This is a genomic window from Achromobacter sp. ACM03, from assembly GCF_014851665.1.
Taxonomy (GTDB): Bacteria; Pseudomonadota; Gammaproteobacteria; order Burkholderiales; family Burkholderiaceae_B; genus Achromobacter; species Achromobacter aegrifaciens.
Map to the genome: position 1 here is coordinate 737518 of NZ_JACVAD010000001.1, position 56646 is coordinate 794163.

At 67.6% G+C, this 56646-nt stretch carries 53 protein-coding genes (2 of these 53 cut by a window edge); 27 read left to right on the plus strand and 26 right to left on the minus strand.

Annotation, left to right across the window (positions count from 1 at the left end; all coding sequences use genetic code 11):
- The 4 genes from IB257_RS03340 to arsH form a co-directional block, all read left to right on the plus strand.
- Positions 1-652, plus strand: the 3' portion of a protein-coding gene (locus IB257_RS03340) for an imm11 family protein (protein ID WP_192491863.1). The gene continues 17 nt to the left of window position 1, outside the view; the window shows 652 of its 669 coding nt (coding positions 18-669); its start codon lies off the left edge, out of view; it ends in the stop codon at positions 650-652.
- Positions 653-723: 71 nt separating this feature from the next.
- Positions 724-1080 carry a helix-turn-helix transcriptional regulator gene (locus IB257_RS03345; RefSeq protein WP_054454415.1) on the plus strand — a complete coding sequence of 119 codons (357 nt, stop codon included), beginning with the start codon at positions 724-726 and terminating at the stop codon, positions 1078-1080.
- A gap of 3 nt (positions 1081-1083) precedes the next feature.
- Positions 1084-2265 carry an MFS transporter gene (locus tag IB257_RS03350; protein WP_192491864.1) on the plus strand — a complete coding sequence of 394 codons (1182 nt, stop codon included), beginning with the start codon at positions 1084-1086 and terminating at the stop codon, positions 2263-2265.
- A gap of 83 nt (positions 2266-2348) precedes the next feature.
- The gene (gene arsH, locus IB257_RS03355) at positions 2349-3071 is read left to right on the plus strand and encodes an arsenical resistance protein ArsH (RefSeq protein ID WP_192491865.1); all 723 of its coding nucleotides are present in this window, start codon (positions 2349-2351) and stop codon (positions 3069-3071) included.
- A 6-nt stretch (positions 3072-3077) separates the two neighbouring features.
- Here the strand turns inward: arsH and IB257_RS03360 are convergent, their stop codons facing one another.
- The 9 genes from IB257_RS03360 to IB257_RS03400 all read right to left on the minus strand — a co-directional run bounded on the left by IB257_RS03360 (position 3078) and on the right by IB257_RS03400 (position 19048).
- Positions 3078-4196, minus strand: coding sequence for a PepSY domain-containing protein (locus IB257_RS03360; protein WP_192491866.1), 1119 nt, complete (start codon positions 4194-4196; stop codon positions 3078-3080).
- A complete protein-coding gene (locus tag IB257_RS03365; protein WP_225588730.1) occupies positions 4196-6526 on the minus strand; it encodes a TonB-dependent receptor in 2331 nt (776 codons plus the stop codon). Before IB257_RS03365 ends, IB257_RS03360 begins: the two co-directional genes overlap by 1 nt.
- Before the next feature lie 146 nt (positions 6527-6672).
- Positions 6673-7638 carry a FecR domain-containing protein gene (locus IB257_RS03370; protein WP_192491867.1) on the minus strand — a complete coding sequence of 322 codons (966 nt, stop codon included), beginning with the start codon at positions 7636-7638 and terminating at the stop codon, positions 6673-6675.
- Between the two features lie 3 nt (positions 7639-7641).
- Positions 7642-8142, minus strand: coding sequence for a sigma-70 family RNA polymerase sigma factor (locus IB257_RS03375; protein WP_054454404.1), 501 nt, complete (start codon positions 8140-8142; stop codon positions 7642-7644).
- A 133-nt stretch (positions 8143-8275) separates the two neighbouring features.
- Positions 8276-15004, minus strand: a complete 6729-nt coding sequence (locus tag IB257_RS03380) for an autotransporter outer membrane beta-barrel domain-containing protein (protein ID WP_192491868.1) — start codon at positions 15002-15004, stop codon at positions 8276-8278.
- 239 nt (positions 15005-15243) lie between these two features.
- Positions 15244-15531: a hypothetical protein gene (locus IB257_RS03385; protein ID WP_225588731.1), complete on the minus strand. Its 288-nt coding sequence runs from the start codon at positions 15529-15531 to the stop codon at positions 15244-15246.
- Positions 15528-16604, minus strand: coding sequence for a BamA/TamA family outer membrane protein (locus IB257_RS03390; RefSeq protein ID WP_119452040.1), 1077 nt, complete (start codon positions 16602-16604; stop codon positions 15528-15530). The genes IB257_RS03385 and IB257_RS03390 overlap by 4 nt, the downstream gene beginning before the upstream one ends.
- Positions 16605-16890: 286 nt before the next feature.
- A complete protein-coding gene (locus IB257_RS03395; protein ID WP_054454400.1) occupies positions 16891-18213 on the minus strand; it encodes an MFS transporter in 1323 nt (440 codons plus the stop codon).
- A 175-nt stretch (positions 18214-18388) separates the two neighbouring features.
- Complete coding sequence (locus IB257_RS03400; protein WP_054454398.1) at positions 18389-19048, minus strand: GntR family transcriptional regulator; 660 nt, start codon at positions 19046-19048, stop codon at positions 18389-18391.
- 119 nt (positions 19049-19167) lie between these two features.
- On the opposite strand from IB257_RS03400, the gene IB257_RS03405 reads away from it, so the two are divergent.
- Genes IB257_RS03405 through IB257_RS03430 form a run of 6 tightly spaced genes read left to right on the plus strand, consistent with a single transcriptional unit; the run spans position 19168 to position 24981 of the window.
- Positions 19168-19338, plus strand: a complete 171-nt coding sequence (locus IB257_RS03405) for a hypothetical protein (protein ID WP_156337376.1) — start codon at positions 19168-19170, stop codon at positions 19336-19338.
- Positions 19331-20686: an amidase gene (locus IB257_RS03410; RefSeq protein WP_192491869.1), complete on the plus strand. Its 1356-nt coding sequence runs from the start codon at positions 19331-19333 to the stop codon at positions 20684-20686. Before IB257_RS03405 ends, IB257_RS03410 begins: the two co-directional genes overlap by 8 nt.
- Positions 20687-20701: 15 nt before the next feature.
- On the plus strand, positions 20702-21898 hold the full coding sequence (locus IB257_RS03415; protein ID WP_192491870.1) for a CaiB/BaiF CoA-transferase family protein: 1197 nt from the start codon (positions 20702-20704) through the stop codon (positions 21896-21898).
- Positions 21895-22680, plus strand: coding sequence for an enoyl-CoA hydratase (locus IB257_RS03420; RefSeq protein ID WP_192491871.1), 786 nt, complete (start codon positions 21895-21897; stop codon positions 22678-22680). Before IB257_RS03415 ends, IB257_RS03420 begins: the two co-directional genes overlap by 4 nt.
- 28 nt (positions 22681-22708) lie before the next feature.
- On the plus strand, positions 22709-23611 hold the full coding sequence (locus IB257_RS03425; protein WP_054454388.1) for a polysaccharide deacetylase family protein: 903 nt from the start codon (positions 22709-22711) through the stop codon (positions 23609-23611).
- Positions 23608-24981 (plus strand): MmgE/PrpD family protein, encoded by a 1374-nt coding sequence (locus tag IB257_RS03430; RefSeq protein ID WP_192491872.1) that lies wholly within the window; start codon positions 23608-23610, stop codon positions 24979-24981. Before IB257_RS03425 ends, IB257_RS03430 begins: the two co-directional genes overlap by 4 nt.
- Positions 24982-25004: 23 nt before the next feature.
- Here the strand turns inward: IB257_RS03430 and IB257_RS03435 are convergent, their stop codons facing one another.
- Together IB257_RS03435 and IB257_RS03440 are read right to left on the minus strand one after the other, a co-directional pair.
- Complete coding sequence (locus IB257_RS03435; protein ID WP_192491873.1) at positions 25005-27068, minus strand: TonB-dependent copper receptor; 2064 nt, start codon at positions 27066-27068, stop codon at positions 25005-25007.
- 243 nt (positions 27069-27311) lie between these two features.
- Positions 27312-27716: a DUF2946 family protein gene (locus IB257_RS03440; protein WP_054454382.1), complete on the minus strand. Its 405-nt coding sequence runs from the start codon at positions 27714-27716 to the stop codon at positions 27312-27314.
- Positions 27717-27944: 228 nt separating this feature from the next.
- On the opposite strand from IB257_RS03440, the gene IB257_RS03445 reads away from it, so the two are divergent.
- Positions 27945-28571 carry a glutathione S-transferase family protein gene (locus IB257_RS03445; RefSeq protein ID WP_054454865.1) on the plus strand — a complete coding sequence of 209 codons (627 nt, stop codon included), beginning with the start codon at positions 27945-27947 and terminating at the stop codon, positions 28569-28571.
- A 226-nt stretch (positions 28572-28797) separates the two neighbouring features.
- Positions 28798-29388 (plus strand): YceI family protein, encoded by a 591-nt coding sequence (locus IB257_RS03450; RefSeq protein ID WP_175213395.1) that lies wholly within the window; start codon positions 28798-28800, stop codon positions 29386-29388.
- 43 nt (positions 29389-29431) lie between these two features.
- Here the strand turns inward: IB257_RS03450 and IB257_RS03455 are convergent, their stop codons facing one another.
- Both IB257_RS03455 and IB257_RS03460 read right to left on the minus strand, forming a co-directional pair.
- Positions 29432-29920 (minus strand): DUF6644 family protein, encoded by a 489-nt coding sequence (locus IB257_RS03455; RefSeq protein ID WP_054454377.1) that lies wholly within the window; start codon positions 29918-29920, stop codon positions 29432-29434.
- An 11-nt stretch (positions 29921-29931) separates the two neighbouring features.
- Entirely contained in the window at positions 29932-30318 is a 387-nt protein-coding gene (locus IB257_RS03460; protein WP_054454374.1) for a DUF6152 family protein, read from the minus strand.
- Between the two features lie 450 nt (positions 30319-30768).
- Here IB257_RS03460 and IB257_RS03465 point away from each other — a divergent pair, with 450 nt between their 5' ends.
- Both IB257_RS03465 and IB257_RS03470 read left to right on the plus strand, forming a co-directional pair.
- A complete protein-coding gene (locus tag IB257_RS03465) occupies positions 30769-32067 on the plus strand; it encodes an APC family permease (protein WP_054454863.1) in 1299 nt (432 codons plus the stop codon).
- A gap of 60 nt (positions 32068-32127) precedes the next feature.
- Positions 32128-32991 carry a cyclopropane-fatty-acyl-phospholipid synthase family protein gene (locus IB257_RS03470; RefSeq protein ID WP_225588732.1) on the plus strand — a complete coding sequence of 288 codons (864 nt, stop codon included), beginning with the start codon at positions 32128-32130 and terminating at the stop codon, positions 32989-32991.
- A gap of 18 nt (positions 32992-33009) precedes the next feature.
- Here IB257_RS03470 and IB257_RS03475 read toward each other — a convergent pair whose 3' ends face one another.
- From IB257_RS03475 to IB257_RS03510, 8 genes are all read right to left on the minus strand, one after another.
- Positions 33010-34314, minus strand: coding sequence for a type II toxin-antitoxin system HipA family toxin (locus IB257_RS03475; RefSeq protein ID WP_244958647.1), 1305 nt, complete (start codon positions 34312-34314; stop codon positions 33010-33012).
- 13 nt (positions 34315-34327) lie between these two features.
- Positions 34328-34672: a helix-turn-helix transcriptional regulator gene (locus tag IB257_RS03480; RefSeq protein ID WP_175180953.1), complete on the minus strand. Its 345-nt coding sequence runs from the start codon at positions 34670-34672 to the stop codon at positions 34328-34330.
- 120 nt (positions 34673-34792) lie between these two features.
- The gene (locus IB257_RS03485) at positions 34793-35734 is read right to left on the minus strand and encodes an LD-carboxypeptidase (protein ID WP_192492144.1); all 942 of its coding nucleotides are present in this window, start codon (positions 35732-35734) and stop codon (positions 34793-34795) included.
- Between the two features lie 212 nt (positions 35735-35946).
- A complete protein-coding gene (locus IB257_RS03490; protein ID WP_192491874.1) occupies positions 35947-36672 on the minus strand; it encodes an RNA pseudouridine synthase in 726 nt (241 codons plus the stop codon).
- Positions 36669-36818 carry a hypothetical protein gene (locus tag IB257_RS03495; protein WP_192491875.1) on the minus strand — a complete coding sequence of 50 codons (150 nt, stop codon included), beginning with the start codon at positions 36816-36818 and terminating at the stop codon, positions 36669-36671. Before IB257_RS03495 ends, IB257_RS03490 begins: the two co-directional genes overlap by 4 nt.
- Positions 36819-36939: 121 nt before the next feature.
- Positions 36940-38070, minus strand: a complete 1131-nt coding sequence (ydiK, locus tag IB257_RS03500; protein WP_054454367.1) for an AI-2E family transporter YdiK — start codon at positions 38068-38070, stop codon at positions 36940-36942.
- Positions 38071-38226: 156 nt separating this feature from the next.
- Complete coding sequence (locus tag IB257_RS03505) at positions 38227-39675, minus strand: transporter substrate-binding domain-containing protein (protein WP_119452036.1); 1449 nt, start codon at positions 39673-39675, stop codon at positions 38227-38229.
- Between the two features lie 160 nt (positions 39676-39835).
- On the minus strand, positions 39836-40870 hold the full coding sequence (locus IB257_RS03510; RefSeq protein WP_175213397.1) for a DNA-binding protein: 1035 nt from the start codon (positions 40868-40870) through the stop codon (positions 39836-39838).
- 147 nt (positions 40871-41017) lie between these two features.
- Here IB257_RS03510 and IB257_RS03515 point away from each other — a divergent pair, with 147 nt between their 5' ends.
- Together IB257_RS03515 and IB257_RS03520 are read left to right on the plus strand one after the other, a co-directional pair.
- Positions 41018-42100 carry a site-specific integrase gene (locus tag IB257_RS03515; protein WP_054454358.1) on the plus strand — a complete coding sequence of 361 codons (1083 nt, stop codon included), beginning with the start codon at positions 41018-41020 and terminating at the stop codon, positions 42098-42100.
- A gap of 47 nt (positions 42101-42147) precedes the next feature.
- Positions 42148-43698: a sensor domain-containing diguanylate cyclase gene (locus tag IB257_RS03520; RefSeq protein ID WP_054454355.1), complete on the plus strand. Its 1551-nt coding sequence runs from the start codon at positions 42148-42150 to the stop codon at positions 43696-43698.
- 47 nt (positions 43699-43745) lie between these two features.
- On the opposite strand, the gene IB257_RS03525 is transcribed toward IB257_RS03520, so the two are convergent.
- Positions 43746-43883, minus strand: coding sequence for a hypothetical protein (locus IB257_RS03525; protein WP_166738303.1), 138 nt, complete (start codon positions 43881-43883; stop codon positions 43746-43748).
- Between IB257_RS03525 and IB257_RS03530 the strand changes: the two genes are divergently transcribed.
- The 4 genes from IB257_RS03530 (at position 43882) to IB257_RS03545 (ending at position 47051) form a co-directional block, all read left to right on the plus strand.
- Positions 43882-44103, plus strand: coding sequence for a hypothetical protein (locus IB257_RS03530; protein WP_192491876.1), 222 nt, complete (start codon positions 43882-43884; stop codon positions 44101-44103). The genes IB257_RS03525 and IB257_RS03530 overlap by 2 nt on opposite strands.
- 184 nt (positions 44104-44287) lie before the next feature.
- Positions 44288-44800: a GFA family protein gene (locus IB257_RS03535; protein ID WP_054454352.1), complete on the plus strand. Its 513-nt coding sequence runs from the start codon at positions 44288-44290 to the stop codon at positions 44798-44800.
- A gap of 250 nt (positions 44801-45050) precedes the next feature.
- Positions 45051-45521, plus strand: coding sequence for a tripartite tricarboxylate transporter TctB family protein (locus tag IB257_RS03540; protein WP_054454349.1), 471 nt, complete (start codon positions 45051-45053; stop codon positions 45519-45521).
- Between the two features lie 3 nt (positions 45522-45524).
- Entirely contained in the window at positions 45525-47051 is a 1527-nt protein-coding gene (locus IB257_RS03545; RefSeq protein WP_054454346.1) for a tripartite tricarboxylate transporter permease, read from the plus strand.
- 55 nt (positions 47052-47106) lie between these two features.
- Here IB257_RS03545 and IB257_RS03550 read toward each other — a convergent pair whose 3' ends face one another.
- Positions 47107-47427: a SelT/SelW/SelH family protein gene (locus IB257_RS03550; protein WP_054454343.1), complete on the minus strand. Its 321-nt coding sequence runs from the start codon at positions 47425-47427 to the stop codon at positions 47107-47109.
- A 73-nt stretch (positions 47428-47500) separates the two neighbouring features.
- Between IB257_RS03550 and IB257_RS03555 the strand changes: the two genes are divergently transcribed.
- Positions 47501-48700, plus strand: coding sequence for a multidrug effflux MFS transporter (locus tag IB257_RS03555; RefSeq protein ID WP_054454857.1), 1200 nt, complete (start codon positions 47501-47503; stop codon positions 48698-48700).
- Between the two features lie 53 nt (positions 48701-48753).
- A complete protein-coding gene (locus IB257_RS03560) occupies positions 48754-49548 on the plus strand; it encodes an enoyl-CoA hydratase (RefSeq protein ID WP_192491877.1) in 795 nt (264 codons plus the stop codon).
- Positions 49549-49583: 35 nt separating this feature from the next.
- Here IB257_RS03560 and chrA read toward each other — a convergent pair whose 3' ends face one another.
- Positions 49584-50834 carry a chromate efflux transporter gene (chrA, locus tag IB257_RS03565; protein WP_192492145.1) on the minus strand — a complete coding sequence of 417 codons (1251 nt, stop codon included), beginning with the start codon at positions 50832-50834 and terminating at the stop codon, positions 49584-49586.
- A 226-nt stretch (positions 50835-51060) separates the two neighbouring features.
- Here chrA and IB257_RS03570 point away from each other — a divergent pair, with 226 nt between their 5' ends.
- A complete protein-coding gene (locus IB257_RS03570) occupies positions 51061-52356 on the plus strand; it encodes an ATP-binding protein (protein ID WP_119449221.1) in 1296 nt (431 codons plus the stop codon).
- 109 nt (positions 52357-52465) lie between these two features.
- A complete protein-coding gene (locus tag IB257_RS03575; RefSeq protein ID WP_054454335.1) occupies positions 52466-52945 on the plus strand; it encodes a carboxymuconolactone decarboxylase family protein in 480 nt (159 codons plus the stop codon).
- Here IB257_RS03575 and IB257_RS03580 read toward each other — a convergent pair.
- The gene (locus IB257_RS03580) at positions 52942-54372 is read right to left on the minus strand and encodes a PLP-dependent aminotransferase family protein (protein WP_192491878.1); all 1431 of its coding nucleotides are present in this window, start codon (positions 54370-54372) and stop codon (positions 52942-52944) included. The genes IB257_RS03575 and IB257_RS03580 overlap by 4 nt on opposite strands.
- A gap of 93 nt (positions 54373-54465) precedes the next feature.
- Between IB257_RS03580 and IB257_RS03585 the strand changes: the two genes are divergently transcribed.
- The 3 genes from IB257_RS03585 to IB257_RS03595 all read left to right on the plus strand — a co-directional run bounded on the left by IB257_RS03585 (position 54466) and on the right by IB257_RS03595 (position 56201).
- Entirely contained in the window at positions 54466-54912 is a 447-nt protein-coding gene (locus tag IB257_RS03585; protein ID WP_054454331.1) for a GNAT family N-acetyltransferase, read from the plus strand.
- Positions 54909-55547, plus strand: a complete 639-nt coding sequence (locus tag IB257_RS03590; RefSeq protein WP_054454329.1) for an FMN-dependent NADH-azoreductase — start codon at positions 54909-54911, stop codon at positions 55545-55547. The genes IB257_RS03585 and IB257_RS03590 overlap by 4 nt, the downstream gene beginning before the upstream one ends.
- Before the next feature lie 219 nt (positions 55548-55766).
- Complete coding sequence (locus IB257_RS03595) at positions 55767-56201, plus strand: hypothetical protein (RefSeq protein WP_119449217.1); 435 nt, start codon at positions 55767-55769, stop codon at positions 56199-56201.
- A gap of 2 nt (positions 56202-56203) precedes the next feature.
- Here the strand turns inward: IB257_RS03595 and IB257_RS03600 are convergent, their stop codons facing one another.
- Positions 56204-56646, minus strand: partial view of a fused MFS/spermidine synthase gene (locus tag IB257_RS03600; RefSeq protein ID WP_192492146.1) — the 3' portion only. It continues 2113 nt past the right edge of the window; 443 of the gene's 2556 nt are visible here — the last part of the coding sequence; the start codon falls outside the window, past its right edge — the gene reads right to left on this strand; it ends in the stop codon at positions 56204-56206.

Consider the following 56646-nt stretch of genomic DNA (forward strand, 5'->3'; position numbering starts at 1 on the left):
CGTGACCGAACCGACCGCCATTGAAGTTTCAGCCGAAGCCGCATCTCATAAGGGCGAATTTTTCCTGATCGACGCCAGCTTCTTGGGAAACGGCAGGATTTCCGGCATCGAAATCGCCAACGAAGAGAAGCTGATCGATCCGGGGATGAATGTCGTCTCGCGTCCTAATGGAATGCCAGATCAGTATCCGGAGCGTCCCCGCCTGGTTCATGTACCGGAGAAAGGCGGAATGCCACGCGATCTGGAGGTGCTTGCTGGCATATGGATTGTGTCGGAGCCATTGAAGCAACTGTTTGAGCAGTTGGACGCCGAGGCGTTTGCATTTGTGGCGTGCGACTTCAGCCTGGCTGACGGCAGCCCCGCCCCTCAGTACTACCTAGGCAATGTGCTGCGCAGACTCGACGCCCTGGATGAAGCCTCTTCCCGCGTGAGGATCAAGTTCGAGCATAACTATCAGACCGGCGAGGACGAGAAACTTTACAGCCTCGTCGGCGGAGCCAGCCTGGTGTTCAAACAGGATGTGGTGGGAGATGCCCATATCTTCCGCCAGGATCGCATGGGAGCGCCTCCCATCTGCGACCGCGCGATGTTTGATGCATTGAGTGCGGCCAACTTCTCCGGCGTACGGCTGCGCGATGTAGCCGATATCTAGAGGCACGTTTACTTAGGCCCGCGGCGGGCCTGCATGCATAAATAGTTCAATAATTGTTGTATCATTGATCAATGAATGAAGATCAAGCCGTTACTGCCCTGAATGCCCTGGCCCATGCCCAACGCCTGCGCGTTTTTCGTGCGCTTGTCGTCGCGGGGCCCGACGGCCTTACACCCAGTGTCATGGCCGAAGGGCTTGGCGTTGCCCGCAACGCGTTGTCTTTCCACTTGAAGGAGCTTGCGCACGCAGCCCTGGTCAGCGTCGAGCAGCAAGGCCGGAATCTGATCTACCGCGCGGATTTCTCCCAGATGAATGGCTTGCTCGGATACCTTACCGAGCATTGCTGCGCGGGCGCGGCTGGTGAGGGAGCCGAGACCGGCGCCAGCGCGGCATGCAGCCCGCCATCCCGCCTCCTCCAGCGGCATTGATACATGCTCGACGCTCCCGTACGCGTCGTTGGCTCCCTGGGCACGGCTCAGACGCTCGCCTGGGCGTCTTCCTATTACCTGCCGGCGATGCTGGCGGATCCGATGGCCCGCGACCTGGGGGTGTCGGCGCCGGCGGTGTATGCGGCGTTTTCCGCTGCGATGGTGGCTTCGGCCGTGGTCGGTCCCTGGGCGGGACTAGCGATCGACCGCCATGGCGGGCGCGTCGTATTGGCCGGCACGAGCCTGCTGTTTGCGCTGGGGCTGGGCTTGCTGGGCGCCGCCCAGGGCCTCTGGACGATGGTCGCCGCCTGGCTGGTTATCGGCGTGGCGATGGGGGCCGGACTCTACGAAGCAGCCTTCTCCAGCCTGGTGCGGCTGTATGGCCATCACGCCCGCGGCGCCATCACGGGGATCACGCTGATTGCCGGTTTTGCGAGCACGGTGGGATGGCCGCTTTCGGCCTGGATGGAAACCCAATTCGGTTGGCGCGGCGCGTGCCTGGGCTGGGCAGGATTGCACCTGCTGGTCGGCCTGCCGTTGAACGCATGGTTTCCGAAAGCGCCGGGCGCGGGACGAACGCAAGAGCCTGCGGACAATGTGCAGGATGTCCCCTCCTCTGCCCCCCAGCCGCGGCAGCAGAGGTATGCCACCGCCCTCCTCGCCTTCGTGTTTGCGGCGACCTGGTTCATCAGCACCGCGATGGCCACGCATTTGCCGCGCATGCTGGAAGCCACGGGCGCCACGCTCGCAGCCGCCGTGGCCGTGGGTGCGCTCATCGGTCCGGCGCAGGTTGCGGGCCGCCTGCTGGAATTCGGTTTCTTGCGGCGGGTTCATCCCTTGTTGTCCGCGCGCCTGGCTGCGCTGGCGCATCCGGCCGGGGTTGCCCTGCTGCTGGGAGGCGGTCCGGTAATGGCGCCGGTGTTCGCCGTCCTGCATGGGGCGGGCAACGGCATCCTGACCATTGCCAAGGGGACCTTGCCGCTGGTGCTGTTCGGCCCCCAGGGCTATGGCGCGCGCCAGGGCTGGCTGATGATGCCGGCGCGGGTGGCGCAGGCGCTAGCGCCATTTCTTTTCGGGGTGGCGCTGGACCGCTGGGGGGGCAACGCGCTGTGGCTGTCCGGGGGCATAGGGCTTGGCGCCTTTGCCGCGCTATTGCTGCTGCGTGCGCGGGCGTCGGCCGATTGAAATCTGAGTGTCGTATGTATAGAGGTGTTGCATGAAGTTGATCCAGAAAACCATTGAGACCCGCATCGGCGCGGAGGTGGTCCGTGTCTGAAACCCTGGCCGATTTGCCCAACATTGATTCGTCGTTGTTCCATCGCCCCGGCGAGGCCGGGCTGTTTCCTGCCGTGCGGGCCGCGCACGCGCCGCGGTTCCTGCTGCTGTACGGTTCGTTGCGCGAACGCTCCTATAGCCGCCTGGTGGCCGAGGAAGCCGCGCGCCTGTTGCGGGCGCTGGGGGGCGAGACCCGGCTGTTCAATCCTTCGGGACTGCCGCTGGTCGATGACGCCAGCGATGACCATCCCAAGGTGCGCGAGCTGCATGAGCTGGTCCAATGGGCCGAAGGCATGGTCTGGAGTTCGCCCGAGCGTCACGGCGCAATGACGGGATTGATGAAGACGCAGATCGACTGGATTCCGCTGTCGGTGGGCGCGGTGCGCCCGACCCAGGGCAAGACGCTGGCGGTGATGCAGGTGTCGGGCGGATCGCAGTCCTTCAACGCCGTGAACCAGATGCGGGTGCTGGGGCGCTGGATGCGCATGTTGACCATTCCCAATCAATCGTCGGTGGCCAAGGCCTACCAGGAATTCGACGAGGCGGGACGCATGAAGCCATCGCCCTACTACGATCGCGTGGTCGACGTCGTCGAGGAACTGATGAAGTTCACCCTGCTTACGCGGGATGCCTCGCCCTATTTGGTGGACCGCTATAGCGAGCGCAAGGAGGCGGCCGCCGATCTGTCGCGCCGGATGAAGCAGGCGTCCATCTAGATGGACTCATCGCGGCGCGCGGGCCTGGATTTTCAACTGGGCTTTCCATGCGCGCCTGCGCCACCACAGCCAGATGCCGCTGATGCCCAGCACGCCCAGGCCCAGGCCGAGCAAGGCCACGATGGCTTCGCCGGCCACCCCGCCCAACTCTCCCGTGTGCAGCGGATAAAGCACCGAGTTGATCCGGGCGCCCGGATCCAGCTGATTCCAGCGCTGCGCCGCCAGCACTGTGCCGTCGCGCGGGTCGAGCCAGACGGTGGATCTGCCGTTTGGATGCGGATCGTCGGGCACGCGCATGCGTATGGCCAAGGGGCGGTCGATGCGCGGCGTGTACAGCAGGTAGCCAATCGCGCCGTCCGGAAATGCCGCTTGTGCGGTTGCGGCCAATTCGTCCAGGGAGCGCGGCGGGATGGCGCCCGCTGGCCGCGCCGGCAGCTTGGGCGCCACGACCGGGGGCTGGCCGCTGGCCAGCGTGATCCAGCCGCCTATCGGACGCCATGCCAGATAGGCGCCGCTGGCCATGCACACCGCCAGCAGCAGCGCGAGGATGGCACCGCCGTTGCGGTGCACGTCGAACAAGGCGCGCAGCGCGCCCTTGTTGAACACCATGCGCAAGGACGGCGGCCATTTGCGCGGCCACCATACGATCAGGCCCGACACCGCCAGGACCAGATAGGCCAGCGCGGCCCAGGCCAGTACGGCTTTGCCGGTCCGGTCCAGCATCAAGGCGCTGTGCAGCTTGTAGGCCAGGGCTACGATGCCTTCGTCCTCTCCCCTTCTGCCCTGCTCCCGGCCGCTGCCCGGATCGAGATAGACCGTGCCGTCCCAGGCGCTCGGCGCCCTCACCCTGACCTGCATGGTTTCGGCGGGCTCGCGCGGCGGGCGGAAGGTGAAGGAGGCCTGCGGGCCGAACTCCGCGGCCAGATTGCGGCGTATGGACTCGAACGAGGCCAGCTGGCCGACGCCGACACCGTCGTTGCCGGCGACGAAAAGTGTCGGATGCAGCAGCTTGTCCAGCGGCCGCGCGGCCACGAGGAAGGCGCCGGTCAGGCCGGACAGGATCAGGATCCCGCCCAGGCCCAGCGCCACCCAGCGGTGGCAGAGCAGCCAGATACGCCGGGGCATCAGTAGGCCAGGCGCGCCTGCAGGTAGACCATGCGCGGCGCGCCCACCATGCGGCCGCCGTTGGTGTCGACGTTGCGGGTGTAGTAGCGCCGGTCAAACAGGTTGTTCACGCCCACCGCCAGCTCGCTGCCCTTCCATTGGGGCAATTTGTAGCTGAGCTGCGTGTTCCAGACGCTGAAACCCGGCACGCGGCCGTTGGTCGCGGCGGCGTTCTCCTCTTCGGTGTTGGCGGTGTCCGAGTACTGGCCGCTCTGTGCCGTCGTGTAGAGGTTGAAAGTCCAGTTGTTGCGCATGTAGCGTCCGCCCAGCGTGCCGGTCTGGCGCGAATAGAACGGCACGTCCCGGCCTTCGAATTCGCCGGATTTCTGGATGGCGCGCACGTAGGTGTAGTTGGCGTAGAGATTCAGGCCGGCGAGCGGGCCGGACTTGTCGAAGTCGTAGTCGATGGCGAATTCGACGCCGTTGTGGGTGGTGGCGCCCAGGTTGCGGAACACGGCCGGATTGGTGCCGGGTATCGACAGGATCTGGTTGTCGAACTTCAGGTTGAAGACCGTGAACTCGGTGTGGGTCTGTTCGCCCGAGTAGCGCAGGCCGGCTTCCAGGGTCTTGGCGACTTCCGGGCTGAGCGGATTGGAGGCCGACATCGAGTTCAGCTGCGTGTACTGCACCGCGCCGAACGAGGTGTTGTAGTTGGTATAGAGCGTCAACGCATCGTCGACCAGATAGGCGATGTTCAGCGAAGGCAGGCCGCGGCTGTTGCGCAGGTCGAACGGCGTGTCGTTGGCGGTGCCGCTGGGCTGGCGGTTGGTGCGGATGTGTTCATAGCGCACGCCGGGCGTGACGCGCCATTTGCCGTAGGCGATGCGGTCGTCCAGATAGATGGAGTGCGCTTCGGTCTTGTTGTCGAAGACCTGTGCCGCGCCGATGCGTTGGCCCGTGGCCAGGGATTCCGAATAGCGCCGGTCCTGGCCGGTTTCGTGGATGTAGCGGTAGCCGATGGTCACGTCGTGCGTGGTCGGCCCCCATTCCAGGCGCTGCGTGTAACGCGGCTCTATGCCCAGTACCTGGTTGTTGCGCGGCTGATAATCGTTGCGGCCCGTCGCGGTATTGATGAGCGAACTCTGGCGCGAGCTGTCGTAGTGATAGACCCGGGCCTCGAATTCCTGGGTGTCCGAGATCGAATTGAGGTATCCGATGTCGACCTGATCGCGCTGCCCTTTCCAGTAATCGGTGGGATGGGTGTTCTGGAATGGATCGTCGCGGTACTGCGCCACCGTCAGGCCGCCCGGCGTCATCGATTTGACGTCGTAATGGGCGAACTTGCCGTAGATTTCCGACGTCGGGGTCAGCTCGAAGCGCCATTTCAGCGCCACGTCGTTGTAGCGGTCATGGCTGGCATCGCGCCATTGTTCGCCGTCCATGCCGGAGTACATCAGCGCCACGCCCAGCCCGTTTTCGAACTGCGTGCCCAGGAAGCCGGTGTATTGGGTATTGGTGCCGCCCTGGCTGAAGATGTTGTAGCGGGCGGAGGCCTCGGCGGTGAGTCCGCTGCCAGTCGGAATCGAGCGGGTCTTGAAGTTGATTACGCCGCCCACGTTCTGCGGGCCATAGCGCACCGCCCCGCCGCCCCGCACCACGTCGATGGCTTCGATGTTGCCCAGGCTGGTCGGCGACATCACCAGGTTCGGCTGGCCATAAGGGGCCATGGCCATGGGGATGCCGTCCAGCAGCATGGTGGTGCGAAATGAATTGCGCGGGTTCAGGCCGCGGATGCCGACGTGCAGGCCGACCGAGCTGCCGCTGGCGCTGGTGCTGCCGCTGATCTGCACACCGGGCACGCGCCGCAGCACGTCGGCCACGCTGGTGGCGCCGCTGTTCTGGATCTCGTCGCGCTTGACCAGCGTGCGGGCTCCGCCAAAGGTCTGCACGCTGTTTTCCAGGCCGGTGCCCAGCCAGTCGCCGCTGACCTGGATCGATTCCAGCGTGTTGGCGTTGCCGGCAGGCACGGCCTTGGCCGCAGGGGCTGGCGCGCGCACCACGTATCCCTGGCCGCCCTGCTCCTCCGCGGCGAGGCCGGTGCCGGCCAGCAGCCTGGCCAGCCCCGATTCCACGCCATAGCTGCCGTCCAGGCCCTGCGTCCTCAGTCCGCGCGTGTCCTCGGGCCGGAAGGAAACGGTGATGCCGCCCGCCTTGGCGAAGGCGGAAAGCGCCTGGTCCAGGGGACCTGCCGGGATGCGGTAGTCGTGCGTCGCGGCCGGGGCCGAGCTTTGGGCCGCGGCGGGCGGCGCGGCGGCGAAGGCGGCGGCCAGGCTCAGTGTCAATCCGGCCAAGCGCAGGACGCGGGGTTGGGTTTTGTCTACGACTGCCACTTGGTCACATCCCTACAGGTCATCAATGCGCGGTATGCCGGATGAGCGCGGGGAAAAGGGACAAGGGCGTAGCGGCAAAGTTGTAAGCGAGTGAAACCAGGCGGCTTTCAGCGCCTCAGGGTGACCCAGTAGGCGGTACGCGTGACGACGCGCAGATCCAGGGTCTTGGCCACGACGGCAAGCAGCGCGTCGGTGTCTTGTAGGCGGAATACGCCAGATACCCGCAGGCCGCCCACCGCCGGGTCGCAGCGCAATACGCCGCGCCGGTAGCGCGAGACCTCGGCCAGCAAGGCGTCCAGGCGCATGTTGTCGGCTTCGAGGACGCCGCGCGTCCATCCGGGCGCGTCTGACCTGGCCTGTGCGTTCGGCAGAAAGGCATTGGCGGTGAAGCGCACCGACTCGCCGGCATTGAAGATCCGCTCCGGACTGCCATTCCCGAGGGTGACGGCGACGCGATGTTCCAGCACGGTCAGCTCGGTCTGGACGTCGCCATCGTCCAGTTGCCGGACGACAAACCGGGTGCCCAAGGCGCGCAAGCGGCCCTGGGGAGTCTCCACGATGAAGGGCCGCGCCCTGCCCGCCGGGTCGGCGGCCGTGCGCACATAGATTTCGCCGCCGCGCAGGTGCAGCAGGCGCATTTCGTCGGAGTAGCCCACCTCCATGGCCGTATCGGTATTCAGATGGACCTGGCTGCCGTCGGCCAGCCGCAGGTCCTGGTTTTCGCCCACCGCCGTGCGATAGGCGCCTGCCGGCTCCGCATACAGGCGGTAGGTCAGCAAGGCGGCGGGCGCGGCAACCCCCAGGACCGCCAGCGTACGCAGCACGGCGCGCCGGCTGACTTGCGACGGGCGCGTCAAGAGCGGCACGCCAACCGAGGCCGGCACCGTGTCGAACTGCTGCATCAGGCGCTGGGCGCGTTGCCAGGCAAGCTCGCGTTCGGGATGACCGTGACGCCAGCGTTCGAAGGCGGCGTGATCCGCCGGTCCGGCCTCGCCGGAATGCAGGCGCACGAGCCAGCGGGCGGCTTCCCGTATGACGGAGGCGTCTAGCGGTTTGGATTCGGCGGCGGCCATGGGTCAGGAATCCAGCATGGTCAGGCAGATTTCGAAGCCCTGGGCCATGTAGCGCTTCACCGTGCGGTCGCTCAAGCCGGTGCGGGCGGCGATTTCGACGTAGGTGAGCCCTTCCAGTTGCGACAGGACGAACACCTCGCGCGCCTGGGGCGCCAGATTGCCGAGCATGCGGTCCAACTGTTGCAGCGCTTGCTGCACGCCCAGCAGCATCTCGGGCGAGGCTTCCAATTCGGGCGGCAGCGCGGCCAAGGCCTCGAGCCAGGCGCGTTCCAGCGAGCGGCGGCGCCAGTGATCGTTGAGCAGCCCCCGCGCGATGGTGGTCAGATAGGCCCTGGGCTGGCGCAGCGTGCGGACTTCCTCGGGATGGCGCAGCACGCGCAGAAAGGTGTCGTGCGCGAAGTCCGCGGCCTCATCGCCATGGCCGAGGCGATGCCGCCACCATTGGCAGAGCCAGTCGTAGTGGTTTTCGCAGAGTAGCTGGAGCGGCTGTAGGGGCTTGGACATGCTCGAACGCCCCCGATAGGCAGCGCGATGACACGGAATGGCGGCCTGGCCGGATTCAGCCCGGCGGCCAGCGGGGCTAAATGATACCAAGAACCGTTCGCAGTATCGAATCGCGCGGAGCCCTGCGGGGCGTTCAGAACGGCACCATCACCTTCAACGTGCCGCGATGGCTTTGTATGTGGGACGAAAAATCCCCGTCGTACTGCAACCGGAAGTCCAGGCCGCCCGCGTTGGATACCTGCAGGCCCGCGCCGATGCGGCCGATGACGTCGTCCATGGGCACCGAGGTCTCGAAGGCGCCCGAGCCTGCCGGCGCGCCCTGCAAGCGCGACTTGACCGTGTACTCGTCCTTGGACAGGAACGACACGCCGCCATACATGTAGGGGCGCATGGTTGCGCCGCTCTTCAGCGCCACCTTGCCGCCCAGTTCCAGCGTCGGCGACAGGGCCATGACGAATTCGTTGCTGCTTTCCACGTCCAGATGCAGGGCGTCGCGGGATTCGCTGTAGCCGGGCATGTGGGTGTAGGACGCGTCCACGTCCACATAGGGTTTCAGGTAAACGTGTTCCCCGGCGTAGGTGCGCGCGATGCGCAGGCGCAAGGCCGCGCCGTAGACGTCCAGATCCGAGTCGGCCGTGCTTTGCATGCCGGGGATGCGGATGCTGCGGTTGATGTCGTACTGGCCGTAGCCGCCGCCCAGGGCCGCGGACAGGGTCCAGGGTCCGGTTTCGCGCTTGACCACCACGCCGGCATAACCGCTGTCGCCCTTGCCGCTGACCCGTCCGTCGTCGCCGCTCAGATGGCTGTTTTGGTAGGCAACGGACCCGCCCAGGAACCAGCCCGGACTGACCTGGCGCTGGCCGCCGAACTGGTAGGTGACGCCATCGAACGAAAATCCGGAGACCCCGCCGTCGCCGTCCTGGTTGGTATTGATGCCGGACACCTGGCCCCACAGGCAATCCTGCTCGCCGGTCAGCGCGTCGCCGCCCTGGAATGCCGGGCACGACATCATGGCGCCGGTAAAGCGCGCCATGCTGGCCTGCATCTGCGCGGCAGGCGCCACGGTGACGCCGGCCGACAGGTCGGACAGCCGGTTCGAATAGGTGTCGGCGCTTTCGCGGGAGGCCATGTCCAGCGCCGCGAACAAGGACGCCATGGCGGCGTTGCCACCCAGGTTCCAGGCGCCCTGCAGATGATTCGCAACCGAGCGCTGATTGGCGGCCAATTGCATGGACGGCGCGGCGAAGTCGGCCTGCGTTGCGCGCACGCGCACGTTCTTGCCGTCCAGCCTGGCGTCGTAGTCGATCACCGGGCTGTCCTTGGCAACGGGGCTGCCTTGCACATCGCCTTGCAGCGTCGCCACGGTGACTTCGTGATCGGGCAGCAAGGTGATGGGCTGGACATTGGCCTGGCCGTTCAGGCGGGTATCGCCCTGCACCACCATGCTCGGCGATTTGAGGTTGGCGAAGTCCACGTCCGCCTGCAGCAGGCCGCCGGCCTGCAGGTTGAAATTCCCCGTAACCATGAGCGTGTCGAAGGCGCCGGACCTGCCTATGGCGACCAGCCCCGCGTTGTCGATGTTGGCCTGATAAAGCGTGGCGTCGCTCAGGGTGCCGCTGGCGGCGTTCCAGACGTTGCAGGCGATGCCGCCCGCGCCGCCGCCGCATTCGATGTTGCCCAGCACGGTCCCCGCATTGTTGACGGACAGGCTGGCGCCGGGGGCGCTGGCCAGGAAGCTCACGGTCTTGGCCTGCTGCAGGGCGGCGCCGTCGTAGCGTACGGCGCTGCCGCCTGCGCCGGCGATGATCATGCCCGCCGAGCCCACGGTCAGCGTGTTCTGCTTGTCGCCGACGATCCAGACGCCATATGCGCCCGCGCCGGTGCCGCCGCTGACCGAACCGTCGACGGTGACCGCGACCTGGCCCGAACCTTGCGGACCGGCGCTTTGCGCAAAGATGCCGGTGGCGCCGGCGCCGGTGGCGGCGATGCTGCCGCTCTGCGTCAGCGTGACGTTCCCGCCGGATCCCGTGCTGCCGGCGCCTGCCGTGCTGCCGGCGAAGCCGCCGGCGGCATTGCCGCCCAGCCCGCCCCCGCCGCCGATGGATTGGGCGATCACGCCGAAGGCGTAGGCGCCCTGGGTCGTGATGTTGCTGGCGACATTGAGGTTAAGCGCGCCGCCGTTACCGTTGCCACCCGTCTGGCCGCTGCCTGGGGTCCAGCCGCCCGAGTCCAGCTGCAAGCCCTTGCTGGTGTCGCCCGCGATGCCTCCGCCGCCGCCGATGGACTGGGCGATCAGGCCATGGGAGCCCGCGCCGCTGGTGCTGATGTGGCTGCCGGCATTCAAGGTCAGGGTCACGGCGCCGCCGTCGCCGGCCGCGCCGCCGCGCCCGCCCAGCGACACGCCAGACAGGTTGCTGGCGTCGCCCGCGCCGCCCAGCCCGCCGCCGCCGCCGATCGATTGGGCCAGCACGCCATAGGCGCGCGCGCCTTGCGTGGTGGCGGCGATGCCGGTGGCGACGTCGATGGCGCCGCCCGAGCCGGACAAGCCGCCGTTGCCGCCCACTGCGACGCTCATGGAATGGCTGTCCTGCTGCAGCTTGGAGCTGCTGTTGCCCGCGCCGGCCGTGCCGCCGCCTCCGCCGATAGATTGCATCGCCAGCGCCGGGGAGTCGTCGCCCGCGGTCTGGACATTCAGCCAGCTTCCGCCGCCGGAGGTCAGGATGTTGCCGCCGTTGCCGGCCACGCCGCCTGTGCCGCCAAACGAGGCGCCGACGGTGATGGTGCCTTGGGCCTGGTCCGAGCCATCGCCGCCCTGCCCGCCGCCCCCGCCGATCGATTGCAGCAGCACGCCGTAGGCGTTGTAGCCGGTGGTGGCGATGCTGTTGCCATGGTCGTCGTCGAAGAGGAAGCTCAGGACACCGCCATTGCCGCCGGCGCCGCCGCTGCCGCCCACGCCGATGATCGCGTTGGCCTTGATCTTGCTGCCCGAGGCGCTGGACGATCCGCCCACGCCGCCGCCCCCGCCTATGGATTGGGCCACCAGGCCGTCGGCCCAGTCGCCGGCGGTGGCGATCTTGCCCGCGTAGTTCACGGTGACGTTGCCGCCATGGCCGCCCGTGCCGCCGGTGCCGCCCACGTCCACGCCGAATTGATACGTGCTGTTTTCGTCGTCGAGCCGTTCCTTGTTGTCGCTGTGATTGCCGATGCGGTCCAGGATGGGATAGGACGAGGCGTCGGCGCCCAGCGATCCGCCCAGCCCGCCGCCGCCGCCGATCGATTGCAGCAGCACGCCATCGGCGTCGCCGCCTTCGGTGCGGATGGCGCCTTGCAATGTCGCATTGATGCTGCCGCCAGTGGCGCCGGAACCGCCGGTCGCGCCCAGGCCCACCTGCAGACGGGCTGACGGACGCTCTTCGGCGCTGCCAGCCACATTCAGCGTGCCGCCCTGCGAGGCCCCGCCGCCGCCGCCGATGGACTGCGCCACGATGCCGCGCGAACCCGAGCCCAGCGTGCGGATGGCGAAGTTGGGATTCAGCGTCACGTCCACATTGCCGCCGGTGCCGCCCGAGCCGCCGGTACCGCCCAGGGCCAGGGTCAGCTTGACGTTAGTGGGCCCGCCGTGGGTGTAGGCGTTGCTGCTGCCGACCCCGCCGTTGCCGCCGCCTCCGCCTATGGATTGCGCCAGCACGCCATTGGCGTAGTCGCCATAGGTCACGATGGTGGATGCCGAGGGGACGCGCACGCCAGGCGGGGTCAGCAACGACGGCGGCATGCCGACATAGGCGCCGTTGGCATCGCCCAGGCTCACGCCCACCGCGCCGCCGTTGCCGCCTGCCGAACCGGAACCGCCCAGCGTCATGCCGGCCGACAGCGAGATCGTGGTCGCATCGCCCAGCACGGTGGACAGCACGGACGAATCGCCGCCATTGCCGCCCCCGCCGCCGATGGACTGGGCCATCACGGCGTGGGAGCCGTCGCCCAAGGTGGCGACCGTGGAACCGTTGCTGAGGTTGACCTGGGTGACGCACGCGCCATCCCCCGGCGGGCAGGCGCTGCCGCCCGCCCCGCCGCTGCCGCCCACCGCGGCTTCGAAATTGAACGCCAGGGACGCGCCCTCGCCGGTGGGTACCGCCACCACCAGGTCGCTGGCGCTGGAGCTGCCGCCATTGCCGCCGCCCCCGCCTATGGTCTGCGCCAGGATGCCGAAGGAATCGTTGGGCGCGTAGGTCGAGGGATCGATGTTCGGGCTGGCGTAATCCATGCCGGTGGCGACGTGGGAGCCGCTCAGGTTCACGATGGAGGAATAGCCGGTGCCGCCCGAGCCGCCGCTGCCGCCCAACACCACCGCGGCATTGAAGCCCACCGTGACGTCGTAATAGCTGGCGTCGCCGCCGTTGCCGCCGCCTCCGCCTATGGATTGGGCCAGGATGCCGGCCGAATGGGCGCCGCCGGTGCTGATGTTGAGATTGCTGTAACCCACCTTGACCTCGGCGGCATTGCCGCCCGCGCCGCCGCTACCGCCCAATTGCAGCGCCGCGAAGGATGCCACGCTGGCGTTCTTGACGCTGCCGCCCGTGCCGCCGCCGCCGCCGATGCTTTGCGCGATGATGCCGGGTGCGTAGTTGCCGTGAGTGGTGAGGTTCGCGGTCGAGTACGTCAGCGTGCCGTCGCAGCCGCCCTGGTTGCTCATGCAGACTGTGCCGCCGTTGCCGCCGCCGCTGGCGCTGCCGCCGATCGCCACCGATACGCCCACCGATGCGGTGAAGGTATCGCCGCCGTTGCCGCCGCCGCCGCCCACGGACTGGGCCAGCACGCCCGCGCCGAATTGGCCCGCGGTCTGGATCGAGCCCAGGTCCTGGATGATGACGTTGCCGCCCGCACCGCCCCCGGCGCCGCCGCCGCCCACGCCCAGCACGCCGATGCTGTCGCCGCCGCTGCCGCCGCCGCCGCCGATGGACTGGGCCACCATGCCGATGGCGGCGTTGCCGGCCGTCGTGATGGAGCCGGTATTGCCGATCACCACCGTGCTGCCCGACGAGCCGGTGGCCCCGGCCGAGCTGCCGCCTACGCTGAGCAGGCCAGTGGCGCTGCCCGAGGCCCCGCCGCCGCCGCCGATGGATTGGCCTATCATGCCGTGCGAGTTGTAGCCCGAGGTGGCGATGGACCCGCTGTTGCTCAGGGTGACCTGGCCGGCCGCCCCGCCGCCCGCGCCGTCCCCGCCCAAGGAAACCAGTTCGGCCGTGTCCGCGCCGCCCGCCCCGCCGCTGCCGGCAATGGACTGGGCCAGCACGCCGTAGGCGTGGTCGCCGACAGTGGTGACCGTGGCGCCTGTCGCCACATTGACCGCGCCAGCGTTGCCGCCATTGCCGCCATTGCCGCCCTGGCCGCCCAACACCGACACGAAGTCGCTGCCCGTGCCGCCGCCGCCGCCGACCGACTGCGCCACGATGCCGGTGGAAAAATTGCCCGTCGTGCTGATGGCGCTGCCGCTGGCGGTGGAAATGTTGACGGCGCTGGCGTTGCCGCCAAACCCGCCGCCCCCGCCCTGCCCGGCCAGCTTGGTGCTGTCGGTGCCGTCGCCGCCCTGCCCGCCCAGGCTTTGCGCCGCCAGGCCGGGCAGGTTGTCGCCGCGGGTCGCGACGCTGCCGCCCTGATAGAGATTGATCGCCACGGCACCACCCGTGCCGCCATTGCCGCCGGAATGGTCCTTGTCCGGGCCTTTGCCGCCCTTGCCGCCAATGGCGCGGGCGGCAACGCCGGCGCCCTGCACGGTCGCGCCGGCCGCCGAACCGGCCACGTCCAGCAGCACCGAGCCATTCACGTCCACGGTCACCTTCTGGGTCCAGCTGTCCGAGGTGCCGCCGCCATTGCCGCCGTTATCGCTGTTGTCGGTCGACGCGGTGCCGTCGCCGCCTATGCTTTGCGCGTAGATGCCAAAGACCGTGGCGCTGTCGAAGACCTGCCAGTAGCTGTTGGCCTGGCCCTGGTGCGTCACTTGCACGGTGCCGCCGGTGCCGGCATTGCCGTTGTTGTAGCCGCCCATGCCGCCCACGGAATTCGCGTAGATGGCAGCTCCGTTGGCATAGGTGCGCAGCCGCGTGGCGCTGCTGCCCAGGTTGATGGCGCCGGTGTTGCTGACCGTGACCGTGCTGGCGTTGCCGCCATTGCCGCCCACCTGGTCGCCGTATTCCAGCGTCGGATCGTTCTGGTCGCCGCCGGCCCCGCCCAGGGCCCGCGCGTTGATGCCGTACAGGCCTTGGCGCGGCGTGGGCAGGGAACCGGACATCGTCAGGTTGCCGGAATTGGTCACGGTCACGTTCTGGCCCAGTCCGCCGTGTCCGCCGTTCGAGTCGTTGTTGTCGTTGGCGGGGTCGCCGATGCCGCCGGACGAGACTGCCATGATCAGGCTGTTGAAATTGCTGAGCGCCGTGCCGTTGAGCGCGATGTCGCCCGTGCTGGATACGGTAATGTGGCCGCCGTCTCCTGCCGTGCCTTCGTCCACGCCGTCGCCGCCGCGCGATATGGCCGTGACCACGCCCACCGGGTTCAGCCGGGTCTGGTTCTCGTCGGCGTTGTAGTTGCCCGAGGACGTGACCGACACGTCCGGTCCGTTCTGGCCGTTCTTTTCGTTGTCATGGTCTACGCCGCTGTCGCCCTCGCAGATGGCCTGGGCGCTTGGGTAGTTGCCGGACGGCACGTTCAGGGTGGGGCCGCCTGCGCATGCATAGCCGGCCTGTGCGCCGCCCGCTACGCTCCAGGCGCAGGCGCCCAGCGCGGACGCGATGGCCAGCCGCAACGTGTTCTGCCGCAGCAGGGGAAAAGGCAGACTGGGGCTGTGCGCCGGGCGTGATGTGGGCTTCATGGCTGAGCGGATTCTTGTGACCCGAGCGCGGTTTACCCGGGTCGGCGGGCGCGCGCTCAGTAGTAACTGGCAAAGTTTCGCCACTAGAATCCGCAGGCAGCGCACCTCGCGCAACTTTTTTTCGACGAATCAGTGCTTTTTTTCGACGAAATCCGCAAAGAAAACCACACTGTTACCGCTTGCGCGGCCACAAATGTAAGTAAAAATTGAATGCGGCGTAGAGCCTTCGGCCGGCCGTGTCAGGGGCGCGCTGGTGTCCGCCTGGCGCCGTCCGAAGATGCCAGCAGCATCTGCCCTTTGGGTGTCAGGACAACCACCGGTTCGACATCCGCGCGGCGGGGAACGTCCACCAGCCCGTTGGCGGTCGCGTCTTCCCAGGCGGACAGGCGCGGACACGAACTGCGCCAGGCGTCCATGGTCTGCGCATAGGTGCGCGGCCGTTCGGCGATCCAGGCCAGGAATTGCAGCAGGTTGCCGAGCTGGGACGTGCCGGCCTGCAACATGGAACTATCGTCATCTGTCTTCATCGCCATGCACTCCCAACCTGGATGTAAAAGGCGTTCTGGTCCTTGCTGTGGGCGATGTCTATCCCCACCGCCAATCCCAGCTTGGCGGCTATCAGATACCGGAAGCCTGTGCCGATGCTGACGACATTGGTGGAATCGGCAAAGGATTTCCAGTTTCCGTAGGCCTTGCCCACGCCGCTGAACCCCAGTATGGACCAGCGCGGGGTGGCGTCCCAGCGCAATTCTGTTTCGAAGGTCAGCGCGTCGCGGTCCTGGTAGCGGCCCCGCGCCACGCCGCGCAGGTCGACGTAAGGCTGGGCGTAGAACGGCACCGTGCCGCGCGTGAACTGGCCGTCGCCGCGCAGGCCCAGGGTCCAGCGCGGGGCCAGCGGCAGCCAGGTGTAGCCGCGCGTGCGGTAGCTTTCGAAGGCCTGGTCGCTGCCCAGCCAGCTGCGCGAAAACTGGGCCTCCAACTCGGCATAGCTGCCCCGGTTGGGATAGAACATATTGTCGCGCGTGTCGTAGTCCACCACCACGCCGGCCTTGCCGATGCGGCCCGCCAATTCGGCCTTGGACAGTTCGCCAGCCTGGCTGCCGGTGAACCGGGTGTTCGAGCGGAAATAGGTATAGCGCGGACCGACGTACCAGGGCGTGTCGCCCACCCGGGCCAGGACCTGCTGCATCAGGAAGGTGCCCTTCACCTCGTAGCTGCGTCCGTGGCTGGAGGCGCCGTAGTACTCCAGGTTTGCGCGTCCCTGGGCCAGCGCGCCCAGGTAGCGGTAGCGGTCGGCGTCCCAGCTGCGGAAATGGAACAGCGCGCCGCCGCGCGTGCCGTTTTCGGTGGCCATGGCGCCAATGCCGGTGACATTGGGCGGCGCCTTGCTTTTGCCTTCCGGCTGGCCCTGGGAGGCGGCCTCACCCGCCGGTTCGGAGAAGTACAGCAGCATCACGCCGCCGCCATAGCCCACTGCGGGCTCGGTGATGATCACGGGTACCGGCAGCGCGCCGTTCTGGCGCAACAGGAAGTCGCCCATGTCCAGGCCGCCGCCGTTCGCGTCTGCGTCGGCGTCCGCTTGCGCCAACGCCGCGCCCATGAAAGCCGGGCCCGTGCACAGCAGGATCAGGATTTGCTTGGCCAGTCGCGGCCAGGTGACCGGATGGCCCCGGCGTGCCGCGCCGCCCGTGGCGGGCTCGGCCCCCCTGGAGGCGCTGTCTCGGGCGTGTCTGCATTCCTGGCGCACGGAGTCCTTCCCCGTTGTAGTGCCGCAGTCCGGCGATGTCGGGCGGCTCGCAAGAATGAGACTGGAGCCGCGCGTTCAGTCGTGCACCGCCGATGATGACACGGCGCCGGATCTTGCGCACTACTTCCGCCACCGCTGCCTAGACCGCGAGCCTGCGCATCGTCAGCGCGACGACCGCCGTGGCGACTAGCTGCATGCCGGCCACGACGTACAGGCCTGCGGCCACGCCGCCCGTCCATTCCTTGAGCCAGCCCATCATGAACGGCGTGGCGAAGCCGGCCAGGTTGCCGACCGAATTGATGAAGGCGATGCCGCCCGCCGCGGCGGTGCCGGTTAGGAATGCCGCCGGGATGGCCCAGAAGACGGGGAACGCCCCCAGCACGCCGATGGCGGCGATGCTCAAGGCGCCCATCGCCAGCACGGGGCTGCCGATGTAGGCGCCGGTCAAGGACAGGCCGACCGCGCCGACCAGGGTGGCGCCGGCGCAATGCAAGCGGCGTTCGCGGGTGGAGTCGGAATGGGCGCCGTTGATCACCATCGCGGCCGTGCCCAGGATGAACGGGATGGCCGACAACAGGCCTATGTTCAGCGCGCCTTGCACGCCCAGCTCGCGCACGATGGAAGGCATCCAGAACGCCAGCGTCGCATTGCCGCCGACGATGCAGAAGTACGCCGCGGTGCACAGCCACAAGGCAGGCAGGCGCAGGGCCTGGGCGAAGCTGGCGTGTTTGCCGGGGTCCAGGCGTTCACTGTCCAGCTCGGCCGTCAGCGCGGCCTTTTCCGCCGCGCTGAGCCAGCGCGCCTGCTGGGGGCGGTCCGGCAGATAGGCCAGCACCACCAGTCCGGCGATCACCGAAGGAATGCCTTCCAGCACGAACAGCCATTGCCAGTTGCGCAGCGGCGCCACCCCGTCCATGCCGCTCATGATGAGTCCGGCTATCGGCCCGCCGACGATGCCGGCGATGCCGAACGACGTCATGAACCAGCCATTGATGCGCCCTCGCCTGCCTGCCGGTATCCAGTACGTCAAGTAAAGCATGACGCCGGGGAAGAAGCCCGCTTCGAAGGCGCCCAGCAGAAAGCGCAGGACATAGAAGGAGGTGGGCGTGGTCACGAACGCCATCGCCATCGAGGTCAGGCCCCACAGGATCGTGATGCGGGCCAGCGTCTTGCGCGCGCCGATGCGTTGCAGCAGCAGGTTGCTGGGCACTTCGAAGATGAAGTAGCCGATGAAGAAGATGCCCGCCCCCAGGCCGTACACCGCTTCGCTGAAGCGCAGGTCCTGCAGCATCTGCAGCTTGGCGAAGCCCACGTTGACGCGGTCGATCCACGCCAGCAGGAACAGGAAGATCAGGAAGGGAATGAGGCGCCAGGCGACCTTGCGGTGCATCTGGCCAGGATCGGCGGCCGGCGCGGCGCCGTGTGCGGGCGCGGACAGGGGTTGCGGTGAAACAGCATCCATAGCGGGTTCCTCGGTGGAGCGGATCAGGGGAGCGCCCTAGCCCGCCGATACCGGGGCAAGGTTACGCGAGCAGATGTTTTTGTCTGCTATAAATATATTGTGCCATTATGAAAAAATACAATAATCAGGATTAACCCGCGGTGGCCGCCGCGGGGCGAGGTCCGCCGCCGCGTCTTCAGGCCAACAGGTTCTTGGGCAGCGCGGCGATGAAGGACGCGAAGCTGGTGGCGCCCTGCCCGGGGCTCATGTGCTGCGTCATGACCGCGGCCGCGCGCGCCGGGTCCTGCGCCTGGATGGCTTCGAGCAGTTGGCCATGCTGTTCCCATGACGAGGCCAGGCGGCCGAAAGCGGAAAAGGCGTGCAGCCGGTAGGCGCCGGTGCGCGACCGCATGCGCAGGATCTCCTGGCGCAGATAGGGATTGCGGGCGCCCAGGTACAGGGCATCGTGGAAGCGCCGGTTGTGTTCCTGCCAGGCGTCGGTGTCCTCGCGCCGCACCACGGCCGCGGCGCGTTCATGGATGGCTGCCAGCTCGTCGCGTTCGGCGGGCGTCATGCGTTCGCAGGCCAGGCGCGCGCCTATGCCTTCCAGCTCCGCCAGCAGCTCCCACATCGCCAGCAACTGGGCCACGTCCATCTTCGCCACCACCATGCCGCCACGCGGCAGGCTGGCCACCAGCCCTTGCGCCTGCAACTGCAGCAGCGCCTCGCGCACCGGTGTGCGGGAGACGTCGTAGGTCTGCATCAGCATCTGTTCATCGACCGGATCTCCCGGCAGCAGGCTGCCATCGCGGATGGACTCTTCGACTGACAGGCGGATGCGCTCAGCGGCTTTCATGGCGGACTCCGGTGTAGGGGGTAAGAAAATTCACGCTAGGCATAGTATTTTATTGACTTCTATAAATATATTTATGAGACTAGACTTTTATTTTAACGAGCAAAACGCGGCAGGAGGTAATGAGCATGGAAGACTCGCCCAAGCAGGAATGGCAGGCCTGGGTCGCCCTGGCCTGCAAGACGCATGGCCTGGCGGTACCAGTGGAGACGCAAGCGGCGGTCGCACGCACGCTTTTGCGCCTTGCCGCCGTGCAGGCCGAGATCGACGGCTGCGGGGACGACGATGCCTGATTCTCTGCTGCATCTTTCCGTGGCCGACATGCGTCGAAACTACGCCCAGGCCGCGCCCGGCGCACGCGTGGCATTGGTCTCGACCCAGGCTGCGGCGTTCCAGCGCCGGGCGGCCGACCTGCTCTGCGCCACGCGCACCTATCAACCCTCTGGGCAGACCGTGCGTCCTGGCGGCCTGCTTGAAGGCGTGGCCTTGGCGCACAAGGATGCCTTCCAGACCGGCATGCACGCCCCGGGGCGCGGGCGGCCGTTGCGCGACGAAGCCCCAGGGCCGATGGCCACGGCGCTGCGCCGCTTGCAGGAACACGGCGCGCTGAATCTTGGCGCGCTGGCGATGGCCGAGCATGCCTGCGGTGCGACGGCCGAGAACCCCCACGGCGCGCCGCTGGCCAATCCGCTGGACGCCGCCGCCGCGGTGGGCGGATCGTCCAGCGGTTGTGCGGTCGCGGTGGCGGCAGGCCTGGTCCCCGCGACGCTGGGCACCGATACGGCCGGCTCTGTGCGCATGCCGGCCGCGACCTGCGGCCTGGTGGGACTCAAGCCGACTCCGGGGGCGATCCCGGCGGACGGCGTGGCGGCCTTGGCGCCTACCTTGGACACGGTGGGCGTGATGGGCCGCAGCGCGCTGGATGCGGCCTGCGTCTACGCCGCGTTGCTGCCAACGCCGCCAACCGCGTCCGCGTTGCCCGCGGACATGGCGCTGATCGAACGGGAACTATCCAGGCCGCGGCGTTGGAGGCTGGCCTCGACGCTGGCGACTGCCGGAGCGCGCGCCGACGTGGCCGAGACGATGGCGCGATTCGAACGCGGCCTGCCCGATCCGCAACGCATCGGCTTGCGCCCCGCGCCCGACCTGGACCGCTTGAACCGTCTGGCGCAGATCGTGCTTCATGCCGAAGCCGCCGCCACGCTCGCGGGCAGCGTGCGCCGTGATTTGGCCTCGCTGGCGCCGGCCACCCAGGCCATCGCGCTGCCGGGCTGGGCCATGCCGGCGGTCTGGTATCGCCATGCCTTGTCGCAGATCGCGCCACTGCGCGCGGCCTTCCTTGCCACCTGTCTGGCCGACGCCGATCTATTGCTGACGCCCTGCCTGCCGCAAGGCGTGCCGGACCGCGCCGCGGTCACCACCAGCAGCCCCGATTTCGATCCCCGCGCCCTCGGCGCGCTGCACCGCCATCACGCCTACCTCAACTACCTGGGGCTGCCGGCGCTGGTCCTGCCCGTCGGCATCGATGCGCAAGGCCGCCCTGTCTGCGTGCAAGCGGTCGGCGCGCCCGGCAGCGAAGCCCTGCTGCTGGCCTTCGCGCATCAGTACGCCCTGCCCTTTTCCGCCATTCTGCAACGCTAATCCACGGGACTCATCATGGCCAGAATCAATGCCTCCCCCACCCTGGCGCGCTTTCGCGTGCTGGACCTCTCGCGCGTGCGCGCAGGCCCGACCTGCGTGCGCATCCTGGCCGACTTCGGTGCGGACGTGATCCGCATCGAACCGCCGGCCGGGATCGATCCCAATGAAGCCATGTTCGCCGCGGACCGTACTGGCGGCGACTTCCAGAACCTGAACCGCAACAAGCGGTCGATGACGCTGAACCTGAAGAAGCCCGAAGGCCTTGCCGTCTTCAAGCAGTTGGTGGCCACGGCCGACGTGGTGGTGGAAAACTGGCGGCCCGACGTCAAGGCGCGCCTTGGGGTGGACTACGACGCCCTGCGCGCCATCAATCCCCGCATCATCCTGGCCAGCATCTCCGGCTTTGGCCAGGACGGTCCCTATGCGGACCGGCCGGGCTTTGACCAGATCATCCAGGGCATGGGCGGGCTCATGTCGGTCACGGGCTTTGCCGGCGGCGGTCCGCTGCGCGCGGGACTCGCGGTCGCAGATTGCGGCACCGGCATCTATGCCGCGGTCGGCGTCCTGCTGGCCCTGCTGGAGCGCGAACACTCCGGCGTGGGCCAATGGGTCCACAGTTCCCTGCTGCACACGCAGATCGCGCTGATGGACTTCCAGGCTGCGCGCTATCTGAACGACGGCGACACGCCGGTGCAGGCAGGCAATGACCATCCGACCAGCAGCCCGATGGGGCTGTTCGAGGCCAGCGACGGCGCGTTCAACCTGGGCGCGTCCGGCGAAGGCAACTGGCGCCGCCTGTGCGAGTGCCTGGATGCGCCGCAATGGCTGGAAGACCCGCGCTACGCGACCGAGAAGTTGCGCGTGGCGAACCGGGGTGCGCTCAATGAATCCCTGGCGCAGCGCTTTAGCCAACAGAGCGTCGCGCACTGGGTTGGCCTGCTGAACCGCGCCGGGGTGCCTGCAGGCCCGGTCTACAGCATTCCGCAGGTGTTCGAGGACGAACAGGTGCGCCACCTGGGCGTGGCGCAGCCGGTTGCCGACGATGCCGGACACCAGTACCGGCTGATCTCGCAGCCCGTGGCCTTGACGCGCACGCCCGCCCAGATCAGGCGGCCCGCGCCAGGCTGGGGCGAGCACACCCGCGAAATGCTCGCGGAGATGGGCTATGCCGCGGGCGACATTGAGCGCCTGTATGAAGAGGGCGTGGTATGAGCGGCGGCCAGATCCAGGTGGATTTCCAGGACGGCATTGCAACCCTGACGGTCTGCCATCCCGAACGGCGCAACGCAATGACGCTGGACATGTGGCTGCAGTTGGCCGCAGCGCTGCGTGAACTCGACGGCGCCGCAGTCCGGGTGCTGGCGCTGACCGGCGCCGGTACCCGGGCCTTCGTGTCCGGGGCCGACATCAGCGAGTTCGACCAGGCCCGCGACGGCGCGGCCGCGGTCGCCCGGTACAACCAGGCGGTGGCGGATGCGCAGCAATTGCTGGCGGACTTCCCCGCGCCTACCGTTGCGCTGATACAAGGCGCCTGCATGGGCGGCGGCATCGGCCTGGCGCTGGGCTGCGACCTGCGCTATGCCAGCGCCAGCGCCCGCTTCCGCATGCCGGCCGCAAGATTGGGGCTGGGCTACTCCTATGCCGACATGCGCAGGCTGGCGGGCGTGGTGGGCGCGGCGTCCGCCTTCGACCTGTTCTATACCGCCCGCATCCTTGACGCCGAGCAGGCCGAACGCCGCGGCCTGGTCCACGAACGGTACGCCGACGACGATTTCGTCCGCCAGTCGCAGGCCCGGGTGCGCGCCATCGCCGCCAATGCGCCCCTCTCCCTGCGCGCGGCAAAGGCAGCCATACTGGCGACCATGAATCCGCCCGCGCCCGCGCAGCTCGATGCGATCGACGCCCTGGTGGCCCGGTGCTTCGCCAGCGAGGACTACGCCGAGGGCCGGCGGGCGTTCGCCGAAAAACGCGACCCGGTCTTCCTTGGCCGCTGAGCCGTCTTTGAACCATGAGCAAGATGCCATGAACAATCCACGCATTCCTTTCATGCTTTCCAGCCAGCGCCCACCCCTGGCGGCGCTGGACGGCCGGGCCATCCTGGTGCACCTGGTCGTCAATGTGGAGCACTGGCCGTTCGATCAGCCCATGCCCCGCACCCTGCTGACCGCGCCGCACGGGCGCGAGACGGTGCCGGACGTGCCCAACTACAGCTGGGCCGAATATGGCCTGCGCTGCGGGCTGCCGCGGATCATCGACGCCATCCGCGGCCGCGGCCTGCCTGCCTCGGCCAGCCTGAACGCCTCCGTCATCGATGCCTACCCCGAGGCGGCCCAGGCGCTGCTGGAGGCCGGCTGGGAATTCATCGGCCACGGCATCCACCAGCGCGCTTTGTCGCAAGAGGACGGCGACGGCCAGGCCCGCACCATCGCCGCGGCGCTGGACCGGATCGAGCGCTTCAGCGGCCGCCGGCCGCGCGGCTGGCTCTCGCCGGGCTTGCGCGAAACGCTGGACACGCCGGATCTCCTGGCCCAGGCCGGCATCGACTACCTGTTCGACTGGTGCCTGGACGATCTGCCCAACTGGATGCGGACCGCCGGCAGGCCCTTGCTGGCCTTGCCGTACGCGCTGGAACTGAACGACTCGGTCATCCACGCCGTGGAAAAGCATGCCACCGGGGAATTCAGCCGGCGCCTGGAGCGGACGCTGGACCTGTATGCCGACGAGGCCCGGACCGCGGGCCGTCCGCGCGTCCTCACGCTGGGACTGCATCCCCATCTGATGGGCGTGCCGCACCGCTACGCCGACCTGCTCACCATGCTGGACCTGCTGCAAAAGCACCCGATGACCGCCTTCGTCACCGGCGCCGCGATGTATGACTGGTACGCCGCCCAGGTTCCCGTCCAGCCCGATGGAGCCGCCGCATGAACGCCATCGATACCCTGGTCGCGCATTTGCTGCGCACCCAATACGAGCACCTGCCCGCAGCGGCGGTGGAAGCGGCCAAGACCTTCATCCTGGATGCGGTTGGCGTCGGGCTATCCGGCTCGCGCCATCCCCGCATGCCCTCGCTGCGCCAGGCGGCCCAGGCCCTGGGCCAGGGCGCGGAAGCGACCGTCTGGGGCAGCGGCGAGCGGCTGCCGCTGGCCAGCGCGGTCATGCTGAACGCATATCAAGTGTTCAACCAGGAGTTCGACGCGATCCACGACCGGGCGGTGGTGCACGCGTTTGCCTGCATCGTGCCGGCGGCGCTGGGCTATGCCGAACGCGAAGGCGGCGTCGATGGTCCCCGATTGATCACCGCGGTCGCCGCCGGATTGGACTTCGCCATCTATGTCGCGCTGGCCCAGCGCGCGCCCATGCGTTTTTTCCGGCCGGCCATGTGCGGCGGCCTGGGCGCCACGGCTACGCTGTGCAAGCTTGGCGGGTTGGATGAGAGCGCCACGCGCGATGCGCTGGGGCTGGCGTACAGTCATCTCTCCGGCACCATGCAGGCGCATATCGAAGGCTCGCCCGCGGTCGGCCTGCAGGTCGGCCTGAACGCCAGGGCGGCGGTTACGGCCTTCGAGCTGGCGCGCGCGGGCTTTCCCGGTCCGCGCGACATCCTGGAAGGCCCTTATGGCTACTTCGCGCTGTATGACGCCGGCCAGGCCGACTGGGACGCGGTTCGCGCGGACGTGGGCCGGGTGTTCCAGATCACCCGCATGAGCCACAAGCCCTACCCGACCGGCCGGGCCACCCATAGCGGCATCGGCGCCGTGCTGGACCTCATGCGCGCCCATGCGCTGCAGCCCGGGGACGTGGACCGGATCACGGTCCGCGCGTCGTCGTTGATCGTGCGCCTGGTGGGACGGCCGGCCCATCCGGGCATGGATTCCGCCACGGCCCGGCTCTGCATGGGCTATGCCATCGCTACTGCCCTGCTGCGCGGCCGGGTCGGCATACCCGACTTCGATCCCGACGCGCTGGCCGAGGCCAGGACTTTCGAACTGGCCGCCCGTGTCCAGGTGCTGGATGACGGCAATCCGGACCCCAACGCCATGAGCCCGCAGCGCGTGGAATTGCGGCTGAAGGACGGCCGCGAATTCGCGGTCGACATGCCGGCCTTTCCCGGCAGTCCGGAACGCCCCTTGGGCGTGGCGGAACAGGACGCCAAGTTCGAAGCCTGCTGCGCGTCCGTGCAGCCGCCGCTGCCCGCCGGCCAGACACGGGAGCTGGCGCGACGGCTGCGCGGACTGGAGGCCGAACAGGACCTGCGCGGCATCATCCGTCTGCTGACAACCGGGCGTTCGTCCTGACGGCGTGTTCCGGACTGGGCGCGTCAGTACTTGAAGCTCACGCGCGCCCAGACCGTGCGGCCCGGCTCGTTGACTGCGGTGTTGGCGGCATAGCCGAAACCCGCATTCCCCGCCAGGTTCAAGTGTTCGCTGTAGGTTTTGTTGAACAGATTGTCCACGCCCAGCGACAGGCGGACCTGCTTGTTGACCGCATAGCCGCCGTTGACGGAGAAAACGCCGAAGCCCGCGCTCGGGCCGAAGTCCTTGCCGACTACGTTGCCCTCATTCAAGGCGTAGCGTTTTTGCGCGGCCACGATGCGCCACAGCGCCCCGGCCGACCAGGTGCCGTCATCGTAGGCGGCGCTGAGCCGGGCCTCCAGCGGCGGCATTTGCGGCAACGCGTGGCCGTCGCTGCGGTTCTGGCCCCAGGCGTACGCCAGTGTGGCGCCCAGCTTCCATGCCGTCGCCGGCTTGTACGAGACGCCCAATTCGCCGCCCGCGATGCGGGCGTTGATGTTGGTGGCCTGCGAGGCCGGCCCCATCATGCCGCCCGAGGTGTAGCTGAACAGGATGAAGTCATTGACGTAACCGGCGTAGCCTGAGAACCAGGCGTCCAGCGCTTCGGTTTTGTACTGGGCGCCGAAATCCAGCTGGGTGGTTTTCTCGGGCTTCACGCCCTGGAAGGCGTTGACGGACCCGGCAGGCCCCTGGTCCGGAGAGAACAGCTCCCAGTAATCGGGGAAGCGCTCGACGTGGCCCAGGCCCACATAGACCGTGGCCGGCAGCGAGGCCAGATCCTGCTCATAGCGCAGGAAGCCGCTGGGCAGCGTGTCCTTGCGGCGCTCATCCGCTGTGGGATTGGGCATGGGCATCATCATCGAGCCCGTGTCCTGGCGGAAGTCCTTGGCCGAAGCCCAGTCGACCCGTGCGCCGCCGATGACGCGGCTGTCCGGCGCGACGCGCCAGGTCAGTTCGCCGAACAGTCCGGTGTTGGAAAAGTCGGCGTCCTTGACCCAGCTCTGGCTGCTGTACGGCACGGTATCGGTGCCGCTGCGGGAGCGATGGCGGCTCTGCTGGAAATCCAGGCCGGTGACCAGACTGATATCCGGCGTCAGTTCCCAGGTGCCGGCGTAGCGGCCGCCCCAGGTCGCGCGGTCCACGTCGGCCGCCATGGCCATGGGCATGGCGCTCATGGGGTCCGGCGCGCGCAGCGTGTAGTTATCCATCACGTGGTCGGCGTAGTTGTAGTACAGCTGCGCCTCGACCTTGCTCAGCACGGGCCCCAGGTTGCGCTTCTCGAAGCGCAGGCCGAAGCTCTCGCGCTTGAACTGGGAGCCGTCCATGCCGCGGCCGGCATAGCGTGCTTCGCCATCGCCCGTGCCCGCGGTCAGTTCGTACAGCGTGTCGGCGTCGGGCGTGAAACCCAGGGTCAGGTCGGCGTTCCACTTGTCCCAGCGCGAAGGCACGGTGTTGCCGTCGCCGTCCTTGTAGTCCTGGGAGTGGGAATGGTTGGCGGTGATGCGCGTGTAGACCTTGTCGTTGCCCACGGTCAGGTCGGCGGCCTGGTCGTTGCGGCCGAACGAGCCGCCCGTCAGGCTGCCGTCGAATCGCACGCCGGCTGCGGTGAAACGGGGCGTGTCGCGGTCGAACTTGACCGTCCCGGCCGACGCGCCGGGTCCCCACAGCACGGTCTGCGGTCCCTTGATGACCGTGAGCTGGTCGAAGTTCTCGGGCGAGATATAGGAACTGGGCGCGTCCATGCGCGCAGGGCACGCGCCCGGCATGGAGGTGCCATTGGTCAGCAGATTCAAGCGCGAGCCGAACATGCCGCGCAGCACGGGATCGCCGTTGGTGCCGCCATTGCGGATGGCCGAGAAGCCGGGAATCGTCTTCAGATAGTCGGTCCCGTCGCTGGCCGGCAGCGGCTGGCGCGGGATCTTGGGATCCGTGGTGAAGGTCAACGGCGCGCTGGGTTCCACGCCCGTGATGACCACGGGATCGGTGGTGTAGACGTCGGGCGTGTCGGCGGCTTGGGGCCAGGCGGGAGATGAGGCGGCCAGTGCGGCGGCCAGGCAACTCGCGCGCAGGAATTCTTGGTTTGTGGTCATGTCTGGTGTCTGTCGATCGGGAACGTGCGGTGGCAGGCGCGGACGGGCAGCGCGGCCGCCTGCCTTTAAGAAAGGCGTGGCAGGAGCGCGCTGTCTGCGCATGGGCGTGACGAAGTGGGGGCCCTCCCCGCGCGGCGCAAAAGGACCTTGGCCCGCTGCGTGCGGGCGACGCTGGCGCAACCGCTCAGGCCCGCGGGTTGGCGGGCTGCGCGGATGGCATGTCGTGGAAGTCTGGGGAGAGGGTCAGGCGGATGGCGGCGGCGCGCGCGACCGTTGCGGCAGCCGGGTCAAGGCGCTTGCAACGTGGGGTTCGGCGGCGGGGGGATGGACTGCGGGGGCTGCGGCTGGCAGGAGCCAGGCCAGCAGCACGATTTCGGGCGGCAGCGCGTCGCTCAGCATGGCGCAGCCTGCGCTGCAGCAGTGCGGCAAGGCGCCGCTGTGCTGCTGCGCGCCCTGCTTTTGCCCATCGGCATCCAGCGTCACCACGCGTGGGCCGCTGGCCGTGCAGACGATGGTGGTGACACCGGGCTTGCCCGTTCCGATGCCCGAGGCCGCCAGCGCCGAAGACGCGATCAGCGCCTGGAAGACGAACAGGGCCATCGCGACCAGCGCGACCCAACGTCTACGGGCATAGGCAGATGCATGCATTCGGCGGTTCCTTATCGGCGCAGATGCTATCACGCAGGGCGGAGCAGATCCCGCGCATGGATGGCAACGCGCAGCCAATTCGGATTGCCGTCTGATGTAGATCAGACAATGCCGCCGCTTCGTGCGCGTCGCCGCCAAGCTTGGCGCAGGCAGGTGATCGGGCTACCCTGTAGCCGGCAGCCCGTAGTGGCGACTTGGCTTTTCAACCATAGAAAGTAGAGGATGCGGATGTCCCGTTGGACTTTTTACACAGCCCCTGGCACCTGTGCGCTGGCGACGCATATCGCGCTCCATGAAGCGGGCGCCGACTTCGACCTGGTCAAGCTGGACATGGGCGCTGCGCAGCAACAGAGCCCCGAGTACTTGCGCGTCAACCCCAAGGGCCGCGTGCCGGCGCTGGCGACCGAGCACGGCGTGCTGACCGAGACGCCCGCCCTGCTCGCCTTCGTGGCGCAAAGCTTTCCGGCCGCGCAGCTGGCGCCGGTCGACGATCCTTTCGCCTTCGCGCGCATGCAGGAGCTGGCCAGCTATCTGGCGTCCACCGCGCACGTGGCGCACGCGCACAAGCGCCGCGGCGCGCGCTGGGCCGACGATCCGGCCGCGCATGCCGCCATGCAGGCCAAGGTACCGCAGACCATGACCGCCTGCGCCGCCTACCTGGAATCGCAGATCGCCGGCCCCTGGGCGGCGGGCGAGCGCTACAGCGTGGTCGACGGTTATCTCTACACCATCGGCAGCTGGTTGGAGGGCGACGGCGTCGACCTCGCGCAGTTCCCCAAGCTTGCGGCCTATCTGGCCCGGGTTGCGGCAAGACCGGCCGTGCAGCGCGCACTGGCCGAAGCGCAGGCTTCCTGACGGCGGCGGGCTGGCCGGCGCGCGGCGCCCGGCCAGCAATGCCGCCGATAGTATCGGTTTGATTGGCATCAAAACTGGAACGCTGCAGTCAGTTCCGGCGGACTAGCGCGGTATTGCATCCTTTCCTATCCTTCTTCCGTGCCGTTGCTGTCAGCGCGTTTTAAGCTGACGGGCTGACGGAATGCGCGTCCCGGCTCCTCCGGACGCCAAACATACCGAGAATCGAATGAAGCACACCTACGCAGCATTTCTGGCCGCCTCGCTGCTGGCCTTGGGCAGCCTGCCGGCGCACGCCGCGCCCGTGGATTACCAGATCGACCCGGAACACACGGAAGTCGTGGTGACCTGGGACCACCTGGGTTTCTCCAAGCCCACCGCGCATGCCGGGGCCGTGACGGGCGTGATCCGCTACGACGCCGCGCAGCCTGCAAAGTCGGCCGTCGACCTGCGCGTGCCGGTGGCGCGCCTGACGTCGCACGTACCCAAGCTGGACGACATGCTGCAAGGCGCCGAGTTCTTCCAGGCGGCCAAGTACCCGGACATCCAGTTCAAGAGCACCTCGGTCACCGACCACGGCAACGGCAATCTCAGCATCAGTGGCGTCCTGCGCATCAAGAACATCGAAAAACCGGTGGTGCTGCAGGCGCGCCAGAACAAGCAAGGCATCCATCCCATGGCGCAGCGTCCGGCCATCGGCTTTGACGCCATGACGGTGGTCAAGCGCAGCGATTTCGGCGTGGACGCGTTTGCGCCCGGCGTGAGCGACGAAGTGCAACTGCGCATCACGGTCGAGGCCGTGGCTGACGCCGCACGTTGATTTTCCGGGCGCTGCGATCGCCGCACACGCAAGGCCCTGGCTCCTAAGACAGGAACCCGATCCAGCGCCCCGCCACCAGGCAAGCCAGCCATAAAAACAGCGAAGCGCCTGCGCGCACGCGCATGGCGCCCGTCGCACTGCCCTGATCCCGCACCGTCTGCCAGGCCAGGCTGCGCCGTGCAAGCACGGCATTGATCGCACCCGCGGCCAGCAGGCCCATCTTGATCCCGAACGCGGGATTCGCCAGGTACTCCAGCGGCTGGACGCTGAAAAGCATGGCGCCGGTCAACGCCGCCAGCGCCAGGCCCGCTGCCGCAGTCCGCGCCAACACCGGCGCCAGCACAGCCAGCGGTCCGGGCTTGAGCCACCCCAGGAGGCGCAGGTCCAGCGGAACGATGGAGCCTATGAGCAGGCCGATGGCGCCGATATGGGCGGCGTTCACCAGCAGATACAGCGTGCTCCACCGCCGCAGCCAGATCGACGGCGGCAGGGTCTGAAGCTGTTCCAGCGCAAGACGCAGCAGCTCAGGCATGGCCCGGCCGGTCAGGGCTTCTTGATGCGGCTGGGATAGATGTCGTAGGTCTTGCCGCCTACCTTGATCTGGACGGCTTTCATGCGCTTGGCGTCCGACTCGCGGTCGCGGTTGCCGACGGCGACGATGGCATCGCCCGGTTTGGCCGAACCTTCGACGAATCCGGCGTCCTTGGTCTGGGTGGGATTGCCCAGCTCCACGCGCCAGACGCCGTCGTCGGCGCGTACGTCCAGCCAGGGATGCGGGGGCGCGATCTGCACTTGCTGGACCGTGCCTTGCAACGTCATCTGTTCGGATTCGGCCCACGACCAGCCGTGGTGGGCCATCGCGGCGGGCGCCAGGCCCATCAGTCCGGAAAGCGCCAGCGCTGCCGTGGCCACGCGTATGGATAGCTTCATGTCGCTGCTCCTGAATTGCGGTTTGGCTCCCCTTCCTTTGCGGCGGCCGCTCGTGTGGCGCGCGTCCGGCGCAATCAGCATAGCGCGGGAGGCGTTGCATATCGAGCTTGATTCAATGATGAGAAATTACTTTAAATAAAGAACCTTAAATATTAAATTAAAGTCATATTAATCAATGAATTAGAAAACTATTCTAAGAATTTGGATGATGCTGAATCTATGCTGAATTCGAGAAATCATCGATTCTCACGGGAAAACCCGGAGAAACTTTCCCGCACGGAATACGGTCGCAAATTGTTCAGGTGATTGTCAGGCACCGTCCCCAAATGGCGCCGTCTCCACGCGCCCGCCGCGCCCAACCGAGAGCATCCGATGACACAGCCCACCCTGCGTTCGCCCGCGAATCCGGCCCTGTTGCTCCAGCCGCGCGCGCCGGCCGGCTTGTCGGTGATGGATGCCACCATGGTGCTGGTGGGCGTGGTGATCGGGATCGGCATATTCGGCTTTCCGCCACTGGTGGCGCAGCACGCGAGTTCCGAGGCGATGTACATCGCCTTGTGGTGCGCGGGCGGCCTGGTGATGCTGGTCGGCGCGCTTTGCTACGGCGAGCTGGGCTCGGCCTATCCCGGCGCGGGCGGCGAATACCTGTACCTGACACGGGCCTGGGGCCGGCAGGTGGGACTGATGTTCGCCTGGGCGCGTTGCTCTGTCATCCAGACGGGCGCCATCGCCGTGGTCGCCTATATCTATGGCGATTACGCGCAACGGCTCGCGCCCCTTGGTCCGTACGGCCCCGCCCTGCACGCGGCGATATCGGTGGTGGCGCTGACCGCCTTGAACGTGGCGGGCACGCGCTATTCCAAGCGGTTGCAATGGGTGTTCACTGCGCTGACGGTGGCGGCCTTGGCGGCGGTGCTGATCGCCAGCCTGGCCGCCGCGGGAGACAGCCCGCTGCGCAGCGCTGCCGAACCGGGGCCTTTGACCGGCAATACCGCGGGCCTGCTGGGCATGGGCATGGTGTTCGTGCTGCTGACTTATGGCGGCTGGAACGAAGCCGCCTATCTCAGCGGCGAGCTGCGCGACCCGGGCCGCAACATGAGCCGGGTGCTGCTGATCGGCACGCTGCTGGTGACGGGCGCGTACGTGCTGACCAACCTGGCGCTGCTGGAGATCTTCGGCCTGCAGGGGCTGCGCGATACGCCGGCGCTGGGGGCGGACGTGATGCAGCTGGCGGCCGGCCCCTACGCTGCAGCCCTGCTCAGCCTGACGATCTGCGCCACGGCGCTCAGCACCATCAACGGCACCATCATCACCGGCGCGCGGGTGTATTGCGCCCTGGGCCGCGACGTGCCGCGGCTGCGCGCGCTGGCGGCGTGGAACGCGCAAGGCGAGACGCCCGCATCCGCACTATTGGTCCAGGGCGCGATCACGCTTGCGCTGATCGCGCTGGGCGCCTTCAGCCAGAACAGCGTGCAGACCCTGGTGGCCTATACCGCACCGGTGTTCTGGATCTTCATGCTGCTGGTTGCGGCCTCGGTGTGGCGCCTGCGGCGCATCGATCCGGACCGCCCGCGCCCGTTCCGCGTGCCGCTCTATCCCTTGCCCCCGCTGCTGCTGGCGCTGACCTGCGCCGGCCTGGTGGTTTCCAGCGCCATGTACGCCGGCGCCGGCGCGCTGATCGGGCTGGCGGTGCTGGCGGCGGGCCTGCCGCTGCTGCGCCTGCTGGGGCCCGCGCCGCCGCGGGCCTGACCAAGGTTTCCCCGGGGCGGCGATCCCGTCCGCATGCCTTACCTGCAAGGAGTCCACATCATGCACATCGCGATTCAGTCCTTCAGATCCGTCGCCCGTAGCGCCATGCCGCCCCTGCGCGGCGCCGTGCTCGCGTCGGCGGCCGCGCTGGCCCTGGCATGCGTCCCGCTGCCCTCGCTGGCCGCGGCCGCGCAGCCCTCGGAACAGAAAGAGTACGTGCCGGACGTGGGCCAGGACGGCAAGGACGTCATCTGGGTGCCTACGCCGCAGGCCCTGGTCGATACCATGCTGGACATGGCCAAGGTCACGCCCAAGGACAAATTGATGGACCTGGGCTCGGGCGACGGGCGCACCGTCATCACCGCGGCCCAGCGCGGCCTGACGGCCCAGGGCATCGAGTACAACCCGGACCTGGTCGAACTGTCGCGCCGCAACGCGCAGCGCGCCGGCGTTGCCGACCGCGCCACCTTCGTGACGGCGGACCTGTTCGCCACCGATCTGTCGCAGGCGGACGTGATCACCATGTTCCTGCTGTCGACCATCAACGAAAAACTGCGGCCCAAGCTGCTGGAATTGGCGCCCGGCACCCGCATCGTGTCGAACTCCTTCCGCATGGGCGATTGGGAGCCGGACGCCGAGGAAACCATCCGGCAGGACTGCAACACCTACTGCACGGCGCTCTTGTGGATCGTGCCCGCCAAGGTGGCGGGCAACTGGGAGGTGGACGGCCAGCCCCTGCAGCTGGAGCAGCGCTACCAGCGCCTGTCGGGCAAGCTGGGCGGCGCGCCGATTTCGGAGGCGCGGCTGAATGGCGCCGAGATCTCCTTTGTCGCCAACGGCGTGCGCTATACCGGGACGGTGAATGGCAAGCAGATGAGCGGCAGCGCCGCCGGCCGGGGGAACTGGTCGGCCAAGCGGGTGTAGGGCCGCGACGCGGACGGGTTATGCCGCGTGGCGCCAGGCCGTCAAGGATGCTTCCACATGCCCGATTTCCTGCGCCGTCATCCCGGCCATGGCGTAGTAGCGCTGGCGTTGCTCCACCACCTCGCGCACGTGCTCAAGGATGCCGCGAGCGACGGCTTCAGACCGCAGGCCGAAGCGCCGGTATTCGCTCAGGCAGTTCTGGAATGAACTTTCCCGGCCCGCCGCGCCGATGTGCAGGTAGTGCCTGGCGGAGCCTTCCTGCGTGACCACGTCGAACAGGGGCGACAGCCGGTAGGTCTGCGCGCCCTCGTCCTTCAGGAAGCCGACGTTCTTCAAGTGGTCGTCGGTGTTGTGGACGGCGACGTTCAGGATCATGCGCGCGTACAGTTCCTTCAAGTCCCGCACCGGGTTGGACGAAATCCGGCGCGTGACGTCCGCCAGCCGCGCGTAGGAATACGTGGCCTTGCCGCGCGCCTCGTCGAGTTCGCGTTTGCCGATCTGCGCCGAGGGGCTGATCAGGGAGGCGCCGCTGAGGAAATGGCGGCGCGCGACGATGGGAGTCGCGCCCTGCCCGGCCGGCAGCAGCTCGCGGTCGAAGCGGTGCGTCAGCAGCACCGCGCCCAGATGCGTTTCGGCCAGGCGGATCTCGGGCACCGTCAGGCCGATGGCGCGCGCCATCTGCAGATTGGCGTATTCGACGCGCTGGCGGTCGTAGGAATCGCCCTTGCGCGGAAACTTGGCGATCCACATTTCGCCGCGCTCGTCGCGCACGATGGTCTTGGGACGCGCGCCGCCGATGTCCCAGGAGCTGCCCAGGATGTCGCGGTACAGGCCCTTGGGCTTGACGCCCTGATCGATATCGGTGAGCAGGTCCGCAAGCGATTCCACCTGGCTGAGTTCCGGCAGGCGATAGGTCTTGCGCATGTTCGGCGTAAGCCGGCGGGCGCTGAAGAACAACGCCCCCACGCCCATCCCGCGTCCCTTGAGCAGGACTTCGTCCTCGGTCACGCGGGCGCCGGCGTTGTCCACGCGCATGACGTTGCGGCCCCATGCGTCGGGGGCGGCGTCAAAGATCGCGCCCAGCGTTTCGTAGCGGCTTTCGGTGCGGAAGGTGGTGCGCGCGTCCACCAGCGGCAGGTTCAGCGGATCCAGCGCAAAGGCGCGCTGATCGTTCACATAGGACTGCACATAGGTGAACTCGGCGTAGAAGCGGCTTTCATCCGAATCGTCCAGCGTCAGCAGGCCGGCGAGCACGGCCTCGCCGCGGATGTCGACGTAGACATACAGCTCGCTTTCCACCGATTTGTGCTTTCTTGCTTTCACGATTTGCGTGGCGCTACAGCTGGGTAGGATCGGCGCGGTGCGTGTTGGGCGTCTTGCCGCTGCCCCGGCTGGGCCGGCGCACCGCGTCCAGGCGTTTGCCTACGCCGTCCAGGTCGGGATCGCCCAGGGCGTAGACCTGGTCCGCATAGCCGTACTGCAGCAAGGCTTCAATGGCCAGCGCCAGGGACACGCCGCCGTCGCCGCGTTCCAGGCGCGTGATGGTGGCGCGCGACACGCCCATGCGGGCGGCCAGCGTGGATTCGGTTTCGGCGCGGCGCAGCCGGGCGGTGCGGATGTTGGCGCCAAGGCGCGCAAGCGCACTGGCGGCATCGAAGCTGGGTTCGATCTTCTTTTTCATGAGTCAATAATAGTGCTTTGTTTGTTGGTTTGCACTATTAATGAGGCATATTAGGAATTAAGTATGCTCTATTAATGAGGCATTAGTGTGGTTTATGACTCATTAAATGAGCAACACAGGTCAAACTACAACCGCCTGCTCCAGCCGCAATCCGCCACGCGCCGTGTCCAGCGTGACCTGTGCGCCCAGCGGCAAGGTCAGGTTCGGATCGCCATGGCCGCTGGGCCATCCGGCCAGCACCGGAATGCCGCGCGAGCGGAACTGGTCGAGTATCAGCGGATACAGCAGCCCCTGCGCCTGGGCATCGTCGCCCGGCACGCCGAGGATGCGGGTGAAGTTGCCAACCAGCACGCCTTTGAGGTCGTCGAACTTGCCAGCGGCGGCCAGCTGGCTCAACAAGCGGTCGATGCGGGGCAAGGCTTCGTTGACGTCCTCGATGAAAAGAATTCCGCCGCTGGTGTCGATTTCGCTATCGGACCCGATCAGTGCGCCGATCAGCGCCAGATTGCCCCCGATCAGCCGCCCGGTCGCCGTGCCCCGTATCAGTTCCGTGGCGGTGGCATAGGGCGGCGGCGTGATCCACGCCCCCTGCCCCACCTGGCCGCTGACCATGGACAGCAAATGCGATTCGGTGGGTTCACGCTTGCCGGCCAGCAGGTCCTGCGCCAGCATCGGCCCGTGGAACGTGACGAAGCCGGCGCGGCGCTGCATGGCCAGGTGCAGCGCCGTGATGTCGCTGTAGCCGATGAACGGCTTGGGGTGGCGGCGCAGCAGATCGAAGTCCAGCTGATCCAGCAGGCGCCACGAACCGAAGCCGCCCTGCAGGCACCAGACGGCGCCGATATCCGGCGCGGCGAAGGCCGCATGCAGGTCGGCCAAGCGGTCGGCGTCCGAACCCGCCAGATAGTCATAGGGGGCGTCCAGCCGCGAACGCGAGGCCGGCATGACCTGCGGCACGTAGCCACGCGCCAGCAACCATTCGGCCGCGTCATCCGCGGCATCCAGCGCGGCGGACGCGGGCGCCACGATGGCGACGCGCGCACCGGGCTTGAGCGCGGGCACTGGCGTTGCTGCGCCGCTGGCAACCGGGGGCGCCGCGGAACCGGGCTTGGCCGATTGCGGCGCGCGGCGCGGCGGCGGCTTGGGCGCCGCGCAGCCGGCCAAGGCCGCGGACAGGCACAGGGCCCCGGTGTTGATCAGAAAACTCCTGCGTCCGGTATTTCGCTGCGGTCGCTGGCCTTGCGGCGCTTGTTCCATGGTCATCCCTGCTGCCGTCAGAAACGTTCGTAGTCCAGGCGGTAGCGCCACTGGCCGAGGGCCAGGCCCGCCATCGGCAGGCGGCCGATGCGGATGCGGCGCAGGGCCTGCAGGCGCAATCCCGCCGCGTCGCACACGTATTCGATGAAGCCGGGCGCAGGCGTCTTCAGGGCGAAGCGCAGATGGGTTTCGTTCTGCCAGCTGACCTTCATGGGCGTGGCGGCGCGGCCGTCATAAGCCATGCCGCGCTGCAGGCGCGCCAGGTCGGCGGCGCTGAGCTGGCCGGACACCTGGGCCACGTACTCCTGTTCCACGTAGCGCCCTTCTTCCACCAGCTTGCGCGCGATCGGGTATTCCTGCGTGTAGACGACCAGGCCGCTGGCTGCGCGTTCCAGCGGCGTGACCAGCTTCAGGCCATTAAGCATGCGCTTCAGGTAGCGCTGCCCGGAGCGATCGCCGGGCATCAGGTTTGCGGGCAGGATCAGGTCGCGCGCAGAGCCGGGCTCGTCATTGGCGTAGAGGCCGGCGGGCTTGTGCAGCAGGATGGTCACGGGACGCGCGTCTTCCAGGCGCGCGCCTGGCAGCAGGCCCACGGACTGGCCGGGCGCCACCCGATAGCCCGGCTCCTCGACCTGCTTGCCATCCACGGCGACCCAGCCGCCTTCTATGTAGCGTTCTGCGTCGCCGCGCGAGCAGGACAGTTCGGTGGCCAAGCGCTTGGCCAGGCGTACGCTTTCGCTCATCGCACCACCGCCTTGTGCTGGGAAGCCGCGGGGCCGGGCGTGGAGTCAGGCCATGAATCGAGCCGCAGTTCGGGCCGTGATTCGGACCGCAGTTCGGACCGGAAAGAATAGCCGCCTTGCAGCGGCGCCAGTGGGTGCATCGTCATGAGGTATTGCCGGGGTGTTGCCAGAAAAGCGGGCCTTGCGCCCGCGACGTGAGGCAGATGTTACGCCCTTCCCCGGCAGGCTGCCGGCCGCGGCCTGGCTGGCAGCCAATGCGGGCGGCGTTCAGACCGGCGGGAATTCGGCGTGTCCCGCGGGCGTTGCCGCCGGTTGCGTTTCCGCGTCCAGCGCGGCGGGCGGCGGCACTTCGTCGATCCAGGCCTTGAGCAGCGTATGGGTCACCGCCAGGATCACCGGGCCGATGAACAGGCCCACGATGCCGAAGGCAAACAAGCCGCCCAGCACGCCCACCAGGATCAGCAGCAAGGACAGGTTGACCCCGCGCTTGATGAGCAGCGGCCGCAGCAGGTTGTCCAGCATCGCCACCAGCACCGACCAGACCAGCAGCACCGCGGCCGCCAGCTTCATGTCGTTCTGGAACAGCCAGACCACGCCGGCCAGCATGGGCAGGAAAGGCCCCAGCTGCGCCAGGCACAGCATCACCATCAGCGCGGTAAGGATGCCGGCAGCCGGCACGCCCGCGATCCACAAGCCGATCCCGCCCAGCCCGGACTGCACCACGGCGGTCACGACGATGCCCAGGGCCACGGCGCGTATCGCCTGCCCGGCAAGCTTGACGGCCGCCAGGCCGCGCTGGCCCGCCAGCCGGTTGAAGAAGCGCCGCACGAAATCGACCGCCACTTCGCCCTTGGTGTAGAGGATGCCGGCCACGACCACGGTGATCAGCATGTGCATCATGAAGGCGCCGACGATGGCGGCATGCCCGAGCAGCCAGGCCGCGGCGCTGGTCAGGTACGGTTCCAGTTTGGCCAGCAGGCCGCCGGCGCCGGCGTCCGACAGGGTCTGCCATTCCTGCGCAATCTTGGGGCCGACCAGCGGAATGCCGTGGACCCAGGCGGGCGGCGCCAGCAGCGCGTAGTCGGGCAGGCTCTTGACCGCCGCCATGATCGAGCTGCTGTGCAAGGCCAGCGTCGAGATCACCTCGTAAAGCGGCAGCACGATGACGAACAGCAGGATGACCAGCATCGTCAGGGTGCCCATCCAGCGCCGCCCGCCGCAATAGCGCTGGATCGCCAGCATGACCGGCCACGTCGCCACGACGATCGTGGTTGCCCAGACCAGGCCGGGCAGGAACGGGCGCAGGATGTAGAGGCTGCCTGCCATCAGGCCGGCCAGGATCACGATGACGAGGATGATGCGGGCGAGATCGACCGTCTGGCGTGGAAGAGGATTCAACCGCTGCTCCTGACAGGGCCGGCAGCCCTGGTTTGTGGCGCATCGATGCCGGTTGGGCATATGCCCGGTTGGTACACCTGAATGCGTCTTTGGCGAATTTATCCGAAAATCCGGCGCGTATATATACCGGCCGCCCGCAAGCGGCGCCGCCTGCGGCTAACGCGGGGCGCCCGCGCCGTCGCCCGCGCCCTGCGCGCGGATCAGCGTGTAGGCGATGTAGTACTTGTAGATGTTGCTCACGTACTGCACCGTTTCACGCCCGATGCGCTCGGCTGCCACCCGTTCCACATTGTCGAACCAGACGTTCGGGTCCAGTCCGCGGGCGGCGGCGTCCTTGCGCAATTGGTTGATCCGGCCGGGGCCGGCGTTGTAGGCCGCGAAGGCGAACAGCCCCTTGTTCAGGTCCGTCATGGGCTCTTTCGCGTAGTACTGGTCGATCATGAAACGGATGTATTTGACGCCGCCATGGATGTTGTATTCCTCGCGCCGGATGTCACCTACTTTCAGTTCCTTGCCGGTGGCCGGCATGATCTGCATGACGCCTATCGCCCCGACCGAGCTTTTGGCGCCCTGGTCCAGCCGGGACTCCTGGTAGCCCTGCGCCATCATCAGCAGCCAGTCTATGTTGTATTGGTCGCCGTACTTGCGGAAGAAGTCAGCGAGGCGGTGGAATTTTTCGATTTCCTCCGGATCGGTGGCGGCCTTTACCCACTTCACGGATTTCAGGTACTTGGTCAGCTGCTGGTTGCCGAAAGAGGTGCCGACGCGGTTCTTCTCCATGAAGGGGTTGAGCGCCGCCGCGAGCTTGGGCGAGTTCTTGCGGAAGGCGAAGGCAATATCGCTGCCGCTGTCGACCTCCAGATTTTCGTAGACCCGGATCTGCGGGAAGATCTGTTTCCAGAAATTCGCCAGGTAGCGGTCGGCGACCGTGTACTTGACCAGGTCCGCGCTGGCCATCTCCAGGATGTCGTCGGTCTCGAAAGTGCCCGGCGCGTCACGGATGATGGCGGGCTTCAGGCCCCTGGCCGCCAGATCCGCGTTCAGCTTCTTGATGCTGCCGTAGTAGCTGCTGACGGGGCTGATGAAGAGCTCCTGCCCGGAAAGGTCGTCCAGCGACTTGAGCTCGGGCGCGCCTGGCGCGGCCACGACCAGCTCCCGCACGCCCGACGCCAGCGGCGTGGAAAAGTCCACCAGCTTCTGGCGTTCTTCAGTGACCGTCAGATTGGCGGCGATGATGTCGCCCTTGCCCGCCAGCAGATCGGGAATCAGGCGTTCGCGCGAGGTCGGCAGGAACACCACGTACACGCGGATGTTCTTGGTCTTGAGCTGCCGGTTCAGGTCGTTCTCGAACTCGGTCATCATGTCCGCGATGATGCCGCGCTGCGTGCCGCCTTTGTCCAGGAAGTACAGGGTCTTGTTGTAGGGCACCAGCACCCGGACTTGCCGGCGCTTGACCATGCCGTCGAAGTCCCCGGTCCAGGGCTTCATGTTGTAGGCCAGCGCCAGCGGGTCGCCTTTGGCCTTCGCCGTCTGGGCGTACCCGGGCGATGGAGGCAACCACAGCAACAGCGCGCAAAGCATCGAGGCAATCACGCGAAATGACATAGTTCCTCCGGCAGGCCCGGTTACTGCGGCAAGTCAGGTATGCCGCGCGGCAAGGCGCGTTGCGCGCCGGGCCGTGGCTACAACAATATCGGGCGGCCGGGGTTCATGCAACGGATTCTTCCCGCTGCGGCGTGCAATGCGGACGGCATCCAACGGGCCTCTAGGGCTGCGCGGGTTTCGGCGGCGCATGACCGGCGTCCTGCCGCTGGGCCTGCGCCATCAGATGCCGGGTCAGCTCGCCCAGTTGTTCGTCCTTCCCTTTCAACTGCGCGAGGCAGTCGGATGAGCGCTGCTCGGCGGCCGCCAGCCGGGATTCCAGCGTCCTTTCGCGATCGCGCGCCGCCGTCAAGGCCGTATCGGCCGCGGCCTGATCGGCTTGCTGGCGCACTTGCATAGCCTGGACTTCGGTGCGCAGGGCTTGCGCCTCTTGTTCCGCCTGGCGGCGCTGATGCTGTTCCTGTTCCAGCCCCTTGCGCGCCTGCGCCGCCTGCTGTTGGCTGGCCGCCTGCGCATCGTCCAGCCGCGCCTGCAAGCGCTTGACCGTGCCGCGTTCGCTGTCCAGCTCATTGAGCCAGCGGCGTTCGTGGGCGGTATGACGGGTTTCCAGCGCATCGAGCGCTTGCGCATGCTGGGCGCGGGTCTTCTCGTTCTCCGCCAGCGCCGCCTGCGTGGCGCTGCGGGCGTCTTCCAGCTGCAGCTGGTTGCGCCTGAGCAGTTCGTCGCGTTGGCGCAGCTGCTGTTCGGCCGACTGCAGCCGGTCTTCGGCGGCCGCCAATTGGGAGGTCGCCACCCTGAGGGCTTCCTGCAGATCCTGTTCGCGGTGCGCTAGCTGGGCTTCGCGTTGCTGCAGCTGTTCGGCGTCCGAGGCCAATTGCTCCCCTTCCCGCGCCAGTTCTTCCCAGCGCCCGCGATAGGCCTGTTCCTGTTGGGCGCGGGCCTCGGACAAGGCGGCTTCCCAGAAGTGCGAGGCGGCCTGCGCCACGGGGTCCGGGACGGCAGCCGGCGCTGCAAACGCGCCCGGGTCCTTGATGCGCGCGCCCAAGGCCCGGAACCAGGTTTCCAGATAGGGGCTGACGGTATTCGGCGAGCCCCGGCCGATCTTCTGTCGCACCCGTTCGATGGTGGGCCGCGCGCCCTCCAGCAGCAAGGCGTCGGCGGCGGTCCAGACGTCAGTTTCGGTAATTCCGGTGGCCATGCGCTTGCTCCGTGCCGAATTCGGCATTTGCGGGATAATTACCCACGATAATGGAACCTTATCGAGAGTAATTTGATATTAATGTTAGATATCATACAGCATACATAATAATATGTATGAAATGCGATTTTCCCACCCTTTTCAACCATGACACAGCTGAAAACGCAGGCGCCGCTGCCCGTTCTGGACCCGCTCACCCTGGACGCCCAGGCTGATGCCGCCGCCAGCGCGCTGTTGCGCGAAGGCAGTTCGGCCAACACGGTCGCCAGCTACCGCGCCGCCATCCGCTACTGGAGCGCCTGGTTCGAGCTGCGCTATGCGCGCCCCTTTGCCCTGCCCTTGCCGGAAGCCGCCGTGATCCAGTTCGTGGTGGACCATGCCCAGCGCTCCACCGAGCAAGGCCTGAAATGGGAATTGCCGCTGGCGTTGGATCAGGAACTGGTCCGGCTCAAAGCCAAAGGCAGGCTGGGCGCGCCCAGCCTCAACACGCTGCTGCAGCGCATTTCCGTGCTGTCCAAGGCGCACGAACTTCAAGGCCACCCCAACCCCTGCCGCGCGGCCGCGGTGCGCGAGCTGCTTGCCAGGACGCGGCGCGCCTATGCCCGGCGCGGCGTGGCGCCGGCCAAGAAGGTGGCACTCACGCGCGAACCGCTGGAGGCCATGCTGGCCACCTGTGACGATTCCCTGCGTGGCATGCGTGACCGCGCCCTGCTGCTGTTCGCCTGGGCCAGCGGCGGGCGCAGGCGCTCCGAAGTCGTTCATGCCACGATGGAAAACACGCGGCGCACGGCCGAGGGGTTTCTGTACGCGCTGGCGTATTCCAAGACCAACCAGGCGGGCGCCGTGCGCGCCAATGACCAGAAGCCCATCGTCGGCGTGGCTGCCCAGGCGCTTGACGCCTGGCTGCGCGCCAGCGGCATCACGCAAGGTCCGCTGTTCCGGCGCGTGCGGCGCGGCGACGTGCTGGGCGAGCCGCTGGCCGCGGCCGCGGTACGGGACATCGTGCAGGAACGCTGCAAGCTGGCCGGCCTGGAAGGCGAGTTTTCGGCGCACAGCCTGCGCTCGGGATTTGTGACCGAGGCGGGACGGCGCAACGTGCCGCTGGGCGACACCATGGCCATGACCGGACATGCCAGCGTGGCCACCGTCATGGGCTACTTCCGCGCCGGGGCGGCGGCCGAATCGCCCGCGGCCCGGCTGCTGGACGAGCCGGACGCCCCGCGCGGGTAAAATCCCGCGCACTCGCCGCAACCCGAATCCTGCCCGACACGATCTTCATGCGAATCAACCTACGCGGGCTGGTGCTTGCGCTTACCGTATGCAGCGCCCTCGCCGCTACCGCCAACGCCCTGTACGCCAGTTACCGGGTGCAGCGTGAACAGCTCATCGCCAATACGCTGGAATCCAACCGGGTGTACGCCGCCAAGCTGGCGGAGAGCGCGGGCACCTTCCTGGACTCGGCCCTGCAGCAACTGGAGTACAGCGCCCGCCATGTCGCCTGGCGCTTCGATGCGCCGGAGGTCTTGAACGCGGAAGTCGCGCGCCTGCGGGAGCAGACGGACAGCTTCAACACGGTCGCCATCATCCGCGCCGACGGCGTCATGGTGGCGGCCAGCCAGGCCATCCGCAGCTTCCAGGGAACGCGGGTCGACAACGCCGCCAGCCGCATGGCGCTGCAGACGCGCAAGCCCCTGATCAGCAAGCCCTATGTGTCCGTTGCCGGCAACCTGCTGATCAACGTCTCGTATCCCATTCATTCCGAGGGCGGCATCTACCTGGGTTACGTGTCGGGCACGATCTACCTGCGCAACGAAGGCGCGCTGCACAACCTGCTGGGCAAGCATCCCTATCAGGACGGGTCTTATCTGTACGTGGTGGATAACGAGGGGCGGCTGATCTATCACGCCGAGAACGACCGCGTCGGCGAGGACGTCACCAGCAATCCCGCCGTGGCGGCGGTGATGCGCGGGGAGGATGGCGCGCAGCGCCTGATCAACACGCGCGGGGTGGACATGCTGGCCGGCTATGCCCACGTCTCGCGCAGCGGCTGGGGAGTAATCGCGCAGCGCCCGGCGTTGGCCACGCTGGAGCCCTTGCACGATCTCATCTGGGCGCTGATCCGCTACGCGGCGCCCTTCGCCCTGCTGTTCCTGTTGGCGATCTGGTGGTGCGCGCGCAAGATTTCGCAGCCGCTGTCGCAACTGGCCACCAATGTCGAGCACCATGACATGGCGGTGGCCATGCAGCGGGTGCGCTCGGTGAAAGCCTGGTACTTCGAGGCGCAGCGCCTCAAGCGCGCGGTGATCCGCAGCTACTCCAGCCTGCAGGACAAGATCGGCAAGCTCAACCAGGCCAGCATTACCGATCCGCTGACCGGGCTGCGCAACCGTCGCGGCACGCGTCAGGCGGTGGATGCGCTGCAGGCGGCCGACACCCCCTTTGCGGTGATCGCGCTGGACATCGACCATTTCAAGCGAGTCAATGACACCTACGGCCACACGGTGGGCGACGAGGCGATACAGGGAATGGCGCAGTTGATGCGCGACTGTTCGCGCCCGACAGACATACTCTGCCGCAACGGCGGCGAGGAATTCCTGATCCTGCTGCCCGGCGCGGGCCCCAGGGAAGCAACGGGCATGGCTGAGCGCCTGCGCAAGACCACGGAGATGCGCCGTGCGAGCGGCTCTCCGGAAATCACGGTGTCAGCCGGCGTGGCGCACTGGACGGCCGGCAGCGCGGACGTGGATCTGGTCTTCCAGGCTGCGGATGCCGCGCTGTACGCGGCCAAGCAGCAGGGGCGAAATCGCGTGGTGACGCACGCGGGCTGACGCCCCTGCCCGCCCGGCGGCTATTTCAGGATTGTGGCAACGCCGGGTCAGGCGTCCTGGTCTTCGGCGGCATCGGCGTCCGCGGCAACGGTCTTGATGTCCGCTTCCTTATTGGTCTCGGGCGCCTTCCAGTCCAGGGGAGGAATCTCGAATTGCCACTTCTTGCCAACGAGTTGATGAGACATGAACGTTCTCCTGTTCAGGACGCATGGCTTTCCCCCGCGCAAAGCGCAATGCATGAGATTCGTGCGTGCCATGGATGCTGTTTCCAATGGATGCCATCGGAGCGCGGGGGGCATGCGCGCAGGCAACGCAAACGAAAATGGCGGCCGCGGCCGCCAGCGACTTACAAATCTTTTGGCACTTGGTTTTGTTGTGATTTTGCCGAAAGATGCTGAATTTTAGCATTAAATTGCCTGAAATAGCAAGCGATTCTGGCGTGGACCACAAAGGCCGGCGCCCTGCCCCTGACGCGTCGACGCCGGCAATGGCCAATGACGCAAATGCCCCCGCAACATGACGCGATCGCCACTCCCGCTGCCGGACGGGCCTCCATACACTGGATGCGCCCATTGTCCGGAGACTGATCGTGACCCACGCTCCCATCGAGGGCGGCTGCGATTGCGGCGCGGTCCGCTACCGCCTCGCCAGCCCGCCCATGTTCGTGCATTGCTGCCATTGCACCGTGTGCCAACGGCACGCCGGCACCGCCTTTGCGATGAACGCGGTGATCGAATCCGACCGCGTGCACCAGTTGCGGGGCGAGCTGCGCCGCCATCCCGCAGACAAGAACGCCAATGATGGCGAGACGGTCGTGGTCGTGCGCTGCGCGGCCTGCCTGGGCCTGTTGTGGAGCCATCACCCGGGGTTCGGCGAAACGGTGGCGCTGATCTATGCGGGCACGCTGGACCGCGCCGCCGATTTCCCGCCAGGCGCGCATTGCTTCGTGCGCTCCAAGCACCCGTGGGTGGGCATACCGGACGACGTGCCGGCGGCCGAAGCGTTCTACGACATGGACGCCTGCTGGCCCCAGGCCGCCAGGCAGCGCCTTGACGCCGCGCTGGCCGGCAGCCCGCGCAAGCCCTGGACGCCCAAGGGCTGAATACCCCGCCGCAACAACGCGCGGCGCAACGCCGCAACACCCGTCTGAGCGCCGCGCATCGACCCTGCCCGCAATCCTCGCGCGCTTAGGGATTTCCCCCGTTTTTGCGGAAAAAAAGCCTGTTTGGCGCATATCCCGCGTCCCTGAAAGGTGAACGGAAGTTTGAATTCCTAGACTTCCGCGTTCATCCAAAAGTCAGCTTTTGTTCAGAACGTAGTCAGGCAAAAGCACAACAACGGGAGGACTACAGATGCAATCCAAACGCAGCGCCGCGCGGCGCGAGGTCTGGGCCGCCGGCACGATGATCGTGCTGGGCCTGGGCGCCATCGCGCAGGCATCCACCTACAACATCGGCAGCCTGGCGCGCATGGGGCCAGGGATGTTCCCGGCGATCCTGGGCGTGCTGCTGGTGCTGTTGGGCCTGATCATCGCGCGCATGGCCGCGGCGCCCGCGGCAGCCGATGACGACGCCGAGGACGAGCCTCCGCCCGACTGGCGCGGCTGGGGCTGCATCATCGGCGGACTCATGGCCTTCATCCTGGTGGGCAAATACGGCGGCCTGGTGCCCGCGACCTTCGCGCTGGTCTTCATTTCCGCGATGGGCGACCGCCAGCACACGCCGCGCAGCGCGGCGCTGCTGGCCGCTGGCGTGACCGTGCTGGGCGTGGCCGTTTTCTCCTGGGCGCTGCAACTGCAGTTTCCGCTGTTCCGCTGGGGCTGATCGATGGAAATCTTCAACAACCTGATGCACGGGTTCTCCGTCGCCTTCGCGCTGGACAACCTCATGTGGGCCGTGTTCGGCGTGTTCATGGGCAACCTTATCGGCGTGCTGCCGGGCATGGGCGTGCTGGCCGCGATCTCCATCCTGCTGCCGCTGACCTACACCATGACGCCCACGGCGGCGCTGGTGATGCTGTCAGGCATCTACTACGGTTCGCAGTACGGCGGCGGCATTACCTCCATCATGCTGAACCTGCCTGGCACCGCATCACACGCGGTGGCCTGCCTGGACGGCAATCCGCTGGCGCGCAACGGCAAGGCTGGCTCGGCGCTGTTCATGCTGATGTTCTCGTCGTTCTGCGGCGCGTCGGTCGGCATCCTGGCGATGATTCTGTTCTCGCCCATGCTGGTTGACGTGGCCTTCAAGTTCGGCCCCGCCGAGTACTTCTCCATGATGATGCTGGGCCTGCTGGCCGGCGCCACCTTGGCCAAGGGGTCGGCGATCAAGGGCGTGGCGATGGTGGTGGTGGGCCTGCTGCTGGGCGTGGTGGGCACCGACGTCAACACCGGCACGATGCGTTTTCACTTCGGTATCCTGGAACTGTCCGACGGCCTGCAGATCGTGGCGCTGGCCATGGGTCTCTTCGGCGTGGCGGACTTCCTGAAGAACATCAACCGCATCGGCGGCGATGCCAAGGTGACCACCGCCAAGATCAGCATGAAGTCGATGCGGCCCGAAGCCGGCGACATCAAGCAGTCGCGCGGCGCGCTGGTGCGCGGCACGGCCATCGGCGCGGCCTTCGGCATCCTGCCCGGCACCGGCCCTACCATCGCCTCGTTCATTTCGTATGCGACGGAAAAGAAGGTGGCGCGCGAGCCGCGCCGCTTCGGCCGCGGCGCCATCGAGGGCATCGCCGGACCGGAAGCGGCCACCAGCGCCTCGACCCAGACCAGCTTCATTCCCACCATGAGCCTGGGCATCCCTGGCGATCCGGTGATGGCGCTGATGCTGGGCGCGCTGATCATCCACGGCATCCAGCCGGGACCGCAGATGATGGTGGAGCACGCCGACATGTTCTGGGGGCTGATCGCCAGCTTCTGGGTCGGCAACGTGCTGTTGCTGCTGTTGAACCTGCCGCTGATCGGCATGTGGGTGCGGCTGCTGACGGTGCCGTTCCGCTACCTGTTCCCGGCGGCGCTGTTCTTTGTTTGCGTGGGCGTCTACAGCACCAACAACAATCTGTTCGACGTGGCTATGGTGACCTTGTTCGGCGCGGCGGGCTACGCGCTGATCCGCATGCGCTTCGAACCCGCGCCGCTGTTGCTGGGCTTCGTGCTTGGCCCCATGGTGGAAGAGAACTTCCGCCGCGCCCTGCTGCTGTCGCGCGGCGACCTGACGATCTTCGTCTCGCGGCCCATCAGCCTGGGCTTCGTGGTGGCGTGCGTGGGGTTGATTGCGCTGCTGGTGGTGTCGGCCATGCGCCAACGCAAGCAGCGTGTGGGCCTGGCGCAAGCGGAGTCTTCCGCCTGACGACTGCCGCTGCGTGGCGACGGGCCGGCTCCTGCGGGGCCGGTCCGTATGCGCTTCAGGCGTCGGGCGCGGCCAGCGGGCCGGCGGTGTGGCCGTCGATATGGCCCAGCGTGCGCCCGGGATCCAGACGATCGCGCACGCGCTGCTTCAGTTCCTTGGCCGAGGGGAAGCCGCCATCGCTCTTGCGGTCCCAGATCAGGTCGCCGTTGTAGGTGACCTGGAAGATCCCGCCGGTGCCGGGCTGCAGCACGACCTCGCCCAGATCGATGGAAAAGGTGGACAAGAGTTCCTGGGCCATCCAGCCGGCGCGCAGCAGCCACTGGCACTGCGTGCAGTAATGGATGACGATGCGGGGGCGCAGGGCGGGTGTGTTCATAGCTGGAAGATTCTACGCCGGTTCATGGATAATATCGGGTTTTCCCGGGTCTGCGATGGACCCCGAGCCTGCCATGAAGTCTGCATTATCCCCCCGCGGCCAACGCTGGCTGATCGGCCTCCTGATGGGGCTGGTCACGCTTACGCCCATGGGCATCGATATCTATCTGCCCTCCCTGCCCGTCATGGCGCAGGATTACGGCCAGCCTGTCACCGCGCTGCAAGCCAGCATCACCCTCTTCATCTTCGCCGTCGGCGTGGGCCAGATCCTGATCGGCCCGCTGGCCGACCGCTATGGCCGGCGGCCAGTTGCGCTGGGCGGCGCGCTGGCGTATCTGCTGGGCTCGGCGCTGGGCGCCGCGGCCACGTCGCTGGACGTGTTCTATGCCGCGCGCGTGATCCAGGGGCTGGGCGCGTGCTCGGCCTCGCTGGTGGCCTTTGCCGCGGTGCGCGACTGCTTCAGTCCCGCGGTGGGCGCGCGCGTCTACAGCTATTTGAACGGCGCCTTGTGCACCGTGCCCGCGCTGGCGCCCATGGTGGGCGGCGCGCTGGCCGTGCATGCGGGCTGGCGCAGCACCTTCGTCTTCATGGTGCTGTTCGCCCTGACGCTGGCAGGTTTTCTGGCGATCCGCTTCGAGGAAACGCGCGCCGCGCCTCCCAGACAGCAAGGCCCGCTCTACAGCCTGCGCCGCTATGCGCCGATCGCGGCCAGCGGACGGTTTCTGTACTTCGCGGCGTTCGGCATGGCCGGCATGGCGATGATCCTGGTGTTCGTATCCGCCGCGCCCGTGGTGCTGGTGCAGCAGCTGGGCTATTCCGAACTGGGCTTCTCCGCCTGGTTCGGCGGCAACGCGGCGATCAACATCGGCGCCTTCTTCCTGGCTCCCGCCTTCATCGCGCGCTATGGCCGCCACACCATGGTGCGCGTGGGCATGGCCGCCCTGCTCGCGGCCGCCGCCATGCACCTGGCCGCTTGGCTGTGGCTGCCCTTGTCGGCCTGGATCTTCATGTTGCCGGTGGCGGTGTTGACCGTGGGCTTTTCGCTCGCGCTGGGATCCGGGCTGAGCCTGGCGCTGGAGCCCTTCGCCGAGCGCGCCGGCACCGCGGCCGCGGTGTATGGCTTGTTCCAGATGAGCGGATCGGCCGTCATCGCCACCCTTTTGCTGGACAGCGGCATGGCGCCCCAAGCGGCGATGGCGCTGATCGGCGCGGTCATCGTCGGGCCGCTGCTGTGCCTGTCGCCGGGCATGGCGCGGCGCCTGGCTGCGGGCTGACGCCGAGCCGCGTAAGCCTCTACTATCCAGGGATAGCCCACCCTGGAGACGACATGAATAACGAACAAGCGGCGCAAGAGCCGATCCTGGCGCGCCACGCCGAAGGCGGCGTGGTGACGCTGCGCCTGAACCGCCCGGGCCAGTTCAACGCGCTGTCCGAAGGCATGCTGGCCGCGCTGCAGGCGGAGATCGACGCTTTGTCGCGCGATGCCGGCGTGCGCTGCGTGGTGCTTGAATCCAGCGGCCGGGCGTTCTGCGCCGGCCACGACCTGCGCGAAATGCGCAGCCAGCCCTCGCTGGATTATTACCGCGACCTTTTCAGGAAATGCGGCGCCGTGATGCAAGGTTTGCAGGCATTGCCGGTGCCGGTGATCGCCAAGGTGCACGGCATCGCCACCGCGGCGGGCTGCCAACTGGTGGCCAGCTGCGACCTGGCCGTGGCGGCCGACACGGCGAAGTTCGCGGTGTCGGGCATCAACGTCGGCCTGTTCTGCTCCACGCCCGCTGTCGCCCTCAGTCGTAACGTATCGGCCAAGCGCGCCTTCGAAATGCTGGTGACGGCGCGCTTCATCGATGCCGGCCAGGCCAGGGATTGGGGCCTCATCAACGACGCCGTGCCGGAGGCGCAACTGGACCAGCGCGTGCGTGCACTGGTGGATGACATCCTGGCCAAGAGCCCCACGGCCATCCGCTACGGCAAGCGCATGTTCTACAAGCAGCGGCAGATGGCGCTGGCGGATGCCTACGACTATGCGGGCGACGTGATGGCGCGCAACATGATGGAAGCCGACGCCTGCGAAGGCATAGACGCCTTCCTGCAAAAACGTCCGCCGCGCTGGCAGTCCTGATTCGACGCTTTGGGGCTGCGCCGCCCGCTGCTCCGCTAGGCCAAGGCCCAGCCGCCGGCCGCGGCCAGCAGCACCACCCAGACGGGCGACCAGCGTGCATAGACCAGCAGGCCGAACAGCAGCAAGGCCAGGCCGAAATCCACCCGATCGCGGATGGCGCTGGTCCAGACCGGGTCGTACAGGGCCGATAGCAGGATGCCCACGACGCTCGCGTTCACGCCCGCGATCAGGTTGCGCACGCCGGGCCGCCGCCGCAGGCTTTCCCAGAACGGCAGCGCCGCCGCCACCAGCAAGGCGCCCGGCAGGAAGATCGCCGCCAGCAACACCAGTCCGCCGGCCCAGCCCGACAAGGGGCCCGACGACATCGCGCCCAGGAAGGCGGCAAAGGCGAACAGCGGCCCCGGCATGGCCTGCGCCGCGCCATAGCCTGCCAGGAAATCGGCGTTGGAAACCATGCCTCCCGCCACCGAGGCGGATTCCAGCAAGGGCAGCACCACGTGGCCGCCGCCGAACACCAGCGCGCCCGCGCGGTAGAAGCCTGAGAGCTGCTGCGCCAGCGGCATGCCGCTGATCGCCGCCCAGGCCGGCAAGACCGCCAGCAGCAGCACGAACAGCGCCAGGGCCGTGTATCCCGCGCGGCGCGACACATTCAACGGCGGCAACGCCAGCGCAGGTCGCGGCGGCACCTGCAGCGCGGCCAGGCCGGCGATGGCGCCCAGCAGGATCGCGCTCAATTGCCCCAGGGTCGTCGGCATGAGGATGGTGATGAGCGCCGCCGCCACCGCCAGTCCCGCACGTTCGCGGTCAGGACAGAGCGAGCGGCCCATGCCCCAGACCGCTTGCGCAATGATGGCCACCGCCGCGATCTTCAGTCCATGGATGGCGCCCGACGCGGACAGCCAGCCGAACTGCGCCAGCCCCAGCGCGAAGAGGATCAGCGCCACGGCCGTGGGCAGCGTGAACGCCACCCAGGCCGCCAGCATGCCGGCCCATCCGGCGCGTTTCAGGCCTATCGCCATGCCGACCTGGCTGCTGGCCGGCCCCGGCAGGAACTGGCACAGCGCCACCAGGTCGGAATACGCATAGTCGTCCAGCCAGCGCCTGCGCTCCACGAATTCCGTGCGGAAATACGCCAGGTGCGCCACCGGCCCGCCGAAGGACGTCAGCCCGAGGCGCAGGAATACCAGGAAGACTTCCAGACAGGACCCCCGGCCGGGCTGCTCGCGCGTGGCAGTGGCGGGCTTGCTGGCGACGTGTTCGTCTTGGTGGGGAGGCAGCGGCGGCATGGGATTCGGCTTCATCGGCAGGCGGGGCATGAGGGTCCTGCCCCCGCCCCATGCTTATAGCCGGGCGCCGCGGCGGATTCAACCGCCTGAACGGGCCGGGCCATATGGCGGGTTTACCTCGCCCGCGTAGCCGCTACAAACAACTTTACAAATACCCTACAAATATCGGCGGACTGCCCGGCGGCATGCCCCTAGCATCGCGAGTCCTCATCCGGCCGTATCCCCCATGTTCAAGTTCGCGATCCGCATCTTCGTCGTCGCCGCCATCGGTTATGTCGCGGGGTCGCAGCTGGTGGAACGCAGCTTGATGTATCTGCTGGATTCGGTCAGCGCGGATCTGTCGTACCAGGCTGTCCGGGGACAGATGCATGTGCTGCGCACGGAACTCGACAGCATTGCGCCGGCCGCTCGCGCCGAGCGCCTGCGCGACGACATCCAGCCGCTTTACGGCCTGGGCCTGGGTCTGCTGGCCGATGCCGACGTCACGCCCAGCACAGAGGAACAGCGGCAATTGGCCACGCTGGGCATCATCATGCGCGACGATTACAACGTCTATCTCGCGCCCTTGGCGGGCCAGCCCCGGCAGTGGCTGGAAGTCCGCCTGCCGCGCGCGCCGGTGCTGGAGCGATGGGTCACCGTTGGCGTCTGGACTGCGTTGAGCCTGATCGTGGGCATCATCCTGCTGCTGCTGTGGGCCCTGCCCCTGTGGCGCGACCTGGACCGGCTGCGCAACGCCACGCTGCGCATGGGCCAGGGAGACCTGGGCGCGCGGGTGCGGCTGTCGCGCCTGGCCGGCATGCGGCACGTGGGCGAAAGCTTCAACCAGATGGCCGAGCGCATTTCGGCACTGGTCGAAAACCAGCGCAGCCTGACCAACGCGGTCTCCCACGAATTGCGCACGCCGCTGGCGCGACTGTCCTTCGAGGTCGCCATGCTGGGCCAGGACCAGCACCTGCCCAAGCGGCACCAGATACTGCGCGACATGCAGGCCGACATCTGCGAACTGGAAACGCTGGTGGCCGAACTGCTGGTCTATGCGCGGCTGGAACGCCCCACCGACGACACCGTCCGGCTGGAAACCGTGGACACCTGCGACTGGCTGGGCGAAGCGCTGGCGCAGGTGGCGCACCAGGCCGAGGCGCGTGCGATCCAGTGCCATGTGCATCGCGACTACCCGCCGCGCGTGCGGCTGCATCCGCGCTACATGAGCCGGGCCTTGCTGAACCTGGTGCAGAACGCTGTGCGCTACGCCAGCCGCCACGTGGAGGTCAAGCTCACCCAATGCCCGTCCGGCGGCTTCGAGCTGATCGTGGACGACGACGGCGGCGGCATCGCGCCCGCCGACCGGACACGCGTATTCGAACCCTTCATCCGCCTGGACGAAAGCCGGGACCGCGGCACCGGCGGCGCCGGCCTGGGCCTGGCCATCGTCTGGCGAGTGGCCGCCAGCCACGGCGGCGGTATCGAAATCCACGACAGCCCCCTGGGCGGCGCACGCTTCGTGTTGCGCTGGCCGGCCTGATCATGGCCCAGGCGAAAACTCCATTTATGGCACTACCTTCCTGGTCCAAACCGCGGCATCCTGACGGCACGAGATTCCGCTCGGCAACACGCATCGAAAAGGTAGGAACATGACCCAGCGTTTGAATTATTTCCAGGTATCCGAGGAACAGTCCAGGAAGTACCTGGAATTCAGCATGTCGCTGAAGAAGACCCCCATCGTGCAGGAGGTCGGCGAACTGGTGGATATCCGCGCGTCGCAAATCAACGGCTGCGGCTTTTGCCTGGACATGCACGTCAAGCAGGCCCGCATCGCCGGCGAGCGCGAACTGCGCCTGCATCACATCGCCATCTGGCGCGAGTCCACGCTGTTCTCGCCGCGCGAGCGCGCCGCGCTGGCCTGGACCGAGGCGGTCACCACCCTGTCGGCGCAGGGCGTATCGGATGCGGTCTATGAGGACGTGCGCGAGCAGCTGTCCGAAAAGGAAATTTCCGACCTGACCCTGCTGGTGGTCGGGATCAACGGCTGGAACCGGCTGAACGTGGCATTGCGCACCGTGCCGGGTTCGGCCGACGCGGCCTACGGCCTGGACAAGGCCGGGCTGAACTAGGACTGCATCAGCTGCAGTATGCGCAGACCCAGTTCACGGGCCTGCGCCTGCGTGGCGATATTGGTGAAGCTGAGCAGCAGCGCCGATTGCCCCTGCGGGGCGGCGTGCCAGCGCGACAATACGCCCGCATACATGCCCTGCTCTTCCATCCGCCCGGCCAACGCCACGTCGCTCTGGCCGTCTTCCAGGCGCGCCACCAGATGCATGCCGCCGGGCTGCGGCTCGATCCGCAGGCGTTGCCCCAGCGCATCATTCAGGCCCGCCACGGTCGCGGCACGCCGTTCCGCGTATAGCTTGCGCATGCGCTGGATGTGGCGGCCGAAATGGCCTTCGGCCATGAAGGCGCTCAATATGGCCTGGGTCAGGCCAGGCGCAGCGCCCGCCTGCAAGCGCGCGGACTGCGCGAAGCGTCCAGCCTGCGCCTCGGGCACCACCAGATAGGCCAGCCGCAGGCCGGGAAACAGCACCTTGCTGAAGGTGCCCGCGTACAGCACCCGCCCCTGCGTATCCAGGCTCTTCAAGGCCGGCAACGGACGGCCGACGTAGCGGTATTCGCCGTCGTAATCGTCTTCCACGATCCAGGCCCCGCAGCGTTCGGCCCAGTCCAGCAAGGCCTGCCGGCGCGGCAATGACAAGGACATGCTCAAGGGGCTTTGATGGGCAGGCGTCACCACCGCGCCGCGCGCCCGCCCCGCCCGCTCGATGCCGGCGCCGACCATGATGCCGTCCTGGTCCACCGGCACGGGCACGGGCTTCAAGCGCGCCTGCTCCAGCAGCGCGCGGGTTGGCGGATAGCCTGGATCTTCCATCCAGACCTGGTCGCCGGCTTCGAACAGCGTCTGCAGGATCAGCGCCATCGTGCTGTTGTAGCCGGCGGTGATGAACACCTGCGAGGGCTGGCAATGGATGCCGCGCGCCACCTGCAGATAGGCGGCGGTCGCGCTGCGCAGGGCTGGCAGGCCGCCGCTGTGCGGATAGGCCAGGTCCCCGGCCTGCAGGCCGCGCAGTTGCCGCGCGCCCAGGCGGGCCCAGAGCTTGCGGGGAAATTCATCCAGCGCCGGCAAGCCCATCTGGAACGGCCGCAGGCCCGAGGGTTCGCGCCAGCCCGGGCCGTCGCCGGGCGTCTCGGCAGGAATGGCCACGGCGGGGGGCGGCGCGTGCTGGGGCTGCAGGTCGGGCGCTACCACCGTACCGGCCTGGCCGCGCGCCTGGATATAGCCTTCCGATGCCAGCAGTGAATACGCGACCTCCACCGTGCCGCGCGCCACGCCCATCTCCTTGGCCAGCGCCCGCGCCGATGGAATGCGGTCGCCTGGCTTGAGCGTGCCCTGCGCGATGGCGCCGCGAAAGCGCTCGTAGACCTGGCGGTACAGAGGCTCGGCGCCGTCCGGCGGCATGGGCTGGTCCTGGGGCTGCGGGCTGATCATGGCATAGTCCAGAATTCAATTTATGGCCCTTCTAATTATGGCATGCGGCTCCTAAGATGACTGCACTTGAACCCTGACACCGCCAGTGCATCCATGACCGACGCCACTATGCAACACCTCGAAAGCCCGCAGGACCTGAGGGCCTGCCTGCCGCTCATGCGCGAGCTCAGGCCCCATCTGAAAAACGAAGCCGATTTCGTCGAACGCGTGAGCCGCATGCGCGCCGACGGCTACCGGCTGCTGGCCGCCATGGACCATGGCCAAGCCGTCGCGCTGGCCGGCTACCGCGTGCAGGAAAACCTGATCTACGGCCGCTTTCTGTACGTGGACGACCTGGTGGTGGCGGACGGCCGCCGCGGCGAACGCTGGGGCGCCCGGCTCCTGCAAGCCCTGGACGCCGCCGCGCGCGGCCACGGCTGCGCCCGCCTGGTGCTCGACACCGGCCTGGGCAACGCCCTGGCCCAACGCTTCTACTTCCGCGCCGGTCTGTTGACCAGCGCCATCCGATTCAGCAAATCCCTGGAAACCTCCGCCTCATGAATATCCTGCGCATCATCTGCAGCCCGCGTGGCCGCGCCTCCGAAAGCTATCGCCTGTCGCAAGCCATCGTCGACCAACTCACCGCCGCCGCGCCCGACGCGGCCGTGGTCGACGTCGACGCGACCGCCCTGCCCCTGGTCGACTCCGACTACGCCGCCACGCTGAGTGCGCGCCAGGACCCCACGGACGGACGCGAGAATCGGGGCGCGCTGGGCCGCTCAACCGAACTGATCCAGTCCCTGCAGGCCGCGACTCACGTCGTCATCGCGACTCCGATGCACAACTTCACCGTGCCGGCATCGTTGAAAACCTGGATCGACCACGTGGTGCGGGTGCGCAGCACCTTCCAGATCACGGCGCGCGGCAAGGAAGGCAGCCTGGAGGACCGTCCGGTATACGTGGCGATCTCGTCCGGCGGCGACTTCGGCTGCGACGGGCAAAGCCAGCCGGACTTTCTCACGCCTTATCTTAGGCACGTGCTGGGCACGATGGGCCTGAAGAACGTGACGTTCTTTTCGGTGCAGGGCACGGCGCGGGGCGCGGAGGCGTTGCAGGCGGCCCGCGCGCAGGCGCAATCGGAGATCGTCGCGCATCCGTTCGCGGCGGGTCTGCATCCGGAATTCGCGGCAGCTTGATCGCGCCGGGGCTGGTGCCCGCGCATCATGGCGCGCGCACCAAGCCGCCTCATGCTTAGGAATAGCGCCGGCGCCGAGCCCGCTTACGCAAGAAGTATTAGGCAATCGGGCTGCGTTGACACCCCCAAATAGCCGGCACTACGCTCTTGGCCAGAACCCTCTCGCCTGACCAGACTACGCCGTACTTCCTCATTCGGGCATGGGTGCAGGAGGCGTGCAATGACACTGACCAGTCCCGGTATTTTCCTGGCGGCCGCGCTTGCGCTGTGGGTCCTCGCCGCGCCGCGCGCCGAGGCGGCCTGCAGCGACAAGAAGATCGTGGCGATGGCCAACGACGGCCGCACGGTCAATGCCATTGCCAAAGCCTGCAGCATGCCGACGGCCAAGGTCCGGGGCGTGATCGAGCGCGCCGATGCGAACGACGAAGCGCCGCCGCCCGCGCCCAAGGCCAAGGCCGAACGCGCCGCTGTGCCGGAGCTGCCCAAGAAACTGCCGTCCGGCGCCGGCCTTGCCTCATGCGATTGCCAGGGCATGGTGCCCTATGGCGAACGGGCGCCGGACCTGCGCTGCCAGAGCGGCATGTCGATGGCGACGCCCTGCGCGGGCTATTGCTCGCCCCACGGGGTCGCGCCATGGCGGCGCATATGTAGTTAGCCCTACTGCCTGGCGCTGGGCATGAACCAGCGGTAGTAGGCGTTGCCGCCATCATCGCGCGCCAGCTTGTTCATTTCCCTGCCCCAGGTCTCACGATCCCCCACATAGGCCGCCAGCGACGCCCGGTAGAACGTGTCGAGCCGCGCCCGCTCCAGTTCCATGTCGGTGCGCAGCGCGTTGGACGCGCCGGTCAGCGGCGGTTCGCTGCGCAGGGCCAGCAGCGCGGGCAGGACGCGCGCCACTTCGCGCGGGCGGACCCAGCTCGCGTACTCGATGCCCGGGCGGTCGTCGGTCACGGCCGGGGTATTGCCGGCAAAGCGCGCCAGGCCTTCCCGGTCCGTGACCCAGGTGGACAACAAGGCGGCGGCGGATGGCACGCCCACAGCCTGCAACGCGGCAGCGGTATCGGGCTGGCCGTAGCGCGCCTGGATGCGGGCCGCGTCCA

Coding starts and splice junctions, on each gene's coding strand:
- IB257_RS03345 (WP_054454415.1), top strand. CDS start 724: ATGAATGAAGATCAAGCCGTTACTGCCCTGAATGCCCTGGCCCATGCC.
- IB257_RS03350 (WP_192491864.1), top strand. CDS start 1,084: ATGCTCGACGCTCCCGTACGCGTCGTTGGCTCCCTGGGCACGGCTCAG.
- IB257_RS03360 (WP_192491866.1), bottom strand. CDS start 4,196: ATGCCCCGGCGTATCTGGCTGCTCTGCCACCGCTGGGTGGCGCTGGGC.
- IB257_RS03370 (WP_192491867.1), bottom strand. CDS start 7,638: ATGGCCGCCGCCGAATCCAAACCGCTAGACGCCTCCGTCATACGGGAA.
- IB257_RS03375 (WP_054454404.1), bottom strand. CDS start 8,142: ATGTCCAAGCCCCTACAGCCGCTCCAGCTACTCTGCGAAAACCACTAC.
- IB257_RS03380 (WP_192491868.1), bottom strand. CDS start 15,004: ATGAAGCCCACATCACGCCCGGCGCACAGCCCCAGTCTGCCTTTTCCC.
- IB257_RS03385 (WP_225588731.1), bottom strand. CDS start 15,531: ATGAAGACAGATGACGATAGTTCCATGTTGCAGGCCGGCACGTCCCAG.
- IB257_RS03390 (WP_119452040.1), bottom strand. CDS start 16,604: ATGGGCGCGGCGTTGGCGCAAGCGGACGCCGACGCAGACGCGAACGGC.
- IB257_RS03395 (WP_054454400.1), bottom strand. CDS start 18,213: ATGGATGCTGTTTCACCGCAACCCCTGTCCGCGCCCGCACACGGCGCC.
- IB257_RS03400 (WP_054454398.1), bottom strand. CDS start 19,048: ATGAAAGCCGCTGAGCGCATCCGCCTGTCAGTCGAAGAGTCCATCCGC.
- IB257_RS03405 (WP_156337376.1), top strand. CDS start 19,168: ATGAGCATGGAAGACTCGCCCAAGCAGGAATGGCAGGCCTGGGTCGCC.
- IB257_RS03410 (WP_192491869.1), top strand. CDS start 19,331: ATGCCTGATTCTCTGCTGCATCTTTCCGTGGCCGACATGCGTCGAAAC.
- IB257_RS03415 (WP_192491870.1), top strand. CDS start 20,702: ATGGCCAGAATCAATGCCTCCCCCACCCTGGCGCGCTTTCGCGTGCTG.
- IB257_RS03420 (WP_192491871.1), top strand. CDS start 21,895: ATGAGCGGCGGCCAGATCCAGGTGGATTTCCAGGACGGCATTGCAACC.
- IB257_RS03425 (WP_054454388.1), top strand. CDS start 22,709: ATGAACAATCCACGCATTCCTTTCATGCTTTCCAGCCAGCGCCCACCC.
- IB257_RS03430 (WP_192491872.1), top strand. CDS start 23,608: ATGAACGCCATCGATACCCTGGTCGCGCATTTGCTGCGCACCCAATAC.
- IB257_RS03435 (WP_192491873.1), bottom strand. CDS start 27,068: ATGACCACAAACCAAGAATTCCTGCGCGCGAGTTGCCTGGCCGCCGCA.
- IB257_RS03440 (WP_054454382.1), bottom strand. CDS start 27,716: ATGCATGCATCTGCCTATGCCCGTAGACGTTGGGTCGCGCTGGTCGCG.
- IB257_RS03445 (WP_054454865.1), top strand. CDS start 27,945: ATGTCCCGTTGGACTTTTTACACAGCCCCTGGCACCTGTGCGCTGGCG.
- IB257_RS03450 (WP_175213395.1), top strand. CDS start 28,798: ATGAAGCACACCTACGCAGCATTTCTGGCCGCCTCGCTGCTGGCCTTG.
- IB257_RS03455 (WP_054454377.1), bottom strand. CDS start 29,920: ATGCCTGAGCTGCTGCGTCTTGCGCTGGAACAGCTTCAGACCCTGCCG.
- IB257_RS03460 (WP_054454374.1), bottom strand. CDS start 30,318: ATGAAGCTATCCATACGCGTGGCCACGGCAGCGCTGGCGCTTTCCGGA.
- IB257_RS03465 (WP_054454863.1), top strand. CDS start 30,769: ATGGATGCCACCATGGTGCTGGTGGGCGTGGTGATCGGGATCGGCATA.
- IB257_RS03470 (WP_225588732.1), top strand. CDS start 32,128: ATGCACATCGCGATTCAGTCCTTCAGATCCGTCGCCCGTAGCGCCATG.
- IB257_RS03480 (WP_175180953.1), bottom strand. CDS start 34,672: ATGAAAAAGAAGATCGAACCCAGCTTCGATGCCGCCAGTGCGCTTGCG.
- IB257_RS03490 (WP_192491874.1), bottom strand. CDS start 36,672: ATGAGCGAAAGCGTACGCCTGGCCAAGCGCTTGGCCACCGAACTGTCC.
- IB257_RS03495 (WP_192491875.1), bottom strand. CDS start 36,818: ATGACGATGCACCCACTGGCGCCGCTGCAAGGCGGCTATTCTTTCCGG.
- IB257_RS03505 (WP_119452036.1), bottom strand. CDS start 39,675: ATGTCATTTCGCGTGATTGCCTCGATGCTTTGCGCGCTGTTGCTGTGG.
- IB257_RS03510 (WP_175213397.1), bottom strand. CDS start 40,870: ATGGCCACCGGAATTACCGAAACTGACGTCTGGACCGCCGCCGACGCC.
- IB257_RS03515 (WP_054454358.1), top strand. CDS start 41,018: ATGACACAGCTGAAAACGCAGGCGCCGCTGCCCGTTCTGGACCCGCTC.
- IB257_RS03520 (WP_054454355.1), top strand. CDS start 42,148: ATGCGAATCAACCTACGCGGGCTGGTGCTTGCGCTTACCGTATGCAGC.
- IB257_RS03530 (WP_192491876.1), top strand. CDS start 43,882: ATGAACGTTCTCCTGTTCAGGACGCATGGCTTTCCCCCGCGCAAAGCG.
- IB257_RS03525 (WP_166738303.1), bottom strand. CDS start 43,883: ATGTCTCATCAACTCGTTGGCAAGAAGTGGCAATTCGAGATTCCTCCC.
- IB257_RS03540 (WP_054454349.1), top strand. CDS start 45,051: ATGCAATCCAAACGCAGCGCCGCGCGGCGCGAGGTCTGGGCCGCCGGC.
- IB257_RS03545 (WP_054454346.1), top strand. CDS start 45,525: ATGGAAATCTTCAACAACCTGATGCACGGGTTCTCCGTCGCCTTCGCG.
- IB257_RS03550 (WP_054454343.1), bottom strand. CDS start 47,427: ATGAACACACCCGCCCTGCGCCCCCGCATCGTCATCCATTACTGCACG.
- IB257_RS03555 (WP_054454857.1), top strand. CDS start 47,501: ATGAAGTCTGCATTATCCCCCCGCGGCCAACGCTGGCTGATCGGCCTC.
- IB257_RS03560 (WP_192491877.1), top strand. CDS start 48,754: ATGAATAACGAACAAGCGGCGCAAGAGCCGATCCTGGCGCGCCACGCC.
- chrA (WP_192492145.1), bottom strand. CDS start 50,834: ATGCCGCCGCTGCCTCCCCACCAAGACGAACACGTCGCCAGCAAGCCC.
- IB257_RS03570 (WP_119449221.1), top strand. CDS start 51,061: ATGTTCAAGTTCGCGATCCGCATCTTCGTCGTCGCCGCCATCGGTTAT.
- IB257_RS03575 (WP_054454335.1), top strand. CDS start 52,466: ATGACCCAGCGTTTGAATTATTTCCAGGTATCCGAGGAACAGTCCAGG.
- IB257_RS03580 (WP_192491878.1), bottom strand. CDS start 54,372: ATGATCAGCCCGCAGCCCCAGGACCAGCCCATGCCGCCGGACGGCGCC.
- IB257_RS03585 (WP_054454331.1), top strand. CDS start 54,466: ATGACCGACGCCACTATGCAACACCTCGAAAGCCCGCAGGACCTGAGG.
- IB257_RS03590 (WP_054454329.1), top strand. CDS start 54,909: ATGAATATCCTGCGCATCATCTGCAGCCCGCGTGGCCGCGCCTCCGAA.
- IB257_RS03595 (WP_119449217.1), top strand. CDS start 55,767: ATGACACTGACCAGTCCCGGTATTTTCCTGGCGGCCGCGCTTGCGCTG.